This window comes from Cupriavidus sp. UME77, assembly GCF_014170355.1.
Lineage (GTDB): Bacteria > Pseudomonadota > Gammaproteobacteria > Burkholderiales > Burkholderiaceae > Cupriavidus > Cupriavidus basilensis.
Genome location: NZ_LZZU01000032.1, coordinates 170,598 through 225,684, shown reverse-complemented (window position 1 = coordinate 225,684; position 55,087 = coordinate 170,598). Strand labels below are relative to the sequence as shown.

Annotated in this window: 57 protein-coding genes and 1 pseudogene (2 of these 58 only partly in view); 28 read left to right on the top strand and 30 right to left on the bottom strand. The window is 66.4% G+C overall.

From position 1 onward, the window contains the following. A protein-coding gene (locus tag A9975_RS12935; protein WP_183033101.1) for an aldehyde dehydrogenase crosses the window boundary here: on the top strand, positions 1-971 show its 3' portion. 529 nt of this gene lie to the left of the window's left edge; only the last 971 of its 1,500 coding nucleotides appear in the window; the start codon falls outside the window, past its left edge; it ends in the stop codon at positions 969-971. Between the two features lie 37 nt (positions 972-1,008). Here A9975_RS12935 and A9975_RS12930 read toward each other — a convergent pair whose 3' ends face one another. Both A9975_RS12930 and A9975_RS12925 read right to left on the bottom strand, forming a co-directional pair. Continuing rightward, complete coding sequence (locus A9975_RS12930) at positions 1,009-1,764, bottom strand: response regulator transcription factor (RefSeq protein ID WP_183033100.1); 756 nt, start codon at positions 1,762-1,764, stop codon at positions 1,009-1,011. A gap of 352 nt (positions 1,765-2,116) precedes the next feature. Then, complete coding sequence (locus tag A9975_RS12925; protein ID WP_183033099.1) at positions 2,117-2,572, bottom strand: DUF3331 domain-containing protein; 456 nt, start codon at positions 2,570-2,572, stop codon at positions 2,117-2,119. A 225-nt stretch (positions 2,573-2,797) separates the two neighbouring features. Between A9975_RS12925 and A9975_RS12920 the strand changes: the two are divergent. Together A9975_RS12920 and katG are read left to right on the top strand one after the other, a co-directional pair. Beyond that, positions 2,798-3,013: pseudogene (locus A9975_RS12920) on the top strand (hypothetical protein); the annotation flags it as partial. A gap of 128 nt (positions 3,014-3,141) precedes the next feature. Then, positions 3,142-5,349, top strand: coding sequence for a catalase/peroxidase HPI (gene katG / locus A9975_RS12915; RefSeq protein ID WP_183033098.1), 2,208 nt, complete (start codon positions 3,142-3,144; stop codon positions 5,347-5,349). A gap of 158 nt (positions 5,350-5,507) precedes the next feature. Here the strand turns inward: katG and A9975_RS12910 are convergent, their stop codons facing one another. Further along, positions 5,508-5,900: a DUF6331 family protein gene (locus tag A9975_RS12910; RefSeq protein ID WP_183033097.1), complete on the bottom strand. Its 393-nt coding sequence runs from the start codon at positions 5,898-5,900 to the stop codon at positions 5,508-5,510. A gap of 280 nt (positions 5,901-6,180) precedes the next feature. Between A9975_RS12910 and A9975_RS12905 the strand changes: the two genes are divergently transcribed. After that, positions 6,181-6,576 carry a DUF1801 domain-containing protein gene (locus A9975_RS12905; protein ID WP_183033096.1) on the top strand — a complete coding sequence of 132 codons (396 nt, stop codon included), beginning with the start codon at positions 6,181-6,183 and terminating at the stop codon, positions 6,574-6,576. Between the two features lie 77 nt (positions 6,577-6,653). Here A9975_RS12905 and A9975_RS12900 read toward each other — a convergent pair whose 3' ends face one another. Further along, positions 6,654-7,064, bottom strand: a complete 411-nt coding sequence (locus A9975_RS12900; RefSeq protein ID WP_183033165.1) for a hypothetical protein — start codon at positions 7,062-7,064, stop codon at positions 6,654-6,656. 338 nt (positions 7,065-7,402) lie between these two features. Between A9975_RS12900 and A9975_RS12895 the strand changes: the two genes are divergently transcribed. Beyond that, a complete protein-coding gene (locus A9975_RS12895) occupies positions 7,403-7,834 on the top strand; it encodes a CopG family transcriptional regulator (protein WP_174428417.1) in 432 nt (143 codons plus the stop codon). Between the two features lie 52 nt (positions 7,835-7,886). Further along, positions 7,887-9,056, top strand: a complete 1,170-nt coding sequence (locus tag A9975_RS12890) for a PHB depolymerase family esterase (RefSeq protein WP_183033164.1) — start codon at positions 7,887-7,889, stop codon at positions 9,054-9,056. A 41-nt stretch (positions 9,057-9,097) separates the two neighbouring features. Here A9975_RS12890 and A9975_RS12885 read toward each other — a convergent pair whose 3' ends face one another. After that, entirely contained in the window at positions 9,098-9,985 is an 888-nt protein-coding gene (locus A9975_RS12885) for a LysR family transcriptional regulator (protein WP_183033095.1), read from the bottom strand. 230 nt (positions 9,986-10,215) lie between these two features. Here A9975_RS12885 and A9975_RS12880 point away from each other — a divergent pair, with 230 nt between their 5' ends. The 3 genes from A9975_RS12880 to A9975_RS12870 all read left to right on the top strand — a co-directional run bounded on the left by A9975_RS12880 (position 10,216) and on the right by A9975_RS12870 (position 13,102). Then, positions 10,216-11,217 (top strand): ornithine cyclodeaminase family protein, encoded by a 1,002-nt coding sequence (locus A9975_RS12880; protein ID WP_183033094.1) that lies wholly within the window; start codon positions 10,216-10,218, stop codon positions 11,215-11,217. Beyond that, positions 11,214-12,047 (top strand): phosphate/phosphite/phosphonate ABC transporter substrate-binding protein, encoded by an 834-nt coding sequence (locus tag A9975_RS12875; protein WP_183033093.1) that lies wholly within the window; start codon positions 11,214-11,216, stop codon positions 12,045-12,047. The genes A9975_RS12880 and A9975_RS12875 overlap by 4 nt, the downstream gene beginning before the upstream one ends. Positions 12,048-12,145: 98 nt before the next feature. Further along, complete coding sequence (locus A9975_RS12870; RefSeq protein ID WP_183033092.1) at positions 12,146-13,102, top strand: tripartite tricarboxylate transporter substrate binding protein; 957 nt, start codon at positions 12,146-12,148, stop codon at positions 13,100-13,102. Between the two features lie 119 nt (positions 13,103-13,221). On the opposite strand, the gene A9975_RS12865 is transcribed toward A9975_RS12870, so the two are convergent. After that, a complete protein-coding gene (locus A9975_RS12865; protein ID WP_370564499.1) occupies positions 13,222-13,764 on the bottom strand; it encodes an ureidoglycolate lyase in 543 nt (180 codons plus the stop codon). A gap of 251 nt (positions 13,765-14,015) precedes the next feature. Here A9975_RS12865 and A9975_RS12860 point away from each other — a divergent pair, with 251 nt between their 5' ends. The 3 genes from A9975_RS12860 to A9975_RS12850 all read left to right on the top strand — a co-directional run bounded on the left by A9975_RS12860 (position 14,016) and on the right by A9975_RS12850 (position 17,512). Next, a complete protein-coding gene (locus A9975_RS12860; RefSeq protein ID WP_183033162.1) occupies positions 14,016-15,338 on the top strand; it encodes an MFS transporter in 1,323 nt (440 codons plus the stop codon). 132 nt (positions 15,339-15,470) lie between these two features. Continuing rightward, positions 15,471-16,199, top strand: a complete 729-nt coding sequence (locus tag A9975_RS12855) for a FadR/GntR family transcriptional regulator (RefSeq protein ID WP_183033091.1) — start codon at positions 15,471-15,473, stop codon at positions 16,197-16,199. Positions 16,200-16,318: 119 nt separating this feature from the next. Continuing rightward, the gene (locus A9975_RS12850; RefSeq protein WP_183033090.1) at positions 16,319-17,512 is read left to right on the top strand and encodes a methyl-accepting chemotaxis protein; all 1,194 of its coding nucleotides are present in this window, start codon (positions 16,319-16,321) and stop codon (positions 17,510-17,512) included. Positions 17,513-17,564: 52 nt separating this feature from the next. On the opposite strand, the gene A9975_RS12845 is transcribed toward A9975_RS12850, so the two are convergent. Beyond that, positions 17,565-17,840 (bottom strand): hypothetical protein, encoded by a 276-nt coding sequence (locus A9975_RS12845; RefSeq protein ID WP_183033089.1) that lies wholly within the window; start codon positions 17,838-17,840, stop codon positions 17,565-17,567. 31 nt (positions 17,841-17,871) lie between these two features. On the opposite strand from A9975_RS12845, the gene A9975_RS12840 reads away from it, so the two are divergent. After that, on the top strand, positions 17,872-18,240 hold the full coding sequence (locus A9975_RS12840; RefSeq protein ID WP_220810718.1) for an RcnB family protein: 369 nt from the start codon (positions 17,872-17,874) through the stop codon (positions 18,238-18,240). Between the two features lie 362 nt (positions 18,241-18,602). Then, the gene (locus A9975_RS12835) at positions 18,603-18,923 is read left to right on the top strand and encodes a high-potential iron-sulfur protein (protein ID WP_043354321.1); all 321 of its coding nucleotides are present in this window, start codon (positions 18,603-18,605) and stop codon (positions 18,921-18,923) included. 104 nt (positions 18,924-19,027) lie between these two features. Here A9975_RS12835 and A9975_RS12830 read toward each other — a convergent pair whose 3' ends face one another. Further along, entirely contained in the window at positions 19,028-20,485 is a 1,458-nt protein-coding gene (locus tag A9975_RS12830; RefSeq protein ID WP_183033088.1) for a M81 family metallopeptidase, read from the bottom strand. Between the two features lie 11 nt (positions 20,486-20,496). Beyond that, on the bottom strand, positions 20,497-21,477 hold the full coding sequence (locus tag A9975_RS12825) for a tripartite tricarboxylate transporter substrate binding protein (protein ID WP_183033087.1): 981 nt from the start codon (positions 21,475-21,477) through the stop codon (positions 20,497-20,499). Between the two features lie 163 nt (positions 21,478-21,640). Between A9975_RS12825 and A9975_RS12820 the strand changes: the two genes are divergently transcribed. Continuing rightward, positions 21,641-22,558: a LysR family transcriptional regulator gene (locus A9975_RS12820; protein ID WP_183033086.1), complete on the top strand. Its 918-nt coding sequence runs from the start codon at positions 21,641-21,643 to the stop codon at positions 22,556-22,558. A gap of 34 nt (positions 22,559-22,592) precedes the next feature. On the opposite strand, the gene A9975_RS12815 is transcribed toward A9975_RS12820, so the two are convergent. Then, a complete protein-coding gene (locus A9975_RS12815; protein ID WP_183033085.1) occupies positions 22,593-22,958 on the bottom strand; it encodes a hypothetical protein in 366 nt (121 codons plus the stop codon). A 157-nt stretch (positions 22,959-23,115) separates the two neighbouring features. Then, positions 23,116-23,586, bottom strand: coding sequence for a MarR family transcriptional regulator (locus A9975_RS12810; protein ID WP_183033084.1), 471 nt, complete (start codon positions 23,584-23,586; stop codon positions 23,116-23,118). 566 nt (positions 23,587-24,152) lie between these two features. Here A9975_RS12810 and A9975_RS12805 point away from each other — a divergent pair. The 3 genes from A9975_RS12805 to A9975_RS12795 all read left to right on the top strand — a co-directional run bounded on the left by A9975_RS12805 (position 24,153) and on the right by A9975_RS12795 (position 27,098). After that, positions 24,153-25,019 carry a DUF6597 domain-containing transcriptional factor gene (locus tag A9975_RS12805; RefSeq protein WP_255503179.1) on the top strand — a complete coding sequence of 289 codons (867 nt, stop codon included), beginning with the start codon at positions 24,153-24,155 and terminating at the stop codon, positions 25,017-25,019. Positions 25,020-25,095: 76 nt separating this feature from the next. Beyond that, entirely contained in the window at positions 25,096-25,449 is a 354-nt protein-coding gene (locus A9975_RS12800) for a VOC family protein (protein ID WP_183033083.1), read from the top strand. 284 nt (positions 25,450-25,733) lie between these two features. Next, a complete protein-coding gene (locus A9975_RS12795; RefSeq protein WP_183033082.1) occupies positions 25,734-27,098 on the top strand; it encodes an MFS transporter in 1,365 nt (454 codons plus the stop codon). Positions 27,099-27,142: 44 nt separating this feature from the next. Here A9975_RS12795 and A9975_RS12790 read toward each other — a convergent pair whose 3' ends face one another. Both A9975_RS12790 and A9975_RS12785 read right to left on the bottom strand, forming a co-directional pair. After that, the gene (locus tag A9975_RS12790) at positions 27,143-28,120 is read right to left on the bottom strand and encodes an aldo/keto reductase (protein ID WP_183033081.1); all 978 of its coding nucleotides are present in this window, start codon (positions 28,118-28,120) and stop codon (positions 27,143-27,145) included. Between the two features lie 98 nt (positions 28,121-28,218). Beyond that, entirely contained in the window at positions 28,219-28,374 is a 156-nt protein-coding gene (locus A9975_RS12785) for a hypothetical protein (protein WP_183033159.1), read from the bottom strand. 47 nt (positions 28,375-28,421) lie between these two features. Here A9975_RS12785 and A9975_RS38065 point away from each other — a divergent pair, with 47 nt between their 5' ends. After that, entirely contained in the window at positions 28,422-28,769 is a 348-nt protein-coding gene (locus A9975_RS38065; RefSeq protein WP_370564492.1) for a hypothetical protein, read from the top strand. Here A9975_RS38065 and A9975_RS12775 read toward each other — a convergent pair. Continuing rightward, positions 28,657-29,496 (bottom strand): dienelactone hydrolase family protein, encoded by an 840-nt coding sequence (locus A9975_RS12775; protein WP_183033080.1) that lies wholly within the window; start codon positions 29,494-29,496, stop codon positions 28,657-28,659. The genes A9975_RS38065 and A9975_RS12775 overlap by 113 nt on opposite strands. Before the next feature lie 26 nt (positions 29,497-29,522). Beyond that, complete coding sequence (locus tag A9975_RS12770) at positions 29,523-29,981, bottom strand: tautomerase (RefSeq protein ID WP_183033079.1); 459 nt, start codon at positions 29,979-29,981, stop codon at positions 29,523-29,525. A 94-nt stretch (positions 29,982-30,075) separates the two neighbouring features. On the opposite strand from A9975_RS12770, the gene A9975_RS12765 reads away from it, so the two are divergent. Beyond that, positions 30,076-31,065, top strand: a complete 990-nt coding sequence (locus tag A9975_RS12765; RefSeq protein WP_183033078.1) for a GlxA family transcriptional regulator — start codon at positions 30,076-30,078, stop codon at positions 31,063-31,065. A gap of 23 nt (positions 31,066-31,088) precedes the next feature. Here A9975_RS12765 and A9975_RS12760 read toward each other — a convergent pair whose 3' ends face one another. Further along, positions 31,089-31,523, bottom strand: coding sequence for a DUF4279 domain-containing protein (locus tag A9975_RS12760; RefSeq protein ID WP_183033077.1), 435 nt, complete (start codon positions 31,521-31,523; stop codon positions 31,089-31,091). 189 nt (positions 31,524-31,712) lie between these two features. Between A9975_RS12760 and A9975_RS12755 the strand changes: the two genes are divergently transcribed. After that, a complete protein-coding gene (locus tag A9975_RS12755; protein WP_183033076.1) occupies positions 31,713-33,008 on the top strand; it encodes an MFS transporter in 1,296 nt (431 codons plus the stop codon). Positions 33,009-33,056: 48 nt separating this feature from the next. Here A9975_RS12755 and A9975_RS12750 read toward each other — a convergent pair whose 3' ends face one another. The 4 genes from A9975_RS12750 to A9975_RS12735 form a co-directional block, all read right to left on the bottom strand. Beyond that, entirely contained in the window at positions 33,057-34,511 is a 1,455-nt protein-coding gene (locus tag A9975_RS12750) for an efflux transporter outer membrane subunit (RefSeq protein ID WP_183033075.1), read from the bottom strand. After that, entirely contained in the window at positions 34,504-36,504 is a 2,001-nt protein-coding gene (locus A9975_RS12745; protein ID WP_183033074.1) for a MacB family efflux pump subunit, read from the bottom strand. Before A9975_RS12745 ends, A9975_RS12750 begins: the two co-directional genes overlap by 8 nt. After that, entirely contained in the window at positions 36,501-37,634 is a 1,134-nt protein-coding gene (gene macA / locus A9975_RS12740; RefSeq protein WP_183033047.1) for a macrolide transporter subunit MacA, read from the bottom strand. The genes A9975_RS12745 and macA overlap by 4 nt, the downstream gene beginning before the upstream one ends. Before the next feature lie 274 nt (positions 37,635-37,908). After that, positions 37,909-38,202: a hypothetical protein gene (locus tag A9975_RS12735; RefSeq protein ID WP_183033002.1), complete on the bottom strand. Its 294-nt coding sequence runs from the start codon at positions 38,200-38,202 to the stop codon at positions 37,909-37,911. Positions 38,203-38,569: 367 nt separating this feature from the next. Here A9975_RS12735 and A9975_RS12730 point away from each other — a divergent pair, with 367 nt between their 5' ends. From A9975_RS12730 to A9975_RS12720, 3 genes are all read left to right on the top strand, one after another. Then, on the top strand, positions 38,570-39,310 hold the full coding sequence (locus A9975_RS12730; RefSeq protein ID WP_183033000.1) for a polysaccharide deacetylase family protein: 741 nt from the start codon (positions 38,570-38,572) through the stop codon (positions 39,308-39,310). Then, entirely contained in the window at positions 39,307-40,503 is a 1,197-nt protein-coding gene (locus tag A9975_RS12725; protein ID WP_183032997.1) for a glycosyltransferase family 4 protein, read from the top strand. The genes A9975_RS12730 and A9975_RS12725 overlap by 4 nt, the downstream gene beginning before the upstream one ends. 74 nt (positions 40,504-40,577) lie before the next feature. Then, positions 40,578-41,108, top strand: coding sequence for a MarR family winged helix-turn-helix transcriptional regulator (locus A9975_RS12720; RefSeq protein WP_220810716.1), 531 nt, complete (start codon positions 40,578-40,580; stop codon positions 41,106-41,108). 43 nt (positions 41,109-41,151) lie between these two features. Here the strand turns inward: A9975_RS12720 and A9975_RS12715 are convergent, their stop codons facing one another. From A9975_RS12715 to A9975_RS12670, 10 genes are all read right to left on the bottom strand, one after another. Then, the gene (locus tag A9975_RS12715) at positions 41,152-41,667 is read right to left on the bottom strand and encodes an aromatic-ring-hydroxylating dioxygenase subunit beta (protein WP_183033157.1); all 516 of its coding nucleotides are present in this window, start codon (positions 41,665-41,667) and stop codon (positions 41,152-41,154) included. A gap of 38 nt (positions 41,668-41,705) precedes the next feature. After that, on the bottom strand, positions 41,706-42,995 hold the full coding sequence (locus tag A9975_RS12710) for an aromatic ring-hydroxylating dioxygenase subunit alpha (protein WP_183032995.1): 1,290 nt from the start codon (positions 42,993-42,995) through the stop codon (positions 41,706-41,708). 14 nt (positions 42,996-43,009) lie between these two features. After that, on the bottom strand, positions 43,010-44,296 hold the full coding sequence (locus A9975_RS12705) for an NAD(P)/FAD-dependent oxidoreductase (protein ID WP_183032992.1): 1,287 nt from the start codon (positions 44,294-44,296) through the stop codon (positions 43,010-43,012). Between the two features lie 9 nt (positions 44,297-44,305). After that, complete coding sequence (locus A9975_RS12700) at positions 44,306-44,623, bottom strand: non-heme iron oxygenase ferredoxin subunit (RefSeq protein ID WP_150986098.1); 318 nt, start codon at positions 44,621-44,623, stop codon at positions 44,306-44,308. Between the two features lie 74 nt (positions 44,624-44,697). Continuing rightward, positions 44,698-45,765, bottom strand: a complete 1,068-nt coding sequence (locus tag A9975_RS12695) for a branched-chain amino acid ABC transporter permease (protein WP_183032990.1) — start codon at positions 45,763-45,765, stop codon at positions 44,698-44,700. Beyond that, positions 45,765-46,649 carry a branched-chain amino acid ABC transporter permease gene (locus A9975_RS12690; RefSeq protein ID WP_183032988.1) on the bottom strand — a complete coding sequence of 295 codons (885 nt, stop codon included), beginning with the start codon at positions 46,647-46,649 and terminating at the stop codon, positions 45,765-45,767. The genes A9975_RS12695 and A9975_RS12690 overlap by 1 nt, the downstream gene beginning before the upstream one ends. Before the next feature lie 12 nt (positions 46,650-46,661). After that, positions 46,662-47,429 (bottom strand): ABC transporter ATP-binding protein, encoded by a 768-nt coding sequence (locus A9975_RS12685; RefSeq protein WP_183033156.1) that lies wholly within the window; start codon positions 47,427-47,429, stop codon positions 46,662-46,664. Continuing rightward, a complete protein-coding gene (locus A9975_RS12680) occupies positions 47,429-48,205 on the bottom strand; it encodes an ABC transporter ATP-binding protein (RefSeq protein WP_183032986.1) in 777 nt (258 codons plus the stop codon). The genes A9975_RS12685 and A9975_RS12680 overlap by 1 nt, the downstream gene beginning before the upstream one ends. Positions 48,206-48,251: 46 nt before the next feature. After that, complete coding sequence (locus A9975_RS12675; RefSeq protein ID WP_183033155.1) at positions 48,252-49,424, bottom strand: ABC transporter substrate-binding protein; 1,173 nt, start codon at positions 49,422-49,424, stop codon at positions 48,252-48,254. A 245-nt stretch (positions 49,425-49,669) separates the two neighbouring features. Further along, entirely contained in the window at positions 49,670-51,274 is a 1,605-nt protein-coding gene (locus A9975_RS12670) for an MFS transporter (protein ID WP_183032984.1), read from the bottom strand. 221 nt (positions 51,275-51,495) lie between these two features. On the opposite strand from A9975_RS12670, the gene A9975_RS12665 reads away from it, so the two are divergent. The 4 genes from A9975_RS12665 to A9975_RS12650 form a co-directional block, all read left to right on the top strand. After that, a complete protein-coding gene (locus tag A9975_RS12665) occupies positions 51,496-52,458 on the top strand; it encodes an amidohydrolase family protein (protein WP_183032982.1) in 963 nt (320 codons plus the stop codon). Positions 52,459-52,532: 74 nt separating this feature from the next. Beyond that, positions 52,533-53,234, top strand: a complete 702-nt coding sequence (locus tag A9975_RS12660; RefSeq protein ID WP_183033154.1) for an Asp/Glu racemase — start codon at positions 52,533-52,535, stop codon at positions 53,232-53,234. A gap of 1 nt (position 53,235) precedes the next feature. Continuing rightward, complete coding sequence (locus A9975_RS12655) at positions 53,236-54,081, top strand: alpha/beta fold hydrolase (protein WP_183032980.1); 846 nt, start codon at positions 53,236-53,238, stop codon at positions 54,079-54,081. A 36-nt stretch (positions 54,082-54,117) separates the two neighbouring features. Continuing rightward, on the top strand, positions 54,118-55,087 hold the 5' portion of the coding sequence (locus tag A9975_RS12650; RefSeq protein WP_183032978.1) for a 2,5-dihydroxypyridine 5,6-dioxygenase. Its footprint extends 77 nt past the window's final position; only the first 970 of its 1,047 coding nucleotides appear in the window; it begins with the start codon at positions 54,118-54,120; its stop codon lies beyond the right edge, outside the window.

The following is a 55,087-nucleotide window of genomic DNA, read 5'->3' as shown; positions in this document are numbered from 1 at the left end:
GGAAGGTGGCGCCCGCGCTGGCCGCCGGCAACAGCGTGGTGCTCAAGCCTGCGGAGCAGTCCCCGCTGACCGCGCTGCGGCTGGCGGAACTCGCCGAAGAAGCGGGCATCCCGGCGGGCGTCTTCAACGTGGTGCCAGGTCTTGGCGCCGCAGCCGGGCAGGCACTTGGCCGCCATCCCGACGTGGACTGCATTGCCTTTACCGGCTCCACCGCCACCGGCAAGCGCTTCATGGAGTATTCCGGCCAGTCCAACCTCAAGCGCGTCTGGCTCGAGTGCGGCGGCAAGTCCCCGCATATCGTCTTTGACGACTGCCCCGACCTGGACCGCGCCGCGCAGGCCGCCGCCATCGGCATCTTCAGCAACCAGGGCGAGATCTGCATCGCCGGTTCGCGCCTTTATGTGCAAAGCGGCATCTACGACGCGTTCATGGAAAAGCTGGAAGCGCACGCGGCGCGCATGCAGCCGGGCGATCCGCTCGACCCCGCCACCGCCATGGGCGCGATCGTCGACGGCGCGCAACTGCAGCGGGTGATGTCCTATGTGAAGAGCGGCGAGGACGAAGGCGCCCGGCTGCGCGCCGGCGGCAAGCGCGCGCACACGGACAGTGGCGGCTTCTACATGCAGCCCACCATCTTCGAGTGCCCCACGCAGTCGCTTACCATCGTGCGCGAAGAGATCTTTGGCCCGGTGCTGGCGGTGACCCGCTTCGAGTCCGAGGAAGAGGCTATCCGCATGGCCAACGATTCGCCCTACGGGCTGGGCTCGGGACTCTGGACCTCTAACTTGTCCCGCGCCCACCGCGTTTCGCGCAAGCTGCAGGCGGGGCTGGTGTGGGTCAACTGCTATATGGACAGCGACGTGACGGTGCCATTTGGCGGCGTGAAGCAGTCGGGCTCGGGGCGGGACAAGTCACTGCACGCGCTGGACAAGTACACGGACCTGAAGACCACGTGGATCAGCCTGGCGTGACAGGCAACGCGCTGGCCGGCCAGCGCTGGTCTGCCGCTCAGAGCAGTTCCATCTGCCGGACGGTAGGGGCATGGCGGCGTGCCAGCGTCAACGCCGGCGCGCTGCCAACCGGCCACGCCAGGCTAAAGCCCTGTTGCCGCGCCTTGTAGGCGGCTTCTTCCTTGCCAGCCACCTGGAGATGCCTGTACATGGCGCGGGCATGTGTCTTGACCGTCGGCGCCGAGATATTCAACAGGCGGCCAACGGTCTTGACCGCATGCCCTCGGGAGAGCAGTACCAGCACGTCGTACTGGCGTTGCGTCAATCCCAGTTGCATTGCTTCTCGTGTCAACCGCGGGCTCCCGGCGGCGCGTTGCGGTGCCAGCGCAGCCGAGGGCAAGGTGGGCAAGGCGGGGAACAGTGAAAGCTGGCTCGCGCCCGCACGCACCGGCTGACGGGTGGCGATACGCCGGATGGTGGTCCTGAGCACGTCGAGCGGGGCGGATTTTGGCAGGCAGCCGCAGAAGCCTTCGGTGATCTCGCCTTGCGGCAACCGCAGCGGCACGGCATCGCACAGCAGCAGCACGCGCGGCGCGGCGCATAGCCTGCGTGCCTGGCCGAGCCATTGCCAGCCCGTGTCAGCATCGGCGGGCATGCCAAAGACAATCAGGTCAACCTTGCCACCGGCATGCAAATGCTCAGGGATTTCCCCCGGGTCGATGGCAACGGCTTGCGCGATGCCTGCAATACCCTCCAGCAGGGTGAGCATTGCAATCCGGAGCAATGGATGGCTTTCAACGAGCACCACGTTCATGCCGTAACTCCCCGTACAAGCGCAAATGCAAGTGCAACGGAGACAGGCTGAACCCGCGGGGATGGCACGAAACGACACTGCCAGCGCCGACCAGCGCCTGCGGCAGGTTTTGCAATCCCCGGATTTCCGACCCTGCCCTGGCGGACCGCCAGGGCGGCTCTGTGCGTCGTAGAGCCTGCCCGAATATGTAATGTTTCTTATCTCGGAGGATATTAGGTTCGGATTATGTTTGAAATCAAGTGGCCATGTTGCATGGATGAAACATGAATATGCGCGCTATGCATGTCGAATGCGGTCTTCTGCCTATCTTCGTGCGCAGGCCACGTTGTCAGCCACCTCGTGCCTCTGTCCCTCATGCCGCCAAGGCATCCCCGCCGCAGGCGTCGGCGTCGGTCCCGCACGCTGCATGTACCGCCGACGCGAGGATCATGGCTTCGGCGTTGCGCGCCGGCGGCCGGCAGGGGCGCGGGCGGTAGACGGCCTGGCCCTTGGCGATGGGCAGCCCGCTGAGGGCGCACACGCCAGCCCCGCGCGCCGATATCGCAGCCCAGATCTGCGCGCCGTAACGGCAATGGGTGGCATCGCGCCAGCTGATCACCGCCAAGGTGGGGCTGGGTCGCTCAACCACGCTGACGATGGCGGTGTGGCGGTGGTGCCCGGGATCTTCCTCATCGGGCCAGGCGCAGTCGGCGTACAGCTGGAAGGCCTGACGCGCACGGAGCAGGCCGATGGTGCTGTCCCACGGGTCGGGGCGGTCCGCTTGCGCGCATGGGGTGGAGGATGTGGCGGGATTCGGGTGCGCTGGCATGGTCAGCTCCGGATGATGGAGGCGGGCGGGGGAGGCAGCCGGACCCCCGTCGCGCGGATGAAGGCTGGCGTGCGGACGCCAACTATAAAGACATCTTATGACGCGCGCCGCGCCGCACGCAGTTGTCCATCGGTGCAGGCGCGGTACGACATTGAGATGGCCGGGTTATACGAACGTAGGAGGCGCCAGCTGCGGATGGGAAGAAGGCCGTTGCCTGCAGGAGGCAATCTGCTCGAATGGCAGCGCGACTGGGCGCACCGCGATAGCTATGACGCCGTGATGAAGCTGGTCAAGGAACACTCGGGCGCCTACGGCATGGGCGTGGACTACGCCTACACCATGGTGCACAAGGCCGCGCAACGTACCGCCACGCCGCACGCGTCGCTCGCCCTTGGGCCACTGGCTTCGATCCCACACAGTGAGTGCATCGTCGATGCGTGACCTGCCTATCCTTTAGTTTGATTGACAGCTTCTCGCCGTCGCACCGATCATCGGCTCGCACCGCGTCCACCGGGCACACAGGTGTCCAGGGGCCATGGCCGCTGACTGATTCTGATAGGAGAGAGCGCATGTCCAATGAAGCAAAGTGTCCGTTCAATCATGCTGCCGGCGGCGGTACGACAAATCGTGACTGGTGGCCGAAGCAGTTGCGGTTGGACTTGCTCAGTCAGCATTCCGACAAGTCCAGCCCAATGGACGAGAGCTTCAGATATGCCGAGGCTTTCAAGCGTCTCGACCTCGCGGCGGTAAAAAGAGACCTTGCTGCGCTGATGACCGATTCGCAGGATTGGTGGCCGGCGGACTTTGGCCACTACGGTCCACTCTTTATCCGCATGGCTTGGCATAGTGCGGGCACCTACCGTGTCGACGACGGCCGGGGAGGCGCCGGACGCGGTCAGCAGCGTTTTGCACCGCTCAATAGCTGGCCCGATAACGTCAGCCTGGACAAGGCACGTCGCCTGCTCTGGCCGATCAAGCAGAAGTACGGGAACAAGATTTCCTGGGCCGACCTGCTGATCCTCACCGGCAATGTCGCGCTGGAGACCATGGGATTCAAGACCTTCGGCTTCGCCGGCGGTCGTGAAGATACCTGGGAACCGGACAATGACGTCTACTGGGGTAACGAGAAAACCTGGCTGGGCGGCGATATCCGTTACGGCAAGGGCGCGGCCGGCGGCCCGGACGACGGACGAAACCTGGAAAATCCACTGGCCGCGGTGCAGATGGGCCTCATCTACGTGAATCCGGAAGGCCCCGACGGCAATCCGGATCCAATCGCGGCCGCGCGCGATATCCGCGAGACCTTCCGCCGCATGGCCATGGACGACGAGGAAACCGTCGCGCTGATCGCCGGTGGCCATACTTTTGGCAAGACGCACGGCGCCGGACCGGCCGGCAACGTTGGCCCGGAGCCGGAGATTGCTGATCTGGAGCAGCAGGGGCTGGGCTGGAAGAGCAGTTTTGGCGCCGGCAAGGGGGCCGATGCCATTACCAGCGGTCTGGAAGTGACCTGGACGGCGACGCCGACGAAATGGGGCATGGGATTTTTCGAGAACCTGTTCCGCTACGATTGGGCGTTGACCAAGAGCCCGGCCGGCGCGCATCAATGGGTGGCAAAGGATGCCGGTGAGACGATCCCGCACGCGCACGATCCTTCGAAGAAGCTGCGGCCTACGATGCTGACCACCGATCTTTCGCTGCGCTTCGACCCGGCTTACGAGAAGATCTCGCGGCGCTTCCTGGAGAATCCTGACCAGTTTGCCGACGCATTTGCCCGCGCCTGGTTCAAGCTGACCCATCGCGACATGGGTCCGCGCGCCCGTTACCTTGGCCCGGAAGTGCCTGCGCAAGCCTTGATCTGGCAAGACCCGATCCCCGTCGTCGACCATCCGCTGGTCAACGACCAGGATATCGTTTCGCTCAAGCAGAAGATTCGAGCGTCGGGGCTGTCCGTAGCGCAGCTGGTGTCGACGGCCTGGGCATCGGCATCGACCTTCCGTGGCTCGGACAAGCGCGGCGGTGCCAATGGCGCTCGCATCCGCCTGGCACCGCAGGTTGAATGGCCCGTCAACCAGCCTCAGCAATTGGCGAAGGTGCTGACGGTCCTGGACGGCATCCAGTCCGAGTTCAACCGCGCACAGTCTGGCGGCAAGAAGATTTCACTGGCGGATTTGATTGTGCTGGCCGGCGGAGCTGCTATCGAGCAGGCAGCAGAAAGGGCAGGCCATCGGGTGACCGTGCCGTTCGCGCCAGGTCGCATGGACGCGTCGCAGGAACAGACCGACGTGCAATCTTTCGGGGTGCTTGAACCGGTTGCGGATGGCTTTCGCAATTACCTCAAGGGAGAATACAGCGTTCCCGCGGAGGCGTTGCTGATCGACAAGGCCCAACTGCTGACGCTGACCGCACCGGAGATGACCGTTCTGCTTGGCGGGCTTCGTGTGCTGAACGTTCATGCCGCAACAGAGGCTCACGGCGTTCTCACCGACCGGCCGCAGACGTTGACCAATGACTTCTTTCGTAACCTGCTCGACATGCGTACGGAATGGAAGCCACTTTCGGCTTCCCGGGAAGTATTCGAGGGATACGACCGCAAGACCGGTGAACTGAAATGGACTGGCACGCGTGTCGATCTGATCTTCGGTTCGCACGCACAGCTCCGCGCGCTCTCTGAAGTCTACGCAAGCGAAGACGCCCAAGAGAAATTCATTCGTGACTTCGTCACGGCATGGGTCAAGGTGATGAATCTCGATCGGTTCGATCTGGCCTCCCGGTAGAGGCACGTTCCTCCAGTCTTGCTATTCGCACTTAATCGGCTGACCGGCTGACCGGCTGCTCATGTTCGCTACAGAACATGCTGCACCAGTCAGCCCTCGGTCGTCCACGCTGACGTGTTTGCCGGACAGCCAGTTCTTCTTCGATCGCCAAGAGCCGCTCAGGCCTTCGCGTCGCGCGCTCCGGACGCAAGGCAGGCAGCGATGTGGTCGATCAGCTGAAGCAAGACCTGCCTGTCGAAGTAGTTGTTCATCCTGTGGCTGAGGAACACGTCGCCGCCAGCGCCGGCGACGCGTTCTCTTATCTGGGCAATCCGCTCGGCAAGATCGGGGAGGCCGGCTTGCATCGCCGCCCGGGCAATGGCATCGGGCCAGAAACCATAGGCGTCAATGCCGCAACAGTCCGCGACGCATTCCGTTTCGAGCCGGTCAAGCAAGGGCAGGATAGGGGCGAGCCACTCGTCGATGTCCACCGCGTCGTGGTACTTCCCTTGCAAGTCGATGAACGGAATCCATTTGCCTTCGCCGATGCTGATGTCGCCTTGATTTGCCATTTCCTTCGCGCGTGCCTGGGAGGGGAGAGTCGGCAGAGTGTAGCCGAGCGCGGCGCCCCAGTATCGGCTGACAAAACCATGTCATCTGGCGGCGGCCGCCAGCAATCTGAAGCGTGTCACCATGTCGCCACGACCCCGTATGGTCGATAACGATCATGCAGCATGAACCAACGGGGTATGCTAGATTCAATGCCGCCTATTCAGGCGCGGTGCGGCTCAGGGAAGGGCGAGCCGGCTATGCAGGCAAGCTGGTAAAACAGCCGAATCAGGTGCAATCCCCATGAAAATGAGCACAACGCCGCAGGGCGAATCCCCTTCCCGCCTGATCGACGCCAGGATCCAGGAACTGGACGACTGGCGGGGCAAGACGCTCGCCCATGTCCGCGCTCTCATCAAGCAGGCTGACCCTGAGGTGGTCGAAGAGTGGAAATGGCGAGGCGTTCCGGTTTGGTCTCACGATGGACTGATCTGCACCGGTGAGACGTACAAGAGCATTGTGAAGCTGACGTTTGCCAAGGGCGCTTCGCTCAAGGATCCTTCCGGACTATTCAACGCCAGCCTGGAAGGCAACACCCGGCGCGCCATCGATTTGCATGAGGGCGACGAGATGGATGAGGATGCCTTCAAGACGCTCATACGCGCCGCCGCAGCCCTGAACAGGTCATCGGCCCGCTAGCCATTCCGGCGCCGCATGCGTTGGCGCCTATCCTGGCCGCCCACGCAGCAATCATGGCCAACCACCACGCCCAGCAGCTACGGCCGCTTGTCTCCTGCCGGGCTGGCAGGGCGCTGCGCCGGCAGCTTGCCGACGATGCAATCCACGGCACGTGTATCCGATTTGCCTTGCCCGAGCGCGCCGATGACCGAGTCGCGATACTGCGCCGGCGTGATGCGCTGGTAGTAAAGCCGGGAGGTCTGGTCGAGCCAGTACACGTAGTCGCTGTCGTTCTGGCCGCCGTCGGTGCGCAGCCAGTCGCTGATGTTGTTGTTTCCGATCATCATGTTCGGGCAGCCTCGCTGCACGCTGTCGAGGTAGGCATCGAAGCCTTTCGCCTCGTAGTTGCGCACCGAATCTGGCGCGCAGGCGCATAGCGCCAGGGCTGCGCAAGCGCAGGCAAGCCAGCATGCCGCCCGGCGATGCCGTGGGCTGTGGCGCGTTGTCATTGCGGGGGCTGGCATATCGCTCCTATGTCCTCTCGGTCACGCGATTTCTCGATTACGCGATCTCTCGATCCCTGGTTCCCTGCTGCTCTGGTTCGGTGTGCGTGAAGCCACGCCCAAGGATAGAGCGGATCCCCCGGCACCTTGCCGCGTGGCGAAAAATTTCATGGGTCGCCTGCAAAGGCTTGAATGCCAGGGTGGGCAATGCTGCCGGATACCGTAGGCCGCACTTTCATGTGCGAATGCAGCAAAAATCGGCAATCGTCCTTGAATAATAGGTAGCTCCATCCTATAACCATCCCATTGGATGGTATTCGGATGGTTCTGGATGATAAACAACGATGGATGAGCAACAAAAGGCACTTGTGGCGCAACCCCGCCCTAAGGGCGGCGAAACGGAGAAGATCACGATCAATCTCGGCCCGGTCGATCTCGGCCAGATCGACCTGCTGGTCGAAGAAGGCTTTTACTCAAACCGTACCGACCTGATCCGCACCGCGATCCGCAACCAGCTTGCGATCCACGCGCAGGCCGTCAGCGAGACCGTGACGCGGCGCGCGCTGGTGCTTGGCCTGCAGCATTTCTCCCGCCAGGACCTGGAGGCGGCGCAAGCCGCGCACCAGCGCCTGGATATCCATGTGCTGGGACTGGCCAGCATCGCATCCGATGTCACGCCCGAGCTTGCCCTGGCCACGATCGAGTCGATCGTGGTGCTGGGCGCTTTCCATGCCTCCGCCGCCGTCAAGGCCGCGCTGGCCGGCCGCATCCGCTAAGCCGCCAGGCAACGGAACGCCCAACGCCAAAGGCACATAGAAGGACACCATGATGAAGATGAACGAAGAATTCCTGGCTTCCATGCAGGAAGCCATGGCGCTGCTGCGCACCGCGGGGCCGCTGGAAGCCACCGAGGTCATTGCGCGCGCGTTGCGCGGCAACAGCGCAGTGCCCAATGCCGGCTTCCAGCCTGCGCAAGTTGTCGAGGCGCTGCTGCCACGCCAGGCGCAGGAGAGCGCCGCCCAGGCGCGCGAAGGCCGCGCACACCCCGGGGATATGCCGCAACCCACGCCGCAACCCACGCCGCAACAAACGCCGCAACAAACGCCGCAACAAACGCCGCAACCCGCAGCGCAACCCGGCGCGCAGGACACCGGCCACTTCACCACCAGGCGCCATGCCGGACACGCCGGCCAGCGCGCCTACAAGCTCTACGTGCCCGCCGGCTTCGAGGGCAAGCGCTTGCCGCTGGTGGTGATGCTGCACGGCTGCACGCAGGACGCCGACGATTTTGCGGCGGGTACCCGCATGAATGCGCTGGCAAGGCAGCACGGTTTCCTGGTTGCTTATCCCATCCAGCCCGTGACGGCGAACCCGTCAAGGTGCTGGAGTTGGTTCAAGCCGGGCGACCAGCAGCGCGAGCTTGGCGAGCCGTCGTTGATCGCGGGCATCACGCGGGAAGTCATGGCCAGCCATCCGGTCGATCCCGATCGCGTGTACGTGGCCGGCTTGTCCGCCGGCGGCGCCATGGCCGCCGTGATGGTGCACGCTTATCCCGACCTGTATGCCGCGGCGGGGATTCACTCCGGCTTGCCGTATGCCAGCGCGCATGACTTGCCGTCGGCGCTGGCCGCGATGCAGGGCGGCAAGCTGGCGGGCCTGCACATGGCGAAAGCACAGGCCGCTGCGCTGCGGCCCCTGATCGTCTTCCAGGGAGACGCGGATACAACGGTGCATGTGTCCAACGCCGACCGGCTGCTGGGAGCCTTCCAGCATTGCGGTGAGCAGGACGGCCAGCGCAGGAGCAAGCAGAACGGGCGTGCCTTCACGCGCCGTCAGTTGAAGTCGCGCGATGGCGTTGATGCGGAGTATTGGCTGCTGCATGGCGCGCCGCACGCGTGGGCGGGTGGCAGCACGCATGGCTCGTACACCGATGCGAGCGGGCCCGATGCCAGCGCGGAGATGGTGCGGTTTTTCCTGGCGCATCCGTTGAAGCGGTAAGCGGTGGCACGGGTGCGTCGACCCGATCGCCACCGCACGCCTCAAGCCTTCATCCGCGCCACCAGTTCCTGCGCAAACTCCAGCGACAGCCGCGACAGCGGCTCGGACTGGACATTGAAGATCTGGACCGAGGCATTGACCTTGGTCCGGATCGGAATCGCCACGATATTGGGCCACGCCTGCCCGAACACCGTCATGGCATCGACCAGCGCGATGCCGGCCCCGGCCTGCGCCAGCGCACGCGCCACGTGCGCCTGCTCCACTTCGATGCGCATATCGAGGTCGTCGAAGCCGCTGCCAAACATTTCCCGCACCAGCAAGCCGAACGGCACATCCGCGCCGTAGCCGATCAATGGCTCCCCGGCAAGCTCCGCCGGGCGCACGTAGCTGCGCCCGCTCAAAGGGTGCCCCGCGGGCACCAGCGCCACCATCGGGTTCTTCACCAGCAGCCGGGATTCCAGGTTGGGATGCGCCAGCGGCATGTTGGACACGGCCAGCTCGGCCTGGCCGGAGAGCAGGGCGCGCAGCATGTTGCCCGGGATCTGCGTGCGCACGACGATGCGCACGGCCGGATGCGCGGCGCGAAACGAGGCGATGGCGCGGGGCAGCACCGTCTGCCCGAGATTCGGGCTGCATGAAATGCGCAGGCTGCCCGTGCGGTTGGTTGCGAGGTCTTCCGCGATCTCGTTCACGCGCTCGATCCCCTCGTACACCACATTGACCTCGCCCAGCAGCCGCCTGGCTTCCGGCGTGGGATGCAGGCGTCCCTTCACGCGGCGGAACAGTTCCAGCCCCAGGCGCTGCTCGGTGTGCGACATCAGCCGGCTGATGGCGGGCTGCGACACATACAGGAGCTTGGACGCGCCGCTGATCGAGCCCGTGAGCATCACGGCACGGAACACTTCGATCTGCCGGAGGTTCATTTTCATGATTTCAACCTATTAACCTGATGTTAAGTTGCGCGGATAGATAAGCATATGACAGTAAGGATGAGGCTGCCTACACTGGGTCCTGGCAGCGCGCTTGCGCACGTGCACCAAGGCGGCGCCAGGGGCGATTGGCGCTGGCACCGCGATGGGGATGTATGGCCCACCTCGGGGCATCCTGATGCATGCCGGTGCATCGCCCCAACGTCCATTGCGGGAGACAAGGAAAACACATGAGCGACATCCATCTGACCTACATCAACGGCCGTGACATTGCCAAGCTCGCGATGACCGACCAGGAAATCCTCGACGCGGTCGAGCAGGGCCTGCTGGCGCAAGGCAACAAGCAGACGGTGATCGAGCCGCGCGTGCACCTGATCCCAGACCCGGCATTCAATGGCCACTTCAATGTGCTGCGGGGCTATGTGGCGCCCCTGGGGCTGGCCGGCGTGAAGATCGTTGGCGACTACGTCGACAACTACAAGCTGGGCCTGCCGTCGGAGATGGCCATGCTCAACCTGTTCGACCCGCGCACCGGTATGCCGGTGGCGATGATCGACGCGACCTTCATCACCGATGCGCGCACCGGCGCGGTGACCGCGCTGGGCGCTCGCCACCTGGCACGGCGCAACAGCAAGGTGCTTGGCCATATCGGCGCGCGCGGCACGTCGTACTGGAACGTGCGCCTGCTCGACAGCCTCTTCGACTTCGACGAGATCCGGGTGCATTCACGCCGCCCGGAAAGCCGCGACGCGTTCGCCGCGCGGCTGGAGAAGGATCTTGGCAAGAAGGTCATCGTCACGCAGGACTGGGAGTCGTGCGTGCGGGGCGCGGACATCGTGGTCGAGGCGTCGCGGCTGGACAAGCCCACGCCGCTGCTCAAGACCGAGTGGATCAAGCCGGGCGCGTTTGTGGTGCCGTATGGGACCATGAGCGCGGTGGAGCTGTCGCTGACCGACATCATGAGCAAGCTGGTGGTGGACGACTGGACGCAGTGCAAGGGCGGCATGTTTGGCTCCCTGCGCGCGCATGTGGAGGCGGGCAAGTTGTCCGGGCAGACGCTGCACGCGGAGCTTGGCGATATCGTCGCGGGCCGCAAGCCGGGCCGCCAGAGCGATGACGAGACCAACCTGTTCTGGCACCGAGGCCTGTCGCTGAGCGATATCGCGCTTGGCCACGCCATCATGAAGAAGGCCGAGCGCATGGGCATTGGCCAGCAGCTCGTCTACGCATGATCGCCAACGCGCGCATGTATGCGGTGGCCGCGCCGGTGGCCCAGGCGTGGCGTGCGCTGTTTGCCTACGTGGGCGAGCGCGCCGGCATGGCGTGGACGTACATTGAGCATGCCGCGCCGGCGCCGGTCAGCGCGCTGTGGGCGCGGCCGGACTGCGGCTGCGTCTTCATGTGCGGGTTCCCGTTCGTCAGCGCGGGAAGCCGGCATCGCCTGCTGGCGGCGCCGGTGCCATCGTTGGCGCGCTACGGGGACCGGCCGGAATACTTCACCGAGTTCATCGTGCGCGACGATGCGGCGTTCGCCACCCTGGAGCCGGCCTTTGGTGGCCGGCTGGCCTGCATGCTGCCGGAATCGAACTCCGGCTTTAACGCGCCGCGGCACTACCTGATGGCAAAGGCTGCCGCCGGCGCTGCCACGCTGTTCCGGCCAACGGCGGCGCCAACCCCCACGCCACGCCAGGTGATCGACGCGGTGATCGGTGGCGATGCCGAGGTTGGCGTGGTCGACAGCTATGTGCTGGACCTGCTGCGCATGCATGTCCCTGAGCTGATGGCGAAGGTGCGCAGCGTGGCGGTGACGCCGGCGTCTCCGATCCCGCCGCTGGTGGCCGCGCCGCAGGCCGGCGACGCCGCCGTGGCGCGCGTGCGCGCCGTGCTGCTGGACCTGCATCGCGACCCGGCCTGCGCGGGCTGGCTCGCGCAGCTGCGGCTGGCGCGCTTTGCATGCGTCGCCGCGCAGGACTATGACGTGCTGGCGCGCTACGCCCGCGAAGCCGACCACGCGCGCTTTGCGCTGACCGGCACCCTTGACGCCAGGGCGCCGCGTCCATGACCGCCACGGCAGCCAGCGCGGCTTGCGTGCGGCCCGACCGTGCCGGGGAGTCCGTTTTTGTGATTGTCTGATAGTCCGACTGACGTGGAGAAATGTCGATGAAGCGTTTCCTGATGACCTTGCTGGCCGCCGGGCTGCCGATGCTGGCCAGCGCCCAGGCCTATCCGTCCAAGCCCGTGCGGCTGATCGTGCCGTTCCCGGCGGGCGGGCCCGCCGACGTGCTCGGCAGGGTCGTGGGCGAGGGACTGTCCAAGGCGTGGGGCCAGAGCGTGCTGGTGGAGAACAAGGCGGGCGCGGCCGGCACCATCGGCATGGAGCAGGCGGCCAAGGCCGCGCCGGACGGCTATACGCTGGCGGTGGTGCCGGTGGGCAATATCGCCGTCAATCCTTCGCTGTTCCGCAGCCTGCCGTACAAGGCGCAAGACCTGGTGCCGGTGACGATGCTGGCGACGGCGCAGAACGTGCTGGTGGTCGGCGCCAACGTCCCCGCAGCTTCCCTCGCGGATCTGCTCAAGCTGGCGGCGCAAAAGCCGGGCGAGCTGACCTTCGCCTCGCCCGGGGCCGGCAGCCAGGCGCACCTGGCGGGCGAGTTGCTGCAGCTGGACGCCAAGGTCAAGCTCAACCACATTCCCTACAAGGGCGTGAGCCCGGCCATGACCGACCTGGTGGGGGGGCAGGTGACCATGATGTTCGCGCAGGTCTCGTCGGCGTTGCCCTACGTCAAGGCGGGCAAGCTCCACGCGCTTGGCGTGGCCAGCCAGAAACGCCTGGCGGTGATGCCCGACGTGCCCACCATTGCCGAGCAGGGCTTCCCCAGGTTCGAGGCGGTATCCTGGTACGCGCTGATGGCGCCGGCAGGCACGCCCAGGGAGGTGATCGCCCGCATCAATCACCAGGCGCTTGAAGTCCTGGCGAACCCGGCGCTCAAGGAGAAGCTGGCCACGCTTGGCATGGATCCGAGCGGCGGCACGCCACAGGAACTGGCGACCACGATCGAGCAGGACAGCGCGCGCTGGGCCGGCGTGATTCGCAAGCGCCAGATCACGGTGGACTGAGGGCGTTGCGAGGCCGCCAGCTTGATCCGCTGCGCCAATCGCAGGCAGCGGGGAGTGGGATCAAGCCGGTGCCGTCCTGCACCCGTCCTGCACCTAATTCGCGACCGGCGACGACGCCTCTACCCCGCCACCTGGTAGTTGCCGCGCAGCTCGGTAACGTCGCAGTTGTGGCCCTCGCCGCCCCGGTCCACCACCAGGAAGCGCGCCGTGCCTTGCGTGACGATCAGCGAGTGATGCCAGGTGCCGCGCTTGTAGTTCACGCCTTGCCTGCCGTTGGTGACGAACACGCGGATGGCCGATTCGTCGATCTGCTCGCCAACGGGCGCCACGACCACGAGGAAGGCGGCCTCGTCCAGGGGCACGAAGGCCTGGCTGCCCAGCGGGTGCCGCTCCATGGCGCGGATGCCTAGCGGCAGCGCATAAGGCTGCGCGTCGAAGAAGCTGATCAGCGCCCGGCCGCACTGCGTGCCGACATCGACGCTGGCAAGGTCGTCATAGCGCAGCGTCATGCCGCCATTGATCACCATCGGCGCGCGCCCCTCGCTTTCGATGACATCGCCAAACGGGGCGAATGCAGCTACGGTCAGTGGCTCCGCCTGCAGGCGCACCGGCGCTTGGGATGGCAATGGGGGCTGGATCGCCTTCTCGTCGGGAGCAGACACGTTTTTCCTCTTGTCGTGGGTAAGAAGTGGCCGGCGAAGGCGCCTTGCCAATCTCCGTGGATCGACTGGTAATACCAGTGATGCCAGTATCCGGTTGTCAACGGCCGGCGTCAAGGCGCCTATATCACAGGGTTTACGCCGCTTTCCTATGGAAACGCCGGGACGTATCCTTCGCCATCTCCAAGAAAACAGACTGGTAATACCAGTTGAGATAACAAGCCGAGCCACCCGAGGAGGAAACCGCTGTGTCCCTGACCACCGCCCCATCGCTAGCCCCCGAGCCCGCCGCCGCCCACGCGACGGCGGCGCAGGAAAACGCCGTCTACCGCAAGGTGGCGTGGCGCCTGTTGCCGTTCCTGATGCTCTGTTATGTCGTGGCCTACCTGGACCGTGTCAACGTGGGGTTTGCCAAGCTGCATATGCTGGGCGACCTGCAGTTCAGCGAGTCCGCCTACGGGCTGGGCGCCGGCCTGTTCTTCATCGGGTACTTCTTCTTTGAAGTGCCAAGCAATGTGCTGATGCACCGCATCGGCGCCAAGGCGACCATCTCGCGCATCATGATCATGTGGAGCGTGATTTCGGCGGCGATGGTGTTCGTGCAGACCACCACGCAGTTCTACGTGCTGCGCTTCCTGCTCGGCGCGGCCGAGGCGGGCTTTTACCCCGGCATGATCTTGTACCTGACCTACTGGTTCCCGTCGCACCGCCGCGCGCGCATGGTGGCGTTGTTCATGTGCGCGATCCCGGTGTCGGGCATCTTTGGCGGCCCGCTCTCCGGCTTCATCATGGAGTCCATGCAGGGTGTGGCGGGGCTGCGCGGCTGGCAATGGATGTTCCTGATCGAAGCACTGCCTTCGCTGCTGGTCGGCGTTGCCGTGCTGGCCTACCTGGACAACAACATCCGCTCGGCGCGCTGGCTCACGCAGGGCGAGAAGGACTTGCTGGAGCGCAACATCGCCAACGAGAACGCCAACAAAAGCGGGCACATGACCATGCGGCAGCTGTTCTCGGACCGCCGCATCATCAAGATGGCCTGCATCTGTTTTTGCACGGTGATGGGCCAGTACGGGCTGACGTTCTGGCTGCCGTCCCTGATCCGGCAGTCCGGCGTGAGCGGCGCGCTGAATATCGGCCTGCTGACGGCCATCCCGTTCTCCGTCGCGGTGTGTTCGATGATTCTGGTCAGCCGTAGCTCAGACCGCATGCGCGAACGCCGCTGGCACCTGATCGTGCCGTTTTGCTGCGGCGCCGCCGGCCTGGCGCTGAGCGCGATCTTCAGCGACAACGTGGTGCTCTCGCTCGCCGCACTGGCGCTCGCTGCGGGTGGCAGCCTGGCCACCTCGCCGTTGTTCTGGAGCCTGCCGACCGCGCTGCTATCTGGCGCGGGCGCCGCAGCCGGCATCGCCATGATCAACTCGTTCGCTAACCTGGCGGGCTTTGTCAGCCCTTACATGATCGGCCTGATCAAGGACGCGACGCAGAGCACCAACCTGGCCATGTTCGTGCTGGCTGGCGTGCTGCTTTGCGGCGCGGCGCTGACCTATACGGTGCCGGCGCGGCTGGTGAACAAGTAGGCCAGGCAGGCGTGCGATGGCGCTGCCCGGGGCATGCTCCGGGCGGGCCGTCGAGTACAATTTGCCGTCAATCCGGCGGCAAGCGCCGGCCCCCCATCTTTCACGATCCCGCGCAGGACTTCATCGCACCCAATGGTCACAGCTACCGCCATCTCCGCCAACGCCGCGAACCTGATCCGCGAGTGGATCGAGGGCGGCAAGTATCCGGCCGGATCGCTGTTGCCCTCGCAGCGCGACCTGTCGGAGCAGCTCGGCATCAGCCGCACCTCGCTGCGTGAGGCGTTGTCCACGCTGCAGGGGCTGGGGCTGGTGGTCTCGCGCCCCGGCAAGGGCGTGTATGTGGCCGCCGACGCTGGCGACGGCGCGCCGCCGCCATGGCGTTTTTCCAAATCGCATTCGCTGACCGATATCTACCAGTTGCGCTTCGCGCTGGAGGGCTTCACCGTGGGGCTGGCCGCGGCGGCGCTGCTGCCGGAAGACATCGACGCCCTGCGCGAGAACACCGAGGCCATGCGGGTGTGCATCGACGCGTCCGACTTCACGCAGGCCGCCCGGCTGGACTTTGATTTTCATATGCGCATCATCGCGATCGCCGGCAACCGTGCCATCGCCGATATCCTGCGCAACAGCACCGACGTCATGCAGGAAAGCCAGCGCTTGCCGTTCTACCAGCGCGGCAGCCGCCATGCCACCTGCACCGAGCATTGCGCCATCATCGACGCCTTGGCCGCGGGCGATGCCAGCCTGGCCCAGCGCGCCATGTCGGATCACATCGTCCGGGCGGCCCAGCGCGCCGGCGTGCATTTCCCCGCGGGCAGCCGCGCGGGCGACGGGGCGGCGCCGGGCCATCTTCCCGGCTGAGCGGGCCTTGCGGACGGAGCGGATAAAGGCATCCAGGATTTCTCCTAAAGTTTCTGCGCGCATCGCCGTTATCCAGACGACGAAGCAGGCGTAGTCCACATAAAAGGGGAGATGCAGCAATGATGTCATTTGCCAACCTGACCATCCGTACGCGCCTTGGCGTGGGATTCGCGGTGGTTTTGCTCTTGATGGCCGCGGCAATCGCGACCGGGCTGGACCGCTTGCCCGGGGCCGGCGGCGGTGACGCGCAGCAAGCCATCGATGGCGCGCGTACCTTGATGTTTACCCTATGGCTTGTCGCGCTTCTGGTGGGCGCCGCCTTTACCTACGGCATTGCGCGCGGTATCGCCGAACCGCTAGGCGAGGCCGTCTATATCGCCGAGACCGTGGCCTCCGGCGACCTCAGCAAGGAATTCGAAACCGAACGCAAGGGCGAATTCGGCCGCTTGCTGGCCGGCATGGGCGAGATGGAGGACATGCTCACGGACCTGGTGACCCGCATCAAGGAATCGACCGATTCCATCTCCGACGCCTCCAAGCAGATCGCCGCCGGCAATGCCGACCTCTCGCAGCGCACGGAGGAGCAGGCCTCGGCGCTGCAGGAAACCGCATCGAGCATGGGCGAGCTGACCGCCATGGTCCGGCAGAATACCGAGCGCGCGCACGCGGCCAATGAGCTGGCGGCCAATGCCTCGCACATTGCGCAGCGCGGCGGCACCGTGGTGGGCGAGGTGGTGGAAACCATGCAGGCGATCAGCGCCAGCTCCAAGAAGGTCGTCGACATCATCGACGTGATCGAGGGCATTGCGTTCCAGACCAATATCCTGGCGCTCAACGCCGCCGTGGAAGCGGCGCGCGCGGGCGAGCAAGGGCGCGGCTTTGCCGTGGTGGCCGGCGAGGTGCGCACGCTGGCGCAGCGCAGCGCCGCGGCCGCCAAGGAAATCCGTGGCCTGATCGGCGATTCGGTTGAGCAGGTGCGCAACGGCTCCGCGCGGGTGGAGCATGCCGGCCAGACCATGCGCGAGATCGTGACGGCGTCCAGCCAGGTCACCACCATCCTGGGCGAGATTTCGGTGGCATCGGCACAGCAGAGCGGCGGCATCGAGCAGGTCAATCAAGCCGTGATGCAAATGGACGCGGTCACGCAGCAGAACGCCGCGCTGGTGGAGCAAGCCGCCGCCTCCGCATCGGCCCTGGCGGAACAGGCGCACCAGTTGCAGAACGCGGTGGGCGAGTTCAAGCTGGAAGCCACCCCTGACGACGCCCCGGGGCAACACCGCTTTGCCGGCACGCTGCAGGGCGCGCACGCCTGATCGCTGGTGGCAGGCCTTGTGATGCAGGCGCGCCTTGCGTGCCGCGTCCTGGTCAAATCGGGTTGTATTTCTTACACGGATGGCGGGCATTTACCGCCATCGTGTTCTTGCCAGTCTCCTTGCGCACTTCATTTTTGCTCCGCGCAAGCATGATGAGCGCCTGATCCGGCGCTTCTCGGCGGCATCCTGCGCCGCAGCCACTATTCTTAAATCGGGCATCGAAGTTGCGAGCCAGTCCATGGCGACAAGCCATTTGTGTGGACTGCTTGTGCTTTTGGCCTTGTTGACGATGTCCTGCCAGGGCCAGCGCGGCCACCGCGGCCGGCATGGCTACAGCGGCTAATAAAAAGGAGTGCCTGATGACGAAAACCGTGAGAAGCAAACTGCTGTTGGGCGTGATGCTCGCCGGCGGGTTCCTGGTTTCGGCCCAAAGTTTTGCGCAGCCGGACCGCGACTCTGGCCGTGGCTACCAATACCATGGCCAGCCGCCCCGGGACGACCGCGGGCGGCCGGGTGACGACCGTGACAACGCGCGTAGCGGGCCGGGCCAGTGGCATAAGGGCGACAGGCTCCCCACGGAGTACCGTGATCGCCAGTATGTGGTGGATGACTGGCATTCGTACGACCTGCCGAAGCCATCGAAGGGCCACCACTGGGTTGGCATTGGCGCGGATTACTACATGGTCGCGCCAAACGGGGCAATTGTGGATGTGGGCGGACGGCGCTAAAACGTTCTGCCCAGCCTGATCCGGCCGCATACGATCCGGCGGCCGGATTCCGGGTGCGTGCAGGGCATGGATCGATCGCATTCCATGACTACGCGCAACGTCGACGTAATCGGCGTCGTCTAAACTCAATCGGGATACAAGCCTGGAGCCAGCCATGACGGCGGCTCCGGGTGCCGGCTGCGCGCACTTTAAACCGACGTGTCTGACACTTGGTTTTTTGCTGGGGCGTGGCCTGCGTCCGGGCTGGTATCCGGCGGGCGCCGTCATGGGCGCGCCGATGGTTGACGGACGGTGGCTTGCGTGGTTGCACAAGGCGCGCCCCTGTCCGGTTTGTCCCCCCACAGAAAAAAAGAGGATTAAAGATGTCAACTCGTCGTCATTTCTTGAAAGGCATTCCGATCATCGCGGCGGCCGGCGCGCTGGGTGTTTCCCTGCCAGCCCGGGCACAGGGAAGCGGCCCGATGGTGGATGAAAAGGACCCGCAGGCGGTTGGCCTTGGCTACAAGGCGGATTCGTCGAAGGTGGACAAGGCCAAGTACCCGAAGCATGACGCCAGCCAGCATTGCGGCAACTGCCAGCTCTTCCAGGGCAAGGCGGCGGACGCAAGCGGCGGCTGCCCGCTGTTCGCCGGCAAGCAGGTCGCGACCAAGGGCTGGTGCAGTGCGTGGGTGAAGAAGGCTTGAAGAAAGCTTGAAGAAAGCTTGATGCAGGTTGATGGAGGTTGATGGTGGCTTGATGCCGTGAAGGCGGCGCACGCGCGTCTGGGCGCGTGCGCCGCCTTTTTTGTTCAGGCATCGATCGGCCACTTGGGCCGGCAAATGTGCCGATAGGGCAGGGAACGCAAATCGAGCGAGACCGAGCCTGGCGCGTCCGCATAGATGACATGGCGCGCAATCCGCGAGAACGCGGTGTGGAAGTGCTGCGCGGACTTGACGACGATCAGCGTCTTTTCGGGCAGACGGCAGCCGAGCTGCGTGAAGACATCGGTGTCCAGCGCCTGCGCGCGCCGCGTGATCAGCACGATCTCGATGCCATCCGCCTCCACCAGTGCCGCGTTGCCTACCGCCGCCGGCGCGCCCGACAGCCCCGTCATGATCATGTCAGGGACCAGCGCCTTCACGGTGCAAGCCAGGTCGATGGGCTCGCCGGACATCGGGCTGACCTTGCCGCCGATGCGCAGCGCCAGCCGCGCGCCCACGCCGGCACTAAAGGCAATGCGCACAGCGATGGGATCCCACAAGGGGCCCACCGCCACGTTGCCGATGCCACGCTCGCGCAGCCGATGCAGCAGGAACGTGGCATCGCCCGCCGCGCCGCCGCCGGGGTTGTCGGCGGCATCCGCGATCACCACGGGCGCGCCGCCCGGCGCCATGGCCAATGCCAGTGCCTGGTCGATGGCCGCATCCGGGCCAGGGTAAGCGGGCGCCAGGGCCTCGCGCATGCGGATCAGCTCGTCGGCCAGGCGCCGCGCGAGCCGGTGCGCGGCTGCGCTATCGCCATCCGCGTACACCAGCAGCTTGGTGCCCATGTCTGGCACGTCGCCCCACGGGAAGCCATGTGCCACGGAGACCGAGAGGATGCCGTCGTGTCCCTCCAGTGCGATCAGCCGGTCGACGTAGCTGCGTGCCGGCTCCTGGTTGGTCCGGATGGTGACGACCATCCCGCAGTCGGCCACCGCCGCCACGGGGGCGATGTGTCCCGCCACCTGCGCCGCGCACAGGTCCACCAGTTCCAGCGCTCGCTCGCGGATATCGGTGTGCGGATATTCCTTGTAGGCCACCAGGATGTCGGCATGCGCCACCATGTCATCCGACAGGTGGCAGTGCGGGTCCAGCTCGGCGCCGATCACCACGCCGGGGCCAACCAGCGCGCGCACGCGGGTGAGCAGGTCGCCCTCGCAGTCCGCATAGCCATCGGCCACCATGGCGCCGTGCAGGCCCAGCACCACCATGTCGACGGGCAGCGCCCGCCGCAGGTCGCCGAGCAGCTCATCGCGCAGCGCCTCATAGGCGTGGCGCGTGGTGACGCCGCCGGGCTGGGCGCCCGTGGCCATGCCCTCGATCACCACCCAGCCGCGCGCGCGGCCGCGTTCGCGCGCGGCCCACAGCGGGCCGCTGAACACGGTCATCTCGGGCGGGTGCGTGCCTGCGGGAAAGTAGCCGCGGTCGACGAATGCATCGAGCGCGGTCGGCAGCGGGGCGAAGGTGTTGGTCTCGGTGGCTAGCGAGCCGGTAAAAACGCGCATGATCTGCCGGCCTAGTCCGCGGTGGCGCCAGAGGCCTTGACCACCGCGCCCCATTTGGTGATTTCCGAGCCGACAAACTGGCGCAGCGCCTCGGGCGTGCCGCCGCCCGGCGTCGCCACCATCGCGGCGAGCTTCTCGCGGGTTTCCTTCTCGGCCATGATCGCGTTGACTTCCTTGTTCAGCGTATCGACGATGCTGCCCGGCGTGCCAGCGGGCAGGAAGAGCGCGTACCACGACACCACTTCATAGCCCTTCAACCCGCCCGCATCCACGGTGGGGATCTCCGGCGCGAAGGGCTGCGGGCTGGCGCTGGTCACGGCCAGCGCGCGCAGCTTGCCGCTCTTGATCAGCGGCATGACCGACGGCGCCGTATCGAACATCACCTGCACCTGGCCCGCCATCAGGTCGGTCAGCGCCGGCGCGCTGCCCTTGTACTGCACGTGCTCCATCTGGATGCCCGCCATCATCTTGAACAACTCGGCCGACAGCCGCGTGGACGAGCCCGCGCCGGACGAGGCAAAGAAGATGCCCTTGGGATGCGCCTTGGCATAGCTGATGAACTCCGCCACCGTCGTGGCCGGCACCGACGGGTTCACCGCCATGATGTTCGGGAAGCGCGTGAGCAGTACCACCGGCGCGAAGTCTTTCTGGAAGTCGAAGGGCAGCTTCTTGTACAGCGAGACGTTGATGGTGCTGGCATTGGAGCCTAGCAGGATGGTGTAGCCATCATTGGGCGAGCGCGCCACGCCGGCCGCTGCGATATTGCTGGCCGCGCCAGGACGGTTCTCGACCACGAAGCTCTGCCCAAGCCGCTCCGACAGCCGGTTGGCCACCAGCCGCGCCACGGCATCGGAGGAGCCGCCGGGCGCGTAACCGACCACGATCTTAACGGGTTTGACCGGGTACGCGGGGTCTTGCGGCGCCGCGCCCGCGGCCTGGTGACAGAGCACGCCCAAGGTTGCGGCTGCCAGGATAGAAGCGAAGGGTTTCATGCTTTGTTTGCTCGAAGGGGATCGTGGTCGCGGATTTGCCGCCCGCACATTATTCGCAATTCCCGTCGTCCGAATCAATGTAAGCTTGTCAGGAAATTGTTGCCTATTTGGCAACGATTTGCGGAGTTTGAGCCAGTCAGGAAACGTGAAACAGGAACGGAACATGGAAGGCGGACTGAGCGCGCGGCGCCTGCAGTATTTCTACGAAGCGGTCAACACAGGGTCGGTGCGCGGCGCAGCCGAGCGCCTTGGCGTGGAGCCGTCGATCGTCAGCCGGCAGATCCAGTTGCTGGAGACCGAGCTAGGCGTGGCGCTGCTGGAGCGCAAAGGCCGGGGCATCGTGCCCACGGAGGTGGCCGCCATCGTGATGGACCATTGCCGCGACCGCCAGGCCAGCGAGCAAGCGCTGATGGCCCGGCTCGATGAAGTGAACGGCCTGCAGCGCGGGGATATCCAGCTGATGGCCAGCGAGGGCTTTGTCGATATCCTGATGAGCGGGGTGGTGGATGCGTTCTGCCGGCAATATCCCGGCATCCGCGTCTCGCTCAAGGTGGCGGGCGCCTCCGACGCCGTGCGCGCGGTGGCGCACGACGACGCGCATATCGGCGTCGTGTTCGGCGCGCCCGCGGACCCCGCCGTTCGCGTGGTCACGGCGCGCACGCATCCGCTATGCGTGATCGCCTGGCCCGACCATCCCCTCGCGCGGCAGCGCAAACGGCCCGCCCTGAAGGACGTGGCGCGATATCCGGTGGCGCTGATGGCGCCGGGATTCGGTTTGCGCCAGCTGATCCAGATGGCCGAGCTGTCCGAGAACATCGTTCTCACGCCCAGCTTCGTCGCCAACTCCATCCTTACGCTCAAGCGCTATGTCGAGTGCCGCCTTGGCCTGACCTTCACCTCTTCGAATTCCGTGGTGAAGGAAGTCGCCAGGGGCGAGCTGGTGGCGCTGCGCACCACCAACCCCATCTTCGAGGCCGCGCAGTCGCGCCTGATCGTCAGGGCCAACCGGCCGCTGACCAGTGCGGCACGCGGCATGCTTGAGCGCATCGAGGCGTCGCCGTTGTTTGGTGGCGGGAAGTGAGGGCCGGCTGGCTGCTCGCAGGCATGGCCGTGGCTTAGCTCTGCATGGATGCCTGGGACAGGCTCGCCGTGGCTGGTGTCGCGGCGAGCCGTGCCGCGCGGCAAAGCGCAGTGGCTGTCGCAAGGCCCTGTGCCACAACGGCCATTGGCCGGTACAGCGCCGTGGCCAGCACCGCAGCCATGCCCTCTTGCGTCAACGGGCCAAATGCAGCAACGCACCTCTCCAGCGGCGGGGACGTCTCGGCGGCGATCAGGAATGCCAGGATTTCCGTGCCGGCTTCGCCCAGGCCGGCGGCCTGCGCCAAGGCCGAGGCGCGGGGCCAGGCCGGATACGCGGTGATGTAGGCGGGGTCGGCAGCATAGCGGACGGCTTGCGCAATACCGGGGTCTTGCGCTGCCAATTGCACCCGCCGAGGATCTTGTGCCAGCTCCGCGCGCCGCAGCAGCCGTCTTATCCAATGGCAGACCACGGCGGGAGGCGGCATGTCATTCGTCATATCGGCGCTGGGTACGGCAGGGAGCATCGGGGTTCCGGTTGGTTTGTTGGTTTGTTTGTTTTCAGTGCGCCAGTTCCACCCGGCGTTCCGCCTGGCGTCCAAGCCGCACGCTGTGGTCGTGCAACGTGGCCTTCATGCGCCGGAGCGAGGCCGTCAGCGCGTTGCGTTCCTCTGTGCTGAAGGGGGCCACGGAGACGGAGTGGAGCGCCTTCAACCCTTTCCAGACGCGGTCCACCTTAGGCTCGGCGCGCGCGGGAATCAACGGCCGGCCGGCGGGATCGTATGTGATCCAGCCGTCGGCGTGCAAGGCGTCCAGCAGGCTTTCCGAGTGCGCCGCGGATATCAGCATCTGGCCCAGGTAAGGCTCATGGCGAACGAACTCTTCCTGGCGGATAGCGCGCAGCAAGATCCATTTCGGATAGTCGAGTCCAGCATCGCACAGAGTCTGGTCCAGCACGCGCTGCCATTCGCGCACGCTGTCCATCAAGGCAAGAAGTACGGATTCCGTCGGTTCGAGAGCCTTAGGCTGCATTGCTTTATCTCCTGTCTTTTGAGCTTGCCGCCAGACCAGGGGGCCGGTGCGTGGCCGGCCCGGGCGGCGCAGGGGATGCGGCGGGCGTCGCCTGCCTTGATTTCCTGCGGAGCAGACATTAGCAGACAACTTCTGCCATGGCGAAGTGTCCCTGCGGATCGAAAGGTCTGGCAGTGCATTACGCGGCGCAAACCAAGGGAAAATCCCAAGTGGCTTGTCCGGTGCGCATCACGCCGGCGTTCGCGCCGCGAACTTCGGTGCGGCTGCTGGCCGGGGTTGTAATGCCATTCCGAGTGCCCCCGCACCTGTACCTGCGTGCGGCCGCGGCCCATGCCATGGCTTCCCGGGGGGGCGCCAGATGTCGCCAGCCAGTATCATCACGTCGACATCGGGATTCGGAAAGTCCATCGGATAGGCCGAAAGATGCGGGTCCGAAACCAAGCCGATTTTCATGCGTCGTTCCTTGGGGGGCTGGCGATGCCAATCCCGGTGCCATGCATGAATCGCCATTCATCACCATCGATCACCATCGATCGCTATCAACGTCTGCGGGGACCCACAGCGTAATGCAACAGCCGGATTCGCGACATTCACCGGACATTCCCGCGCTGGCAGGCACGGTCGGGCGCTACGGCGAAGCCCGGCCCCGGCCTGAGCTCCAGCCGCACTTCCAGTGCGTGTGGACCAGCGCCTTGCCAACTGACCACGCCGGTGCGATCGCCGTCGTGCCGGACGGCTGCGTGGACGTGCTCTGGCGCGCCGGCCGGCTGCTGGTGGTCGGGCCCGACATCACCGCGGCCCGGCCGGACCTGGCGCCCGGCGCGGTGGTGCTGGGTGCGCGCTTTCAACCAGGCGCGGCGCTGCCTTGGCTGGGCCTGCCCATGTCGGAGATCGTCGGGAGCCAGGTTGAGCTGGCCGACCTGTGGGGCCAGCGTGGGCGGGAATTTGCCGGGAGGATGGAGGAGGCCGCGGCCGCAGGGCGCGAGGTCGAGGTATTCCAGAGCCAGCTGGCGCAGACGGCGTTGCGCGTCGAGGCCCCGAGCCGCGAGGCGGCAGCCATCTTCGCGCTGGTGCAGGCCAATGCCGGCATGGCGGACGAGACGATTCCTCTGCTCCTGCGCCGGCTGGGCCTTGGCGAGCGCACGCTGCGGCGCCGCAGCGTCGAGCATTTCGGCTATGGCGCGAAGACGCTGGAGCGGATCCTGCGATTTCAGCGTGCGCTGTCGCTGGCGCTGGCGCACGAATCGACGCAGCGGGCAGGCGGCAGGGGAGGCAACCGGGCAGGCAGGGCGGACAGGTCCGACTTTGGGCTGGCCGCGCTCGCGGCGGATGCGGGCTATGCCGACCAGGCTCACCTGAGCCGGGAGATCCAGTCGTTGTGCGGCATGACGGCGTCGGCCCTGCTGCGCCAGTTGCGCGCGCCAAAGGCTTGATTGGCCGTTTTGTTCAAGCTTTGCCGCGGCCTCCGGGTGAAAATGGTGTTCCTTATCCATCACCAGGGAGTTCGCCATGGGCATCAGAGGCCAGGACCGGCAGATCGACAACATCGAGTTCAACGTCAGCGACATCGCGCGCAGCAAGGCGTTCTATGGCGCAGCCTTCGGCTGGAGCTTTACCGACTACGGCCCCGCCTACTGCGAGTTCAGCGATGGCCGGCTGACCGGTGGCTTCACCACCGGCGAAGAGGTCCGCCCCGGCGGGCCGCTTGTGATCCTGTACGCGGATGACCTGGCGCTGGCGCAGCAGGGCGTGGAGGCGGCCGGCGGCACCGTGGTCCGGGCGGTCTTCTCGTTCCCGGGCGGGCGGCGTTTCCATTTCCGCGACCCGGACGGCTACGAACTGGCGGTGTGGTCGGCGGCATAGTGCAGACGCGTCACCTGGCGCTGCCTTAGCGGTCATTCCGGTCATTCCGGCTATTTGCCTATCCGCCGGCGACGCCGTCGCCTGCAGATATTCGCGTTATCCCGTATTGTGTCGGCTTGCCATGCCCTCTCTCGCATCGGGAGGGTGAGCCATGGTGCATGTATCAAACAATCGGGCAGGGCGCCGGCGCATTGCGCGCGGCTTCCCGGGCGCGGCGGTAACTGGCAAAGACAGTGTCGAACACAGCAGAATCCAATCTCCCCTCTCGCGCGGCGGATGCGCCCATGACGTCGCTGGAGCGCCGCGGCATGGCCGCCATCCTGGTGGCGGTCTCACTCGCTACGCTCGATACGGCAATCGCCAACACCGCGCTTCCCAACATCGCCGCCTCGCTGCATGCCACCCCGGCGGCCTCCGTCTGGGTCATCAACGCCTACCAGCTCGCCATGGTGGCCACGCTGCTGCCGTTCGCGGCGCTGGGCGGCATCGTCGGGCACCGGCGCGTGTATCTCGGCGGCTTGATGCTGTTCATCGCCGCGTCGGTGGTCTGCGCGCTTTCCTGGTCGCTGCCCACGCTGGTGGCAGCCCGGCTGCTGCAGGGCGTGGGTGCCAGCGCCATCATGAGCGTGAACGCGGCGCTGATCAGCGCGATCTTTCCGCCGCATCGGCTCGGGCGTGGCGTCGGGCTCAACGCCCTGGTGGTTGGCGTGTCGTTCGCGGTGGGACCCACGGTGGCCTCGATCATCCTGTCGCTGGGGCCGTGGCCGTGGCTGTTCGCCGTGAACCTGCCGATCGGCCTGCTGGCGCTCTACATCGCCTGGCCGGCGCTGCCCCAGACGGTGCGCGGCGTGCACCGCTTTGACCGCGTCGCGGCGGGGCTCAACGTGGTGATGTTCGCCTCGCTGATCTTTGCGCTGGGCGAGGGCGCGCAACGCGCGCCGCTGGGGCAGTCGCTGGCGGCGCTGGCCCTGTTCCTGGTGGCGTTCGTGCTGCTGCTGCGCCGCGAGCGCGGCCATCCCGCGCCGATGCTGCCCATCGATTTGCTCAAGCGGCCCATGTTCGCGCTGTCGACCATGACCGCGATCTGCTCGTTCGCCGCGCAGGGGCTGGCCTTCGTGTCGCTGCCGTTCTACTTCGAGAGCGTGCTGGGGCGCAGCCCGATCGAGACCGGCTTCCTGATGACGCCGTGGTCGGCGGTGGTGGCGCTGATGGCGCCGCTGGCCGGGCGGTTGTCCGACCGCTATGCGCCGGGTTTGCTCGGCGGCGTGGGGCTGGCGGTGATGTGCATGGGCATGGTGTCGCTGGCGCTGCTGCCGGCGCATCCCAGTGCGCTGGATATCGGCATTCGCATGGCGATTTGCGGCGCGGGCTTCGGCTTCTTCCAGTCACCCAACCTCAAGGCGCTGATGTCGAGCGCGCCGCGCGAGCGCGCCGGCGGCGCCAGCGGCGTGATTGCCACCGCGCGCCTGCTCGGCCAGGCCACCGGCGCGGCGCTGGTCGCGCTCAGCTTCGGCATTGCGGGCCGCCACGGCCCCACCCTGGCGCTGGCGATCGGCGCGGGCTTCGCGGGCGTGGCCAGTATCGCCAGCGGGCTGCGCCTGATCACGCGTGAGCCGGGCGCGGCCGCGCTGCGGCCCTCGGGCGAGTGACCGGCCGCCGGTAGTTCACCGGCGTCGCCGTCGCCGTTGCTGCCTCAGAAGCCCACGGGCGCATGCGGCACGTAGGGTGCCTCCAGTGCGGCGATCTCCTCGGCGGTGAGGCCGAGCGAGAGTGCTGCCACGGCGTCCTCGATATGGTGCGGCTTGGATGCGCCAATGATCGGCGAGGTGATCTCCCGCTTCTGCGACAACCACGCCAGCGCGACCTGGGCAGCCGGCACGCCGCGGGCCTGCGCAATGGCGTGCACCTGCTCCACCACCTTGCGGTCCGACGCCTCGGTATTGCGGTACAGCGTCTTGCCAAACTCGTCGCTCTCCTCGCGGGCGCTGCCGGCAAGCCACGGCCGGGTCAGGCGGCCGCGCGCCAGCGGGCTCCACGGCATCACCGCGATGCCCTCGGCGGCGCATAGCGGCAGCATCTCGCGCTCCTCTTCGCGGTTCAGCAGGTTCACATGGTCCTGCATGCTGGCGAATTGCGTCCAGCCGTGCAGGCGCGAGGTGTAGATGGCCTTGGAGAACTGCCAGGCATACATCGAGGACGCGCCGATATAGCGCGCCTTGCCCGCCTTGACCACATCGTGCAGCGCTTCGAGGGTTTCCTCGATGGGCGTATGCGGATCCCAGCGGTGGATCTGGTACAGGTCGACGTAATCGGTGCCCAGGCGGCGCAGGCTGTTGTCGATCTCGGCCAGGATGGCGCGGCGCGACAGGCCCGCCCCGTTCGGGCCGGGGCGCATGCGGCCGTGGACCTTGGTGGCAATCACCACGTCGTCGCGGCTGGCGAAGTCTTTCAGCGCGCGGCCGACGATTTCCTCGGAGGTGCCGTCGGAATACACGTTGGCGGTATCGAAGAAGTTGATGCCGGCCTCGACCGCCTGCCGGATCAGGGGGCGGCTGGCTGGCTCGCCAAGCGTCCAGGGGTGGTTGCCGCGCTCGGGCACGCCGTAGGTCATGCAGCCCAGGCACAGCCGGGAGACTCTCAGTCCCGTCGCGCCAAACCTTACATAGTCCATCTTGCCTCTCCTTGAATGCGTCGCTGCCATCGATCCCGGGCGGTGGGCCCGCGGCGGACTCCGGCATGGTATGCCAGTTCCAGAGAGGACGACGGCGCTCAAGGCAGCACGTAGCCGCCGTCGACGAACAGGCTGTTGACCCGCACCGGCGCCAGGTCGAGCGCGAGCGAACGGCCAAGGCCCTCGATGGCGGCGTTGCAAGCCGCATAGGCCGAGGCGCCCTTGATCGGGCGCGCCCCGGCGGCGCCGGACATCAGCACGATGGCGCGGCCCGAGCAAGGACGGCCCGGGCGAGATCAATGTGCCAGTTTCCTGCGCCGGGCTGGTGGTGATGCCGGGCGACCTGGTGGTGGGAGATGCCGATGGCGTGATCGCGGTGCCGGCTGCCGAAGTGGCGGACGTGCTGCGCAAAACGCGCGTACACCTGGAGAAAGAGGCCAGGATCCGCGAGGGCAACCGCAGCGGCACCACGGACCAGGAACGCTTTGACGCGGTGTTGAGGGCGAAAGGTCTGCCGGTGCGGAGGCTGGAGGGCCTTAGCCCTTCTCGTTTTCCCCCGCGCGGTGCAGGCGCCGCACAAAGAACGACAGGATTTCGTCGCGCGCGGCCGCTGTCGGCTCGCCAGCTTCGTCAATCAGGTGGACGGTGACGACGCTGTGCGGGCAAGGCACGTGCTGGGCAAAGAAGGCAGGGACATCGGGGTTGGCGGCACTGTCCGGCAGCGCGCGTCCCACGAACCGGTCGCCAAGGGCCTCGGCATAGGCAGCAAAGCGTTCCGCCCTGCAAAACCGATCGCCTTCAAATCGATACGCCAGCACCGTGAGATCCTCCCGCTCAAGCCGCTCACGCACCGTGGCGAGTTCCCCGGGCGCCATCTCGATGCCACCCGGATCATCCAACGGTAGCGAGGGCTGGCAGATCACCGGCGCCAGCATCGCCGGCTCCAGCATCATCGACAGTGCGAAGTTGCCGGTGAAACACATGCCGATGGCGCCGACGCCGGGGCCGCCGCACTCCTGGTGCGCCAGCCTCGCCAGCGCCCGCAGCCACTGTGTCACCGGGCTCGATTGATTGGCAGCGAATGCGCGAAACTCCGCGCTAACGCAGGCGCGCCGAAAGACCGCCGCACCTGCCTCAGCGTCCGGCACGGCCCCATCGCGGCCGAAGAGCGACGGCATGTAGACCGTCAAGCCCGCATCGCGTACCCAACGGGCAAAGCGTGCGACGTGCGGGCTGATGCCCGGCATCTCCGTCATGACGATCACGGCTGGCCCCGAGCCGGCCACGTGGACCACCTTGGCCACGCCATCGAGCGTGATCGTGCGGTGCGTGAAATCGTCAAGGCGATCTTCTTCCTGCATGCTGCGTTTCACCATGGCATCGTCTCCCGTGCGCTGGATGGTCAGGCCGCGTCGGCCAGATGCTGCAGGTGCCCGTAGCCGGCCACCTTCGCGAAGCGGGGCAACTGCCAGATATCGCCATTGACCCCCCAGGTGCCGTCGGCCACATCGTGGAGCCTCACCGAGGTGGCCAGCCGCCGCCGGTCGCCGGCTGGCTGTGCCTGCTGGAAGGCGTCGTGCATCAACCGTACATACAAGGCCCTGGCCGGCGCGTCCAGCACGCCAGCGGGCACATGGACCGTCGCGATGCAGGGCAGCACCTGCGATGCCATGTCGACGCCGCCGCACGTCCACAGGCCGGCCTCCGCCTCTTCGACCACGACCCAGATCGCGAAGCGCTTGTGCGGGTCGTCGGGCATGCGCTCCGCCATGGCGGCGGCGTCGCTGATGCGGCGGGCGAGATCCGCGCGGGCAGGGCCGGCAAACGCCCCTTTGGGAATGTTGACGAGGATATTGGGCATCGAAGCGTGGTTGTCGTTGGGGTAAGTGCATTAGACGCTTCGGTCAGGTAGACTTTGAGTGTCAATTTAGACATCTTTAGGGCGTTTCCGGCCAATGAAGGATTTCACTGTTCTGGCGCTGTCCGGCGCCTACTCAACCAGCGTGGCTGCGACGATCGATATCCTGCGCGCGGCTTCGCTGCTCGCGCCGCGCATGCATCTGCCCCGGCCGACCTGGCGCGTGGTGTCGACATCAGGGCGGTCGGTGCCGCTGAGCGGCGGCATGCATATCGAAGCCGCGGCCTTGCCGGCGCGGCTGCGCGCGCAGGCCGGGCATGCGACGACCTGGATCGTGCCGGGGCTGGGCATCGACGATGCCGACGCCATCGCCAGCCGGCTGGCGCAAGACGATGCGCGGCTTGCGGCCCGGGCAGTTGCCACGCATGCCGGCGGCGGCGGCCATGTCGCGGCATCTTGCTCCGCGGTGTTCCTGCTACAGGCTGCGGGCCTGCTGGCGCAACGCCGGGTCACGACATCCTGGTGGCTGGCAGCCGAGTTGCAACGCCTGGAGCCGCGCTGCATCGTCGATGCCGACCGCATGGTCTGCGCCGATGAGCACGTGAGCACAGCCGGCGCGGCATTTGCACAGACCGACTTGATGCTTCACCTGTTGCGCAGCCGGTTTGGCGTTGCGCTTGCCGACGCGGTGAGCCGGGTCCTGCTGATCGACGGCCGGCAGGCACAAGCGCGCTTCGTGGTGCCGGCCATGTTGTCCAACGGTAATGCGCTGGTCGGCCGTCTGGTGGCACGGATCGAGTCCGCGTTGCCGCAGCCACCCAGCATCCAGGTGCTGGCGGACGAGTTCGCCATGTCCCAGAGAACGCTGTCGCGGCGTGTGCGCGAGGCCACGGGCAAGAGTACCTTGGCGCTGGTGCAGAGCGTGCGGCTCAATCGCGCCCGCATGCTGATCGAGTCGAGCCGGATGTCCGTCGAGCAGGTTGCCGAGCAGGTGGGCTATGAGGATGCCACGGCGCTCAGGCGCCTGATGCGCAAGAGGGCGGGCGTCACGCCAAGCCAGTATCGAACGGCGGGTGAAGCGGCCTGAAGCGGGTCGTCATCGGCCACCATTCAATGGCGCAGGTGATGTGGCGCTTCCTCGTCGCCGTCTTCGGGGCCTGGGGTCGCGGCAGGCGCCCAGGTGTCGATGGAAAGCCCCGCGTCGATCGCAGCCAATTGGCGGAGTGTCTGCGGTGAGACGTGGACGCCGACGTTTTCGATATCCCCCTCGCAGAACAGAAAGCACAAGATATAGCCATCGCTGCCGAGCGCCGCGCGGATGTGCTGATACATCGGGGAGATCTTCTCTATCAGCCACATGATGTGCTCATCCGCTGAACATCCCTCGATCTCATCGCAGGAAGTCACTTTCAGGACCGAGTGCGGAACGACGCCCAGCGCTCGGCGTTCCCCTTTCCGAGAGTAGTCATAGGTGCTGAGCCCTATGGTGTCGGCAAGCGCCTCGGGATCGAATTGATCGCTATAGAAACAAAGGCTCGCATACATTCTGGTTAGCATTTTTCCCGTTCTGTGCGTGTAGTGTCTGGCTGGCTGTCCGATTGTTGCTCCCGCGCCGAATGCAATTCGTGCGTCATTCGTTTTCTATCTTCCCCCCTTTCTCCCTTCCGGGCCAGCCGGCCAGCCACGAGAGTAGAATCTCGCAAAATTTTTCGCTTGTGGCGCACAGGAATCGACATGACACAGGGCAACGCCAATGCCAACGCCGCCGCGGTGACCGGGCTGAAGCCGGCCGCGGCAGCAAATCCGCCGCACGGCCAGCAAGGCCTCACGGAACAGGAGCAGGGCGCCTACGCCCGCAAGGCCGTGATCGCCTCGGCGGTCGGCTACGCGCTGGACGGCTTCGACCTGCTGATCCTCGGCTTTATCCTGAGCGCGGTGTCTGCCGGCCTGGGGCTGACCAGCACCCAGGCGGGCTCGCTGGTCACGTGGACGCTGGTGGGCGCGGTGGCCGGCGGCATCTTCTTCGGCATCCTGAGCGACTACGTGGGCCGGGTGAAGGTGCTGACCTGGACCATCCTGCTGTTTGCCGCCTTCACCGGCCTGTGCGCGCTCGCGCAGGGCTACTGGGACCTGCTGGCCTACCGGACCATCGCCGGCTTTGGCCTTGGCGGGGAGTTCGGCATCGGCATGGCGCTGGCCACCGAGGCCTGCCGGCCCGGCCAGCGTGCCCGCGTTTCCTCCTATGTGGGCCTTGGCTGGCAGGCGGGCGTGCTTGCCGCGGCGCTGCTGACGCCGGTGCTGCTGCCTTATATCGGCTGGCGTGGCATGTTTGCCATCGGTGTCCTGCCGGCGCTGGCGTCGTTCGTGGTGCGCCGCTTTATCGGTGAGCCGGAAGTGTTCGTTGCCAGCAGCAAGGTGGCGCGCAAGGGCAACCCGCTCAAGATGCTGGTGGCGGATGCCGCGACCGCGCGTGCCAGCCTGGGCGTGGTGGTGCTGTGCTCGGTGCAGAACTTCGGCTACTACGGCCTGATGATCTGGATGCCGACCTACCTGGCCAAGCAATTCAATTACTCGCTGACCAAGTCCGCGCTGTGGACCTCGGTGACCATCATCGGCATGGCCATCGGGATCTGGGTGTTCGGCCAGCTGGCGGACCGCGTCGGCCGCCGGCCCACCTTCCTGATCTACCAGGCCGGGGCAGTGGTGATGGTCTTTGTCTACTCCCAGCTATCGACTCCCTACGCGCTGCTGTTCGGCGGTGCGGTGATGGGCCTGTTCGTCAACGGCATGATCGGCGGCTACGGCGCGCTCATCTCGGAGCTGTATCCCACGCAGGCACGCGCCACCGCGCAGAACGTGCTGTTCAATATCGGCCGTGGCGTGGGTGGCTTTGGCCCGCTGGTGGTCGGCGCGCTGGCCGCCAGCTACTCGTTCGGCACCGCGATTGCGGTGCTGGCGTCGATCTATGTGCTGGATATCCTGGCTACGCTGTTCCTGATTCCGGAGCGCAAGGGCGCCGCGCTGGAGTAGCCCGGACCCTTAAGCCCAACCCTCAAGCCCAACCCTCAAGCCCAACCCTTAGGCCCCGCTCTCCACCGCCGGCCCCCCCAACGCCTTGTACAAGGTCGTGATGTTCACCAGCCGGTCGAACCGGTTGCGCGCCGCCGCCACGGCTGCCTGGCGCAACGTCTCCTTTGCATCGAGCCAGGGCTGCAGCGTGGTGGCGCCGGCGCGGTAGCGCGCCGCGCTAAGCCGCTCCGCCCGGCTTGCGGACTCCAGCGATTCTCCCAGCCGGTCCGCGCGCACGCCCAGCCCCGTATGGTCGGACAGCGCGTTTTCCACTTCGGCAAAGGCCGTGTATAGCGACTGCCGGTATTGCACCACCGTTTCCTGGTACTCGTTCTGCGACACCTGTATCGTCAGCTGCGTGGTGTTCCATTGCAGGAAGGGCAGGCTCAGCCCGGCACCGAGCAGGGCGGTGGGGTCTCGCAGCAGCGAAGCCAGCGCCGCGCTGCCGGTGCCGACGATGCCGGTCAGCGTCAGCTTGGGGTAGAAGCTGGCGCGGGTCGCGTCGGCGTTTGCCAGGGCGGCGCGCAGGCGCCATTCGGCCTGCCGCACGTCGGGCCGGCGTCCGACAAGCGCGGCGGGAATGCCCGCGGCGATGCGCGGCAGCGCTTCGACGGGCAAGGCCTGCGGCTCGGCCACTCCGTGCCCGGGCGGACGGTTGAACAGGATGGCCAGGGCCTGGCGGTTTTCGCTGCGCTGCTGGTCCAGCACGGTACGTTCGGCCAGCAGGGCGGCCAGTTGCTGCTCGGCTTGCGCCAGGTCCAGGCTGGACACCGCGCCAGCGCGGTGGCGCGCGGCCACCAGGCCAAGCGTGCGCCGTGCGTCCGCCAGGCTTTGGCCGGAGATGTCGATCAGTTCGTTCAGCAGGCCGGCGCGCCAGTACAGCGTGGCCGTGGTCGCCGCCAGGGCGATGGTTGCGGCTTCCAGGTCGGCCGCGCTCGCGCGCGCTTCCCAGTCCGCCGCGCCGCGCAGGCTGGCCAGCCGCCCCCACAGGTCGATCTCATAGTTCACTGTCGCATTGATTCCCCCTTCGTCGCGCCGGCCGGGGCCTTCCAGGTTCCATTGGCGCGTGCCCCTGGCCTGCGCGCTCAATTCGGGCGCGCGGTTGGTGGCGGCCAGCCCTGCGCGCAGGCGGGCGCGCTCGAAGCGCAGCGCGGCAATGGCGAGATCGTTGTTGGTTGCCAGCGCGGACGCGACCAGCGCGCTCAGTTGTGGATCGCCAAAGGCCTCCCACCAGGCGTGCGGCTCCAGCGCCGTGGCCGGTGCCCCGGCCGTGTCCTGCCGGGGCGCATGTTGCCAGTGCTGCGGCACGTCCAGCGCGGGATCCACCTCCGGCGTGCGCAGTGCGCTGCAAGCACTCAGGGCAACGGCAATCACCGGCAGCGCGGCGCGCAGGCGCACCGGCAACGCGCGCGGCGAATGTGGCGGCCGTGGTGGCCGTGGCGAATGCGGATTGCGCCTATTCATGGCCAAGCGCCTCGATCGGTTGCAGGCGCGCGGCGTTGCGCGCCGGCATATAGCCGAACACCACGCCGATCAGTGTCGAACACAGGAAGGCGCCGGCAACCGCGCCCGCGGAGAACACCATCTGCCATTGCGGGATCAGCAGCGCCAGCACCAGCCCGATCAGGTAGGCCACGGCGGTGCCGATCACCCCGCCCAGAAGGCATACCAGCACGGCTTCGGTCAGGAATTGCATCAGCACATCGCGCTGCCGGGCACCCACGGCCATGCGGATGCCGATCTCGCGGGTGCGCTCGGTCACCGAGACCAGCATGATGTTCATCACGCCGATGCCGCCGACCAGCAGCGAGATCACGGCGACCGCCGACAAGAACAGCGTGAGCGCCTGTCCGGTGCGTTCCATGGTCTTGACGATGCTGTCCATGTTGTAGGTAAAGAAGTCCTTCTTGCCGTGGCGCAGCGTCAGCAGGCGCTCGATGGCTTGCTGGGCTGCCGCGCTGGGCTGGCCGTCGCGGATGCGCACGGACAGCTCGTCGAAATGCGACTGGCCGAAAATGCGGCTGCCCGCGGTGGTGTAGGGCAGCCAGATATTGAGGCTGCTGCCGTTGTCGTCGAACATGGTCTTCTTCTCGCGCGCCACGCCGATCACCACGCAAGGCAGGTTGCCCACCAGGATGATCTGGCCCAGCGCGCTCAGAGCACTGCCGAACAGCTTGCGGCGGGTTTTTTCGTCGATCACGGCCACTTGCGCGTGCCTGCGCAACTCGTCGGGCAGGAAGGCCGCGCCTTGCGTCAGGCCCAGGCCGCGCACGCGGAAGAAGCTGGCGCCCACGCCATGCACGGTGGCATTGACGTCGACGCCGCGGTACCTCAGCCGCTGGACCTTGCTGGTGATCGCAGTGGCGCTGTCCACATACGGCAGCGCTTGCAGGGCCTCGATATCGGCGGCGACCAGCGTGCGGATGCCGGCGGCGCGGTCGTCGCCAAAATCCTTGCCGGGGAAGATCTCGAGCGTGTTGGCGCCGATGGCGCGGATATCCGCCATCACGTAGCGCTTGGCGCCTTCGCCGATGGCCACGATCGACACCACGGAGGCGATGCCGATGATGATGCCCAGCATGGTCAGCGCGGTGCGCATGCGATGCGCCATCAATGCGCCCCAGGCCATGGAAAAGGCCTCGGTGAAGCCCTGCCAGGCGCGCGCACGCCGCAGCGGGGCCACGGCGTTGCCGCCGGCCCCCGGGGGTTGGGCGGCCAGCCTGGCTCGCACAGGGCTGCTACCCAGCTCATCCTCGGCCCGCGGCGGCCGGTTGGCGCGGTCGGCCACGATGCGGCCGTCGGCGATCTCGATGATGCGCTCGGCGTTGCGCGCCAGTCCCATGTCGTGGGTGACGATGATCACGGTGTGGCCGAGCGCATGCAGCTCGCGCAGGATGGCCAGGACTTCCTTGCCGCTATGGCTGTCGAGCGCGCCCGTGGGCTCGTCCGCCAGGATCACCTGGCCGCCGTTGATCAGCGCGCGGGCAATGCTCACGCGCTGCTGCTGGCCGCCGGAGAGCTGGGAGGGACGGTGCCCGGCGCGCTCGCCCAGGCCCAGCCGCTCCAGCAGCTGCAGGGCGCGGGCACGGCGTGCGGCGCGGTCGGTGGCGGCGTAGATGGCCGGCACTTCCACGTTGTCGGCGGCGGATAGCTGGGCCATCAGGTGGTAGCGCTGGAAGATAAAGCCGAAGCGCTCGCGGCGCAGGCGGGCCAGCGCGTCATCGTCCAGGGCCGCCACGTCCTGGCCTGCCACCAGGTAGTGCCCGGCGTTGGCCTGGTCCAGGCAGCCCAGGATGTTCATCAGCGTGGACTTGCCGGAGCCGGACGCGCCAACGATGGCGACCATCTCGCCCGCGCAGATGGCCAGGCTGACCTGGCGCAGCACGGGGATGTCCTGGTCACCGGCGCGGAACGTGCGTTCCACATGCTGCAGCAGCAAGAGCGGGGCTTGCGTCATGACCGGGTCTCCGCGTTGACGGCAGCGGCATCGCCGGTGATGACGCGATCGCCTTGCGCCAGGCCGCTCAGCACTTGCGCATGCGCGTTGTTGCTCAGGCCGGTGCGCACCTTCACCGTCTCCACGCGCTGGTCCGGGCGCAGCACGCGGACTTCCATGCTGCCGTCCTGGCCGCGCGGCCCCAGCGCGGCCAGGGGCACCAGCAGCGTGTCCCTGGCCTCGCCCAGCATGATGGCGACCTGTGCCGTCATATCGATGCGCAGCTTGTGGCCCGGATTGGGCACGTCGAACAAGGCATTGAAGAACACAGCGTTGTTGATTTTCTCCGGCGACGGCTGAATGGCCTGCAGCGACGCGTGGTAGCGGCGGTCCGGCTCGCCCATGATGGTGAAGTAGACCGCCTGCCGGTCGGCGATGCGGATCACATCGGCCTCCGACACCTGCGCCTTGACGGTCATGGCATCCAGGTTGGCCAGCTTGAGGATGGTCGGTACCTGGTAGGACGCCACCACGGTCTGGCCTTCCAGCGTGGTGAGCGCCACCACCTCGCCGTCCATCGGCGCGACAATGCGGGTGTAGCCAAGGTCGATGCGGGCGGACTCGGCCTTGATGCTGAGCTGCGCGATATCGGCGTCCAGAGCGATCAGCTCTGCCTCCAGCGAGCGCAGGTCGGCTTCGGCGATTTCAAGGTCCTGGCGCGAGGCCGCCTCCTGCGACTGCAGTTCACGCTGGCGTTGCCAGTTCAGGCGGGCCTGGCGCAGGCGCGAGCGCTTGGCGTCACGCTGGGCCTTGCCGCTGGCCACGGCGGCATCCGCCTGGCGCAGCGCATTCTCCAGCAGCACCGGGTCGATCTGGGCCAGCAACTGGCCCTGCTTGACCTTGTCGCCGAGCTTCACCTTCAGCGATTTGAGCTGGCCATTGACCTGCGCGCCGACTTCGACCTGGCGGATGGGCTGCAATATGCCATTGGCCAGCACGGTGACTTCGAGGTCGCCGCGGGTGACGGTGGCGGTGATGTACTCGGGGTGCTTGCCGGGTGTCAGGCGCCAGGCCGCCAACGCGGTGATGGCGCACAGGGTGAGCACGGCGATGATCAGGCCATGCCTGCGGCGGTTCGTGGGATGGGCCATTGGCGTTGCGGGGATCTACGGAAAAAGGATCAAGGTCAGGCAATCTGCGGCGGATGTCTTGGGGAATAGGCGTAGAGGCCTGTTTTGGAAATCAAAGGCAGTGGCGATGCATGAGGGGATTGTGAACGGACAGGCCTGCCGTGTCTGTGGGCAATCTATCCCCGCTTGTCTGAAAGTGTGGCGAGATGTGCGGCTTTGTCGTCGCGCCTGTGTTGGCCGGGGCGCGCGGTGCGGCTGGGTGAGGGCGGGCATTGCCAGCGTGGGATTTGCCCGACTAGTCTCGCTGCGCCTGACATGGAGGCACGGGCACCGGCGCGAGGTACCGGGCGGGCAGCGTGATGGTAAAGCGCATGCAGCCCGCCACGCCGCGGTCCAGCGAGGCCTGGCCTCCGTGGGCCAGCGCAATGCGCCGCACGATCGCCAGGTCCGGGCCGGCGCGGCTGATGGGCGATTCGCGGCGGGGCGGTGGCTCGAAGATGCGGGCGCGCTCTGGCGGCGGGCGGAAGGCTCTCGTCGGGCGGATCGCATTGGTGTTGCCCGGCCAATGCGAAGCGATTCTATAGGCCAACGCTTCGCCCTGAAGCGGCTCGAATCAACTCGAGACAACTACGCACAATTAAGCACAATTACGCACGGTTTTGCGTCACTTTCCAACAGACGCCGATAGGCACCGTCCCTAGACTTCAGGGCTTGATCCAAGGGGGCTCAGGTGAATCGCATGTCGGGAAGAAAGTTGGAGAGATCGATGTGGGCCGGCGCATTTCTGGCAAGCGGCCTTGGCTGTGCCAGTCCAACGGTTTGCTGTCGGTACTTCCCAGGTCGTAGTCGTGGCTAAACGAAGCAAACATGCTGGCCCGACCGCGCTCAAGTACCGCTTCCAGCCGCGCCGGCTGCGCAACGCCGTTCTGCTTTGCTCCTGTTCGCCGAGGAAAAACATGACACCGCGAATCCCCATCCTGATGTATCACCAGATCGATGCGCCGCCGCCGCGTGGCACGCCGATGCGCAGCCTTGTGGTGGCCGCGCGCGATTTCTCCTGGCAGATGCGCCTGCTCCGGCTGATGGGGTATCGCGGCCTGGCCTTGCGCGACCTGCTGCCTTACCTGCGCGGCGAGAAGGCTGGCAGGGTGGTGGGCATCACGCTGGACGACGGCTACCGGAACAACCTGGAGCATGCGCTGCCAGTGCTGCAGCGTTGCGGGTTCAGCGCAACCTGCTATGCGGTCAGCAGCCTGGTCGGCAGGACCAATGCCTGGGACGCGGCCATTGGCGTGCCAGAGACGCCGCTGATGACCGTGCAGGAACTGCGCGTGTGGACCCGTGCGGGCATGGAAGTCGGTGCGCATACGCGCACCCATGTGGACCTGACCCGGATGGAGGTCGTTGCCGCGCTGGACCAGATCGCGGGCAGCAAGCTCGCGCTGCAAGATGCGCTCGGCGTGCCGGTCCGGCACTTCTGCTACCCCTATGGCGAGTTCAATCAGCCAGTCGCCGACCTGGTGCGCGAAGCCGGCTACCACAGTGCCGTGACCACGCAGCGCGGCCGCGCTGCGGTCGGCGGCAACCTGTTCGGCCTGCCGCGCGTGCCGGTCGCGCGGACCTCGCACGTCGGGCAATTTTTGCTGAAGCTGGCGACTGCCTATGAAGATCGCCGCGGCGTGGAGGTGGTGTCATGATGCATGTTGACCGAGGCGCCGCGCTGTCCGCGGGCCAGCTGCGGGTGCTGGTACTGAACTCCCGGCTGGATGGCGGCGGCATCGATTCGCACACGCTGTCGCTGTGCCGGGCCCTGCGGTTGCAGGATTGCGTGGTGAGCCTGGCCGCGCCGGCGCGCGCACGCTGGATCGACGCGGCGCAGGCCATGCCCGGCATCCAGGTGCTGGCGCTGGATGCCGGGCGAGCGGTCTGGCCGCTGGTGCTGTCACGCTATGTCCGCGAGCAGCGCATCGATGTCATCCACGCGCATCACGGGCGCGATTACTGGGTGGCGATCGCGGCCTGGATGCTGTCTGGCCGAACCGCATCGGTGGTGGTGACGCGCCACCTGATGACCCAGCTCAAGGAGCGCACGCGCCGCTACCTGGCGGCGTTCTCCAACGTGATTGCGGTGTCCGATGCGGTGCAGGAGTCGCTGCGCCGGGTCGATCCGGAGCGCGCCTTGCGGCTGCGGCGGATCTACTGCGGGATCGACACCGAGCGCTTTCGCCGCATCGCCATGCGAGGCTATCGGGTACGCGAGGCCCTGGGGCTGCCACGGCATGCGTGGGTCTACGCGATGATCGGCGGGGCCCAACGGCCCGACGGCAAGGGGCAGTTCTACTTCGTCAAGGCCGCGGCGCAGGTGCTGGCACGGCATCCGCATGCGCATTTCCTTTGCGTCGGCGAAGGCGACCTGATTCCGCAGTTGCGCCACCAGGCGCAGGCGCTGGGCCTGGGCGGGCACATCCACTTCCTGCCGTTCGAGCATGATGTGGCGTCGCTGTTGCAGGCGATCGATGTGCTGGTGCATCCGGCCGTGGGCAGCGAGGCGCTGGGGCTGGTGATACTGGAAGCGCTGAGCTGCGGCAAGCCAGTCATTGCCACCGCGCTGGACGGGATACCCGAGACCTTTCTCGATGGCGCCCACGGCGTGCTGGTTCCGCCGCGCGACGCGCATGCCCTGGCGCAGGCCATGTGCCAGCTGGCGGCGGACCCCGGGCGCGCGGCCCGCATGGGGCGGCGCGGGCGCGGCTGGGTGGAGGTGAACTTCTCGCTGGCCTCGCTCGGGCGCGAAACCGTGCAGCTGTACCGGGACTGCGTGACGGCGGCGCGGCAGCGGGGCCGGGCGCGCATCGCGCAAGGCGGGCAGGCCGCTTCGGAGAGGACCTGAAACGGTGCGTTTCGGCACCAGGGTGGGGCCAGTCGTCTATACTTGTCAGCATGCTAACAAGTTTGGTGAGTTGAATGTCCTCTGCAAAACGTCAAACGACGCGCTCCGCTCCTCCGGCCGAGGATCCGGTGCAGTCCGAAGCGGACCCGGCCAAGGCACTTCTGTGGGCGCGGCCCGGCTTCCTGGTGCGTCGCCTGCACCAGATCCACGTGGCCATGTTTTTCGAGGAATGCAAGTCTCCCAGCATCACGCCGGTGCAGTACGCCATCCTGACGGTATTGTCCGTGTTGCCCGGGCTGGACCAGACCGCGCTTGGGCAGGAAGTCGGCTTTGATCGCACCACCACCGCCGACGTGGTGCGCCGCCTGGAAGAACGTGGCCTGGTCGAGCGCAAGGACAATCCGGCCGACCGCCGCACGCGCCACGTGCACCTGACCAAGGAAGGGCAGACCGTGGTGGCGTCGCTGCGCGCGGACATGGAGCGTGCGCAGGAGCGGATGCTGGCGCCGCTGCGCCCGGCGCAGCGCAAGGTGTTCATGGACTTGCTGTCCACGCTGGTCGAGGCTAACAACGACTATAGCCGCACCGTGTTGCGCATCATGTAGGGACAGCGCGCCGGCATGGCGCCGGCGCTTGGACTACACCTGCTCAGACCGGATAGACGAGGTCGTTGGCGATGATGGTGGTGTCGTACACGACCTGGCGCTCGGCCAGCAGCAGCTTGCCCCCGATGCGGGCGAAGCGGTCGTGATAAGTGCCCGCCATGTGGATGGTGGTGGGCCCTTCCACCAGCGTTTGCAGCAGCAGTAAGCTGGCCTGCGCGTGGATCTCGCCACACTCGCTTTCATCGGTGACGCGCGTATTGGTGACGAGGTGCAGCATATAGCGCGGCGCGAACATCTGGGTGCGCGCAATCGCCACCGCCCGGTCGTGCATCATGCCGCGGCCTTCGGCATAGACCAGCCCCACCGGCAGCCCGAGTTCCACGTTCTCCCGCGCGGTGACGCGGTAGATGCAATCCTCGGTAAAGAACTCGGGCCACGTTTCCACCATGCCGGCATCGAGCACGGCGCAGTATTCGCCGTGGAAGGCGTCGATCTCCATGCGCAGCGCTTGCGCGCGCGCGGGGGCCAGCTGGCAGGGGCGAAAGAGGCTATGCGCCATCGGTGTCATGGTTGGGGTGATTGTCGGTGTCATGCTGTTCAGAACCCCATCACGCTGCGGTAGTACTGGTACATGGCGCGGATCGCGGACTCCGAGATCAGCGAGTTGGCGGTGCCGACGTGGCCGGGATCGAGCTTGAGCACATTGCGGTCGGTGCTGGAGCGGCGCACGCCCTCCTGCACGAACTTCATCGCCTCGTTGTCTTCCAGGCCAAGGAAGCCGGCCGGGCCCATCAGGTTGCCCTGGCGCAGGCGGTGGCGCGTCATCTCCTCGGTGTCGTCCTCATAGCCGAACATGGTCCACTGCATCAGCATGCTGTCCGGGCCGTTGGGCACGATCTGGCGCACGCCCAGCGTGTTCATCTCGCGCTGCACGATCAGGTTCGGCCAGATGGTCTGCATGGTGACGGACCACGGCGAATCGAACTCCTTGATGTACTCCAGGAAGCGGTCGTCCTGCAGGCGCATGCCTTCGTGGTAGGAGCGCATTTCCTTCTTGTTCTCGTCGCTCACCGCCGCGTACTTGTCTTCCTTCTTGGCCGAGGCCATGGTGCCGTGGCGGCCGTGCACCGGGTCCGCGATCATGGCGGAGTCGTTGCCGGCGACGAGCAGGCCGAACACCACCAGGAAGGAGTGCAGCAGCGTGGCGTGGTACGGGTCCTTCAGGTTCTCGTGGTACATCTTCCAGTTGCAGGGCAATTCGTTCTTGTAGTACCCGAGGATCTTGAGCGGCTTGCCGTTGAACACCACGTCGAAATCCTTGAGGATTTCCGGCGTCATGTACACGTCCAGCGGCTCCATGTCGCCGGCGTACGAGGCGAAGATCACTCCGTTGCGCGTGGCCACGTTCAGCTTCACCAGGCCATGGTCTTCATTGCGGAAGTCCTTGGGCATGCCACCGGCACGATTCACGCCGCGCTTGAACGGCACGCCCTGCAGGTTGCCCTTCAGGTCGTAGGACCACTGGTGATACGGGCAGACGAACTCCTTGGCGTTGCCCTGGCCATGCCGGCAGAACTCCGCGCCGCGGTGCGCGCAGCGGTTCTCGAAGACATTGACGGAGCCGTCTTCAGCGCGCGCCACGACGACGGGTGTCGGCCCGACGTAAGAGCGCTTGAAGTCGCCCGAGTTGGGAATCTCGGCCTCCAGCGCGACGAAATTCCATGAGCGGCCGCGGAAGATTTTTTCCAGTTCCAGGTCGTACACGGCATTGCTGGTGTACACCCAGTCTGGGATGAAATGCAGGGCGTCTTCCGGCCACTGGCAGGCGGCCAGTTCGGCGTCCTTGGCGCGCGGCGTGCGGTTGATGACCGCATGGGTCTGGTACATGTTTCGTTCCTCGTTCAGGATTGGGTTTCGCTCGCGCGCACGGCGGCGGCTTCGCGCACCGCCTGCTTCAAGGGCAGGGCGGTGTCGCAGAGCAGGCCGATATCGCAGGCGGTGCCTTGTTCGATCAGGTTACGGAGCTGGCGCAGGTCGCCGCCCGCGTTGACTGCAATGGCGTGGCGCAGTTGCGCGCCGGCCATGCCAAGCAGCAGGAATCTGGGGGGCGTGCCGGCGTCGGGTGCTTCTGTGCTGCCGCGCAGCGTGTAGCGCAGCGTGGGGTCCATGGCGCCCAGCATCTGGATATTGCAGCCGAACTGGTCGGTCCAGAACCAGGGCAGGGCGGCCGGGGCCGTCGGCACGCCGAGCATGGCGGCCGCGGCGATGCGGGCCTGCTCATTGGCGTTCTGCCACGACTCCAGGCGCATCTCCTGGCCAAACAACGGCTGGTATTGGCTGGCGCAATCGCCGGCGGCAAACACACCCGGCGCGCTGGTGCGGCAGTGCGCGTCGACCTGGATGCCGCCGTTGCCCGGGTGGAGCGCAAGCCCGGCCGCCTCTGCCAGGCCCACATTGGGGTGCAGCCCGATGGCCACCACCACCAGCGGCGCGCGCAGGACGGTGCCGTCGGCCAGCGTGACGGCGACTTCGTCCACAGCCGGCGGGATCGACGCGATCCCGCCGCCCAGGCGCAGGTCGATGCCGAGGCCGCGCACGCGTTGCGCCAGCCAGTCGGAGAACACCGGCGGCACGGCGCGCTGCAGCAACAGCGGCGCGGCTTCGACCACCGTCACCGCCAGCCCCATGGCACGGGCGGTGGATGCGGTTTCCAGTCCAAGGAAGCCGCCGCCGATCACCAGCACCGCGCGCTCGCGGCGCAGCGCGGCCCGCAAGCCGCGCGCATCGGCGAGCGAGCGCAGGTAGTGCACCCGGGGCTGGCCCTCGGGCAGGGCGGCCAGGGTGCGGGCACGCCCACCGGTCGCCAGCAGGCAGCGGCTGAAGGAAATTGCTTGGCCATCGGCGCAATGCGCCGTGGCGCGGGCGGGATCGAGCGAGACCACGGTGGTGGCCAAGCGCAAGTCGATATCTCGCTCGGCATAGAAGCCGGCCGCGTGCACGCCGATGCGCTCGTCTTGCTGCTCGTCCGCCAGCACGGCCTTGGACAGCGGCGGGCGCTCATACGGCGCATGGGCCTCGCCGCCGACCATGACGATGCCGCCGTCATGGCCCAGCGCGCGCAGCGCGGCGGCGGCCGTGGCGCCAGCTTGGCCGGCGCCGATGATCAGGATGGGAGCGTCTTGTGACATGGCCGGCGCTCAGGCTGTGACCATGACATCGACCAGGACGTCGCTGTCCACGATCTTGACCGGGTAGACCTTGATGCCCTGGGTGGCGGGCGCGCACATGGCCTGGCCGGTGCGGATATCGAAGCGCGCCTGGTGCAGCGGGCATTCGATGCAGCCATCCTCCAGGTAGCCGTCGGACAGCAGCGCGTACTGGTGCGTGCAGACGTTGTCGGTGACGAAGTACTCCCCTTCGCTGCGGTACAGGGCCAACTGCGCGTCGCCAAGCGTGAGCGGCATCACTTCATCGTCCTGAAGCTGGCCGGTGGTGGCGATCTTGGTCCAAGCCATGATGCATCTCCTTTGATCAGTATGCTGAGTATTAATGATCAGTGTACTGATTTAAATTGCCGACTGAATCAGCGTTAACCCTTGAGCGTCGCCGAGGTGGCCGCAGTGGCGCAGTGGCCGTGCAAGGGCGTGGCGGCGCTGTCCGGGGCGGGGCGCGCCAGCGCGGCCCGGCGTTCCAGCAGGGCTTGCAACTCGCCCATGATGCCGCGGCGAAAGGTGAGCACGCAGACCACGAAGATCAGGCCTGTGACCATGCTGACCGACTCGCCCAGCGTATTGAACCAGTCCACCCCCGTCATCGCGGCCAGGCTGCTGCCGGCATCGCCGAGTTTGTTCTCGACCGCGACGATCACCAGCGCGCCCAGGATCGGCCCGGACAAGGTGCCCATGCCGCCCACCAGCGTCATCAGGATGACGGATCCGGACATGGCCCAGTGCACGTCGGTCAGCGTGGCAAAGCCGAGCACCAGCGTCTTCAAGGCGCCTGCCAGTCCCGCCAGCGCGGACGACAGCACAAAGGCCAGCAGCTTGAACCTGTCCGTGTCATAGCCCAGCGAGATGGCGCGCGGCTCGTTCTCCTTGATGGCCCGCAGCACCTGGCCGAAGGGCGAGTTCACCACCCGCGCGATCAGCAGCAGTGCGGCGCCGACCACGATGGACACCACGTAGTACATCGTCAGGTCGCCCTCCAGCGAGAGCAGCCCGAACAGGCTGCCGCGCGGCACCGCCTGCAAGCCGTCCTCGCCGCCCGTCACCGGGGCCTGCAGGCAGAAGAAGTAGAACATCTGCGCCAGCGCCAGCGTCACCATCGCAAAGTAGATGCCCTGGCGCCGGATCGCCAGCGCGCCAAAGGCCAAGCCGAGCAGCGCGCCGAACGCCATGCCGGCCAGCAGCCCGAGCTCCGGCGTGGCGTGCAGGGATTTCATCACGTAGCCGCAGGCGTAGGCCGCGCCGCCAAAGAAGGCGGCATGGCCGAACGACAGCAGCCCGGTAAAACCCAGCAGCAGGTTGAAGGCGCAGGCAAACAAGGCAAAGCACATCAGCTTCATGGCCAGCACCGGGTAGGCGCCGAGCAAGGGCGCCAGCGCGACGGCCGCCATCAGCAAGGCGCCAGTCAGTCTTGCGCGAGAGTCTACGGTCATTATTTTTCCTTTCCGAACAGGCCGGCGGGGCGCACCATCAGCACGCACACCATGGCCACGAAGACGACGGTTGCCGAGGCTTCCGGGTAGAACACCTTGGTCATGCCTTCGAACACGCCCAGGCCCAGCCCGGTCGCGATGGAACCGAGGATCGAGCCCATGCCGCCGATCACCACCACGGCGAACACGGTGATGATCAGGTTCTGGCCCATCAGGGGCGAGATCTGCATCACCGGTGCGGCCAGCACGCCGGCAAAGGCGGCCAGCCCCACGCCGAAGGCGTAGGTCAGCGTCACCAGCAACGGCACGTTGATGCCGAATGCTTCCACCATGCGCGGGTTCTCCGTGCCGGCGCGCAGGTAGGCGCCAAGCCGCGTCTTCTCGATCACGTACCAGGTGGCGAAGCACACCACCAGCGAGGCCGCCACCACCCAGGCGCGGTAGTTGGGCAGCACCATGAAGCCCACGCTGGTGGCGCCCGTCAGCGCCTCGGGCGTGGGGTAGGACAGGCCGGAGACGCCATACGCCGAGCGCAGCAGCCCTTCGATCAGCAGGCAGATGCCCAGCGTCAGCAGCAGGCCATAGAGGTGATCGAAGCGATAGAGCCGGCGCAGCATGGTGCGCTCCAGCACCACGCCCAGCACGCCGGTGACGAGCGGGGCGAGGAGCAGCATCAGCCAGTAGCTCAGCCCCAGGTAGGCCAGGCCCATCCAGGCCAGCACGGCGCCCAGCATGAACAGGGCGCCGTGGGCAAAGTTGATGACATTGAGCAGGCCGAAGATGACTGCCAGCCCAAGGCTCAGGATGGCGTAGAACGAGCCGTTGACGAGTCCGAGCAGCAACTGGCTCAGCAGGGCGGGCATGGGTATGCCAAAAAATTCCATGACGATGGTTCCTTACACGCCAAGCAGGGCGTTCAGCGTGGGCATCTTGCGCGCGAGCGCGCTGGCGTCGAAGCACTCCACCATGCGGCCGTGCTCCATCACGTAGAAGCGGTCGGCGAGTGGCGCGGCGAAGCGGAAGTTCTGCTCCACCATGACGATGGTGTAGCCGCGTTTCTTGAGCGTGGTGATCATTCTGGCGAGGGTCTGGACGATGACGGGGGCCAGGCCTTCGGAGATTTCATCGAGCAGCAGCACGCTCGCGCGGGTGCGCAGGATGCGGGCGACGGCCAGCATCTGCTGCTCGCCGCCCGACATGCGCGTGCCCTGGCTCTTGCGGCGTTCCCACAGGTTGGGGAACATCGCGTAGATCTCGTCCAGCGGCATCGGCTCTCGGCCCGACGTTGCAACCTCAGGCTTGAACACCGGCGGCAGCATCAGGTTTTCCTCGCACGACAGGCTGGAGAAGATCGCGCGTTCCTCCGGGCAATAGCCCAGGCCCAGCGGCGCGATGCGGTGCGTCTTCATGCCGATGGTCTCGGCGCCGTTGACGCGGATCGAGCCCTTGCGGGCGCCGACCAGCCCCATGATGGCACGCATGGTGGTGGTGCGGCCCGCGCCGTTGCGGCCCAGCACGGTGACGACCTCGCCCGGGTTGACGCTCAGGTCCACGCCGTGAAGGATGTGGGATTCGCCGTACCAGGCGTGCAAGTCCTGGATCTGCAGTGCAGGGGTGGGCTGGCTCGTGGGTTGGTTCGTGAGTTGGCTCGTGGTTTGGCTCATCATGCGGCCTCCGTCAGTGCGGCATCGGCCGTGCCCATGTACGCCTCCATTACCTGTGGGTTGCGCGTCATTTCCTCGTACGGCCCCTCCGCCAGGATGGCACCGCGCTGGAGCACGGTGATGCGCTCGGCGATGGACGACACCACGCTCATATTGTGTTCCACCATCAGCACGGTGCGTCCCGCGGAAACCTGCTTGATCAGGGCGGTCACCACCTCCACATCCTCGTGCCCCATGCCTTGCGTGGGCTCGTCGAGCAGCATCAGCTCGGGGTCCATTGCCAGCGTGGTGGCGATCTCCAGCGCACGCTTGCGGCCATAGGCCAGCTCGGCGGTCGGCAGGTCGGCAAAGCCCTCAAGGCCGACGGCCTTGAGCAGCGCGAGCGCGCGATCGTTGAGCTCGTCCAGCGAGCGCTTGCTCTTCCAGAAGTGATAGGCGGTGCCGAGCTTGCGCTGCAGCGCCACCCGCACGTTCTCCATCACGGTGAGCTGGGGGAACACCGCCGAGATCTGAAAGGACCGGATCACGCCCTTGCGGGCGATCTGGGCGGGGCGCGCCCGCGTGATGTCCTCGCCGTTGAACAGGATGGTCCCGGCGGAGGGCGCATGGAACTTCGTCAGCAGGTTGAAGCACGTGGTCTTGCCGGCGCCATTGGGCCCGATCAGGGCGTGGATGGCGCCGCGCCGAACGCGCAGGTCGACCTTGCTGACGGCGGTGAAGCCCTTGAACTCCTTGGTGAGCCCCCGGGTTTCAAGGATGACGTCAGCCTGGCTCATGCGTGCTCCGCTGTTTGGTCTTGGCAGGTCGGTTCTGCATCGTGGCTCACTTCTTCACCAGTGCGCATTCGCTGGCGGACAGCGGGCGGAATGCCGAGTCGCCGGGGATGGTGCCGATGTACTTGACCAGGTCCCACGGGCCCTTCGACTCCGCCGGCGTCTTGGCCTGCGCCAGGTACATGTCATGCACCATGCGGCCATCCACGCGCACCTTGCCGGCATGCACGAAGTCGTCGTTGACCGCGAGGGCGCGCATCTTTTCCGCCACCGCCGGGCCATCCACCGTCCTGGCCGCCTCAACCGCCTTCAGGTAGTGCAGCACACCCGAATACACGCCGATCTGCCCGTGCGTCGGGTAAGCCTTGTGCTTGGCGTAGAAGCGCTCGACGAAGGCCTTTGACCTGGCGTCGAGGTCGAGCTTGAACGGGTCCACATAGGTCAGCCCCTGCGCCACGCTGGGGCCCAGGCTCTTCAGGTCGGTGATGAAGGTCGACGGCGTGATCACAGTCTGTCCGCCCTTGATCAGGCCGAACTCGCCCGCGGCCTTGACGCCGTTGATCATGTCGTTGCCGGCGTTGGCCAGCACCACCACCTTGGCCTTGGACGCAGAGGCGGCCACGATGGGGCTGCTGAAATCGCTGGCGTTAAGCGGATGCTTGGTGCTGCCCACGTTCTTGCCGCCGCTGGCCTCCACCTCCTTGCGGAAATCCGATTCCAGCGACTGGCCCAGCGCGTAGTCCACGGTGATGTAGTACCAGCTGTTCTTGCCGTCGGCGATCAGCCGCTTGACCAGCGGCGCCGACACCGAATATGTATCCCAGCCCCAGTGAAAGCCGGTGGGCGAGCAGTTCTGGTTGGTCAGCGCCATGGCGCCGCCGGTGGAGACGATATTGATCTTCTGCTTTTGCCTGGCGATTTCCTGCACCGCCAGCGCGGTGGAGGAGTTGGGGAAATCGATCACCATGTCCACGCCATCGGTGTCGAACCAGCGGCGCGCCAGCGACGAGGCGATGTCCGCCTTGTTCTGGTGGTCGCCGGAGAGCACCGTGACCGGCTTGCCGAGCGCCTTGCCGCCGAACTCTTCCACGGCCATCTGTGCCGCTAGCACCGAGCCGCGGCCCGAGAGATCAGCGTAGGAGCCGGACATATCGGTAATCACGCCAACCTTGACGCCGTTGGCATCCGCCAGCGCGGCGGTGCTGCATAGCAGGGCGATCAGGGCCGGGATCAGGACAGGAATCGGGGCAGGAATCGGGGCAGAAATCGGGGTGCGGCGTGCGTTGTGCAGAGACTTCATGGGGGCGCTCCAGACAGGGTGAATGGGGTTCAGGAACCGGGGTGGAAAACAGGATGGCTTCGTCTTGGTGCAGCGATCAGTATGCTGACTATTAAATACAGTGTACTGAGCAAATTTCGCGCCAGAGGACGAAGCCGGGCTACAGGGCTACAGGGGGCACAGCGGGATCAGGTATCCAGGTCGCGGCCACGGGTCTCGGGCACGAACACCATGCCGACGACAAAGGCGATGGCAGCGATCGAGACCGGATACCAGAGGCCAAAGTACACATTGCCGCTGGACACGTTCATCGCCGTCACGACGAACGACAGCATGCCGCCCACCCAGCCCGCACCCAGGTGGAAGGGCAGGGACAGCGACGTGTAGCGGATGCGCGCCGGGAACAGCTCGACCATGAACGCTGCGAGCGGGCCGTACACCATGGCGAGCAGGAGGATGGGGATCAGCAACATCAGGAACAGCATCGGGCGGTTGATGGCAGCCGGGTCCGCGTGCTCCGGCCATCCGGCGGCCACCAGCGCCTGCTTGATCGCCGCCTTGTCAAAGCCCTGCAGCGTCGTGTCGCCGATGCGCAGAGCGGGTTGCGCGCCGGCATCACTCTGCGTGAACTCGTAGCCGACGCCAAGATCCGTCAGGTAGCCCTTGACCTTGTCGCACGCCGACACCGGCTCGGCAAACAGGCGGAAGTGGCAATCGCCGGCGCGCAGCTGCACCGTGTTGCGCTGCTGGAACTGCTCCAGCGCCGGGTTGGCGTAGTGCGTCAGCGCCCTGAAGATGGGCTGGGTGGCCAGCGCCGCCAGCAGGCAGGCGGCCATCATGATGTGCTTGCGCCCGATCCGGTCCGACAGCCAGCCGAAGAACAGGTAGCAGGGCGTGGCGATCACCAGCGCGATGCCGATCAGCAGGTGAACCAGCTCCAGCGGCACGTGCAGCGTCTTGTTGACGAAGAACATCGTGTAGAAATGACCGGTGCCGAAGATGGCGCCGAGCCCGGATGCCACCACGAACAGCAGCAGCACGTACTTCAGGTTGGCCCAGTTCGTGAAGCTGTCCAGGATGGGGGATTTCGACGTGCCATTGCCGGCTTTCATGCGCGCGAAGATCGGCGACTCATGCAGCTTGCCGCGGATGTAGACCGACACCACCAGCATCAGGAACGAGACCAGGAACGGCAAGCGCCAGCCCCATTCGCGGAACTGCGCCTCGGTGAGAAATGTCTTGAGCAGGTACACGACCAGCAGCGATGAGAGCAGGCCGAGCGTGGCCGTGGTCTGCAGGGAGCTGGTGTAGAGCCCGCGTTTTTCCACCGGAGAATGCTCGGCGACGTAGGTCACCGCGCCACCCACTTCGCCGCCCAGCGCCAGCCCCTGCAGCAGGCGCAGCACCACCAGCAGGATGGTGGCGGTGATGCCGATCTGGCCATAGGTGGGTAACAATCCGACGCCCACCGTGGCGATCCCCATGAGCAGGATCGTCACCAGGAAGGTGTGCTTCCGGCCGATCTTGTCGCCCAGCCGGCCGAACAGCAACGCCCCCACCGGGCGCACCAGGAAGCCCGCGCCGAAGGTGGCAAGGCTGGCGAGGAAGGCCGTGGTCTCGTTGCCGGGCGGGAAGAACAACGCACCAAAGTAGACCGCCAGCGCCGCGTAGATATAAAAGTCGTACCACTCCATCAGCGCCCCGAAAGACGACGCGAGGATCACCTTGCGTTCTTCCCTTGTCATGCCCTGCTTGCGCACGGCGGCACCGTCATTGGCCAGGCTGATCGTCATGGTCGTTTCTCTCCGGGGGCAGGTCAGCCTGCCCGTGTGTGTTCTCCACACTGTCAGCATGCTGAGTAATTTCAATCAGTGTACTGAGCAGAATTTGTCAGTGTTATGGGGGTTAACCCTTTTGGCTCCGGCTAGACATTCCCCAACCTCGTTGCTATATTAAAAATGCTCAGCATACTGATCAATTAGCAAGCCCCCACCCAAACAGGAGTCGCCACAGCATGACGAGAATTCGGAAGATTGCCCTGGAAGAGCACTTCATGGCCCCCGGTTTCCAGGCCTATTCGAAGGGATACCTCCAGCACATCGACGCGGCGGTCATGGCCGATCTCGCCAGGCGCCTGGGCGATTTCGACGACATCCGCATTGGCGAGATGGACCGTGCCGGCATCGATTTCACCGTCCTGTCGCAGACCGGCCCGGGCGTGCAGGGCGAGACGGATCGCGTCGCCGCCATTGGCCGTGCCCGCGAGAACAACGACTTCCTGGCGGCGCAGGTGGCGCGCCACCCCACGCGCTTCGCTGGCTTTGCCGCGCTGCCGATGCATGACCCCGTCACGGCCGCGGACGAGCTGGAGCGCGCCGTGAAGCAGCTTGGCTTCAAGGGCTCGCTGGTCAACGGCCACACGCAGGGCGTGTATTACGACGATCCTTCCTATGACGCGTTCTGGGAGCGCATGCAAGCGCTGGACGTGCCCATGTACCTGCATCCGACCGATGCGTTTGTCGCGCCGCATGTGTATTCGGGCCATCCCGAAATCAGCGGCGCGGCCTGGGGCTGGGGCGTGGAGACGGCCAGCCACGCGCTGCGCCTGGTGTTCGGCGGCGTGTTCGACCGCTTCCCCCGGCTCAAGCTCATCCTTGGCCATATGGGCGAGGGGCTGCCGTTCCAGCGCTGGCGCTTCGACAGCCGCTTTGCGGTGTACTCGCATGGCATCAAGCTGGCGAAGAAGCCGTCGGAATACATCGGCAGCAATATCGTGATCACCACGTCGGGCGTGTGCTCGCCGGCTGCGCTGAACGGCGCCATTGCCGAGATGGGCGCCGAGGCCGTGCTGTTCTCGGTCGACTATCCCTACGAATCCACGGCGATCTCGGCGGATTTTATCGAGCAGGCACCGATGGATGAGGCCACCCGCCGCCTTGTCTGCCATGGCAATGCCGAACGCATTCTCAAGCTTTGAACCCCGAAACAACGGAGCGCCCCGTGCAGAAGACTTTCCGGATCGGCCAGATCGTGCCGAGTTCCAACACCACGATGGAAACCGAAATCCCCGCGATGCTGCTCGCGCGCCAGCAGGTGCGGCCCGAGCGGTTCACCTTCCACTCCAGCCGCATGCGCATGAAGAAGGTGGTCAAGGAGGAGCTTGCCGCGATGGATGGCGAATCCGACCGCTGCGCGCTGGAGCTGAGCGATGCCCGCGTCGATGTGCTGGGCTATGCCTGCCTGGTGGCCATCATGGCGATGGGCCACGGCTACCACCGCGTCTCGGAGAAGCGCCTGCAGGCCCATACGGCGGCCAACGGCGCCGACGCGCCGGTGGTCACCAGCGCCGGTGCGCTGATCGATGCGCTCAAGGTGATCGGCGCCAAGCGCATCGCCGTGGTTGCGCCGTACATGAAGCCGCTGACCGAGCTGGTGGTGGACTACATCCGTAACGAAGGCTACGAAGTGGTGGACTGGCGCGCGCTGGAAATCCCCGACAACCTCGAAGTGGGCCGCCACGACCCCGCCAGGCTGCCCGGCATCGTCGCGCAGATGAACACCAAGGATGTGGACGCCATCGTGCTGTCCGCCTGTGTGCAGATGCCGTCCCTGCCGGCGGTGGCCAAGGTCGAAGCCATGACCGGCAAGCCGGTCATCACCGCCGCCATCGCCACGACCTACGCCATCCTCAAGCAACTCGACCTGGAGCCCGTGGTGCCAGGCGCCGGTGCCTTGCTCTCGGGCGCTTACTAAGATGAGTACCTTTGTTTGCGGCGGCAACGTCCACGCCAACGGCATCCGCCAGCACTATCTCCGCTATGGCGGCCACAGCGGCGCGCGCGTGACGCGCGATCCGGTGATCGTGGTGCCGGGCATCACCAGCCCGGCCATCACCTGGGGCTTCGTTGGCGCTCGCCTGGGCGAGCAGTTCGACACCTATGTGCTGGATGTGCGCGGACGCGGCCTGTCGTCCGCGTCGGACACGCTGGACTATAGCCTGGACGCCCAGGCCGCCGACGTGCTGGCGTTCGCGCAGGCGATGAGCCTCCCCAGCTACAGCGTGGTGGGCCATTCGATGGGCGCGCGCATCGGCATCCGTGCCGCGCGCAGCCAGCCAGCCGGGCTGGCGCGGCTGGTGATGGTGGATCCGCCGGTGTCCGGCCCGGGCCGGCGCGCCTATCCCGCGCAGCTCGCCTGGTATGTGGACTCCATGGCGGTGGCGCGCCACGGCGTGGACATCGAGACCATGCGGCGCTTCTGTCCCACCTGGACCGAGGAGCAACTGGCGTTGCGCGCCGAATGGCTGCACACCTGCGACGAGCGCGCCGTGCTGGCCAGCTTCCAGGGTTTCCATACCGACGACGTGCATGCCGACCTGCCGGGTATTGGCATTCCCGCCTTGTTGATGGTGGCAGGCCGTGGCGATGTGGTGCGCGCCGAGGATATCGAAGAGATTCGCGGGCTGCTGCCGCAGCTTGAAGTCAGCCATGTGCCGGGCGCCGGCCACATGATTCCCTGGGACGACGAGGGCGGCTTCTACAACGCGCTGGGCGACTTCCTCGGCGCCGAAATTGTCCCCCGGCAACAGGCCGCGGCCTGAACTACCGATCGACCGAAACGATCATCAGGAGAGAACATGCCAGTCAGTGACCACGCCCTGATCCAGGCCTGGAAACAGGTCCTCACGCTGTCCCGGCTCGCGCCCGGGCAGACCGTCACCATTCTCACCAGCGCCGCCACGCATCCGCAGACGCTGTCGTGCGCGCTGGTTGCCACCCAGGCGATGGGCGCCATCGTCAATCGCCTGGACCTGCCGCCCGTCAACGCGGACAAGGCCTTGAGCCGCGATCCGCTGGCCTACCTGGGCACCACGGCGCTCACCGGCAACCGCGCGGCCATTGCCGCGCTCAAGGAGAGTGACCTGGTGCTGGACCTGATGACGCTGCTGTTCTCGCCCGAGCAGCACGATATCCTCAAGACCGGCACCAAGATCCTGCTGGCGGTGGAGCCGCCCGAAGTGCTGGTGCGCATGGTGCCCAGCGACGCCGACCGCGAGCGTGTGAGCGCCGCCAACGCGCGGTTGTCGCGGGCGAAGGAGATGACGGTGACATCTGACGCGGGCACCGACCTGCGCTGCCCGCTCGGCGAGTTTCCCGCCATCAGCGAGTACGGCTTCGTCGACGAGCCGGGGCGCTGGGATCACTGGCCCAGCGGCTTCGTGCTGACCTGGCCGAACGAGGGCGGCGCGAGCGGGCGCATCGTGCTGGACCGCGGTGACATTTTGCTGCCGCAGAAGGGCTACGTGGCGGACCGGGTCGAGTTGACGGTGGAAGGCGGTTTTGCCACGCGCATCGAAGGTGGCCTGGATGCCGAGCTGCTGAACGACTACATGGCCTCGTTCAACGACCGCGAGGCCTATGCCATCTCGCACATCGGCTGGGGCCTGCAGCCGCGCGCGCGGTGGTCCACGCTGGGCCTGTATGACAGGGAGGCCTCGATCGGCATGGACGCGCGGGCTTACGAGGGCAATTTCCTGTTCTCGCTCGGCCCCAACAACGAGGCAGGCGGCAGCCGCACCACCGCCTGCCATATCGATATCCCGTTGC

Coding starts and splice junctions, on each gene's coding strand:
- A9975_RS12930 (WP_183033100.1), bottom strand. CDS start 1,764: ATGAACGTGGTGCTCGTTGAAAGCCATCCATTGCTCCGGATTGCAATG.
- A9975_RS12925 (WP_183033099.1), bottom strand. CDS start 2,572: ATGCCAGCGCACCCGAATCCCGCCACATCCTCCACCCCATGCGCGCAA.
- katG (WP_183033098.1), top strand. CDS start 3,142: ATGTCCAATGAAGCAAAGTGTCCGTTCAATCATGCTGCCGGCGGCGGT.
- A9975_RS12910 (WP_183033097.1), bottom strand. CDS start 5,900: ATGGCAAATCAAGGCGACATCAGCATCGGCGAAGGCAAATGGATTCCG.
- A9975_RS12905 (WP_183033096.1), top strand. CDS start 6,181: ATGAAAATGAGCACAACGCCGCAGGGCGAATCCCCTTCCCGCCTGATC.
- A9975_RS12900 (WP_183033165.1), bottom strand. CDS start 7,064: ATGACAACGCGCCACAGCCCACGGCATCGCCGGGCGGCATGCTGGCTT.
- A9975_RS12895 (WP_174428417.1), top strand. CDS start 7,403: ATGGATGAGCAACAAAAGGCACTTGTGGCGCAACCCCGCCCTAAGGGC.
- A9975_RS12890 (WP_183033164.1), top strand. CDS start 7,887: ATGAAGATGAACGAAGAATTCCTGGCTTCCATGCAGGAAGCCATGGCG.
- A9975_RS12885 (WP_183033095.1), bottom strand. CDS start 9,985: ATGAAAATGAACCTCCGGCAGATCGAAGTGTTCCGTGCCGTGATGCTC.
- A9975_RS12880 (WP_183033094.1), top strand. CDS start 10,216: ATGAGCGACATCCATCTGACCTACATCAACGGCCGTGACATTGCCAAG.
- A9975_RS12875 (WP_183033093.1), top strand. CDS start 11,214: ATGATCGCCAACGCGCGCATGTATGCGGTGGCCGCGCCGGTGGCCCAG.
- A9975_RS12870 (WP_183033092.1), top strand. CDS start 12,146: ATGAAGCGTTTCCTGATGACCTTGCTGGCCGCCGGGCTGCCGATGCTG.
- A9975_RS12855 (WP_183033091.1), top strand. CDS start 15,471: ATGGTCACAGCTACCGCCATCTCCGCCAACGCCGCGAACCTGATCCGC.
- A9975_RS12850 (WP_183033090.1), top strand. CDS start 16,319: ATGATGTCATTTGCCAACCTGACCATCCGTACGCGCCTTGGCGTGGGA.
- A9975_RS12845 (WP_183033089.1), bottom strand. CDS start 17,840: ATGCCGGCCGCGGTGGCCGCGCTGGCCCTGGCAGGACATCGTCAACAA.
- A9975_RS12840 (WP_220810718.1), top strand. CDS start 17,872: ATGACGAAAACCGTGAGAAGCAAACTGCTGTTGGGCGTGATGCTCGCC.
- A9975_RS12835 (WP_043354321.1), top strand. CDS start 18,603: ATGTCAACTCGTCGTCATTTCTTGAAAGGCATTCCGATCATCGCGGCG.
- A9975_RS12830 (WP_183033088.1), bottom strand. CDS start 20,485: ATGCGCGTTTTTACCGGCTCGCTAGCCACCGAGACCAACACCTTCGCC.
- A9975_RS12825 (WP_183033087.1), bottom strand. CDS start 21,477: ATGAAACCCTTCGCTTCTATCCTGGCAGCCGCAACCTTGGGCGTGCTC.
- A9975_RS12820 (WP_183033086.1), top strand. CDS start 21,641: ATGGAAGGCGGACTGAGCGCGCGGCGCCTGCAGTATTTCTACGAAGCG.
- A9975_RS12810 (WP_183033084.1), bottom strand. CDS start 23,586: ATGCAGCCTAAGGCTCTCGAACCGACGGAATCCGTACTTCTTGCCTTG.
- A9975_RS12805 (WP_255503179.1), top strand. CDS start 24,153: ATGCAACAGCCGGATTCGCGACATTCACCGGACATTCCCGCGCTGGCA.
- A9975_RS12800 (WP_183033083.1), top strand. CDS start 25,096: ATGGGCATCAGAGGCCAGGACCGGCAGATCGACAACATCGAGTTCAAC.
- A9975_RS12795 (WP_183033082.1), top strand. CDS start 25,734: ATGACGTCGCTGGAGCGCCGCGGCATGGCCGCCATCCTGGTGGCGGTC.
- A9975_RS12790 (WP_183033081.1), bottom strand. CDS start 28,120: ATGGACTATGTAAGGTTTGGCGCGACGGGACTGAGAGTCTCCCGGCTG.
- A9975_RS12785 (WP_183033159.1), bottom strand. CDS start 28,374: ATGTCCGGCGCCGCCGGGGCGCGCCCGATCAAGGGCGCCTCGGCCTAT.
- A9975_RS12775 (WP_183033080.1), bottom strand. CDS start 29,496: ATGGTGAAACGCAGCATGCAGGAAGAAGATCGCCTTGACGATTTCACG.
- A9975_RS12770 (WP_183033079.1), bottom strand. CDS start 29,981: ATGCCCAATATCCTCGTCAACATTCCCAAAGGGGCGTTTGCCGGCCCT.
- A9975_RS12765 (WP_183033078.1), top strand. CDS start 30,076: ATGAAGGATTTCACTGTTCTGGCGCTGTCCGGCGCCTACTCAACCAGC.
- A9975_RS12760 (WP_183033077.1), bottom strand. CDS start 31,523: ATGTATGCGAGCCTTTGTTTCTATAGCGATCAATTCGATCCCGAGGCG.
- A9975_RS12755 (WP_183033076.1), top strand. CDS start 31,713: ATGACACAGGGCAACGCCAATGCCAACGCCGCCGCGGTGACCGGGCTG.
- A9975_RS12750 (WP_183033075.1), bottom strand. CDS start 34,511: ATGAATAGGCGCAATCCGCATTCGCCACGGCCACCACGGCCGCCACAT.
- A9975_RS12745 (WP_183033074.1), bottom strand. CDS start 36,504: ATGACGCAAGCCCCGCTCTTGCTGCTGCAGCATGTGGAACGCACGTTC.
- macA (WP_183033047.1), bottom strand. CDS start 37,634: ATGGCCCATCCCACGAACCGCCGCAGGCATGGCCTGATCATCGCCGTG.
- A9975_RS12730 (WP_183033000.1), top strand. CDS start 38,570: ATGACACCGCGAATCCCCATCCTGATGTATCACCAGATCGATGCGCCG.
- A9975_RS12725 (WP_183032997.1), top strand. CDS start 39,307: ATGATGCATGTTGACCGAGGCGCCGCGCTGTCCGCGGGCCAGCTGCGG.
- A9975_RS12720 (WP_220810716.1), top strand. CDS start 40,578: ATGTCCTCTGCAAAACGTCAAACGACGCGCTCCGCTCCTCCGGCCGAG.
- A9975_RS12715 (WP_183033157.1), bottom strand. CDS start 41,667: ATGGCGCATAGCCTCTTTCGCCCCTGCCAGCTGGCCCCCGCGCGCGCG.
- A9975_RS12710 (WP_183032995.1), bottom strand. CDS start 42,995: ATGTACCAGACCCATGCGGTCATCAACCGCACGCCGCGCGCCAAGGAC.
- A9975_RS12705 (WP_183032992.1), bottom strand. CDS start 44,296: ATGTCACAAGACGCTCCCATCCTGATCATCGGCGCCGGCCAAGCTGGC.
- A9975_RS12700 (WP_150986098.1), bottom strand. CDS start 44,623: ATGGCTTGGACCAAGATCGCCACCACCGGCCAGCTTCAGGACGATGAA.
- A9975_RS12695 (WP_183032990.1), bottom strand. CDS start 45,765: ATGACCGTAGACTCTCGCGCAAGACTGACTGGCGCCTTGCTGATGGCG.
- A9975_RS12690 (WP_183032988.1), bottom strand. CDS start 46,649: ATGGAATTTTTTGGCATACCCATGCCCGCCCTGCTGAGCCAGTTGCTG.
- A9975_RS12685 (WP_183033156.1), bottom strand. CDS start 47,429: ATGAGCCAAACCACGAGCCAACTCACGAACCAACCCACGAGCCAGCCC.
- A9975_RS12680 (WP_183032986.1), bottom strand. CDS start 48,205: ATGAGCCAGGCTGACGTCATCCTTGAAACCCGGGGGCTCACCAAGGAG.
- A9975_RS12670 (WP_183032984.1), bottom strand. CDS start 51,274: ATGACGATCAGCCTGGCCAATGACGGTGCCGCCGTGCGCAAGCAGGGC.
- A9975_RS12665 (WP_183032982.1), top strand. CDS start 51,496: ATGACGAGAATTCGGAAGATTGCCCTGGAAGAGCACTTCATGGCCCCC.
- A9975_RS12660 (WP_183033154.1), top strand. CDS start 52,533: ATGGAAACCGAAATCCCCGCGATGCTGCTCGCGCGCCAGCAGGTGCGG.
- A9975_RS12655 (WP_183032980.1), top strand. CDS start 53,236: ATGAGTACCTTTGTTTGCGGCGGCAACGTCCACGCCAACGGCATCCGC.